At 55.0% G+C, this 57,671-nt stretch carries 44 protein-coding genes and 2 pseudogenes (2 of these 46 running past the window's edge); 7 read left to right on the top strand and 39 right to left on the bottom strand.

Features of this window, described 5'->3' with window-relative positions:
- Positions 1–1,656, top strand: the 3' portion of a protein-coding gene (locus tag M5C71_RS14625) for a hypothetical protein (protein WP_248768103.1). The gene continues 54 nt to the left of window position 1, outside the view; 1,656 of the gene's 1,710 nt are visible here — the last part of the coding sequence; its start codon lies off the left edge, out of view; its stop codon occupies positions 1,654–1,656.
- A gap of 316 nt (positions 1,657–1,972) precedes the next feature.
- On the opposite strand, the gene tnpB is transcribed toward M5C71_RS14625, so the two are convergent.
- On the bottom strand, positions 1,973–2,215 hold the full coding sequence (gene tnpB, locus M5C71_RS14615; protein WP_248744752.1) for an IS66 family insertion sequence element accessory protein TnpB: 243 nt from the start codon (positions 2,213–2,215) through the stop codon (positions 1,973–1,975).
- Between the two features lie 251 nt (positions 2,216–2,466).
- Here tnpB and M5C71_RS14610 point away from each other — a divergent pair, with 251 nt between their 5' ends.
- Complete coding sequence (locus M5C71_RS14610; protein WP_248744751.1) at positions 2,467–3,441, top strand: acyltransferase; 975 nt, start codon at positions 2,467–2,469, stop codon at positions 3,439–3,441.
- Positions 3,442–3,542: 101 nt separating this feature from the next.
- On the opposite strand, the gene M5C71_RS14605 is transcribed toward M5C71_RS14610, so the two are convergent.
- The 35 genes and pseudogenes from M5C71_RS14605 to mtnA form a co-directional block, all read right to left on the bottom strand.
- Positions 3,543–4,664, bottom strand: a complete 1,122-nt coding sequence (locus tag M5C71_RS14605) for an acyltransferase (protein ID WP_248744750.1) — start codon at positions 4,662–4,664, stop codon at positions 3,543–3,545.
- Between the two features lie 50 nt (positions 4,665–4,714).
- Positions 4,715–5,824, bottom strand: a complete 1,110-nt coding sequence (locus tag M5C71_RS14600) for a glycosyltransferase family 4 protein (RefSeq protein ID WP_283093997.1) — start codon at positions 5,822–5,824, stop codon at positions 4,715–4,717.
- Positions 5,824–6,966, bottom strand: a complete 1,143-nt coding sequence (locus M5C71_RS14595; protein WP_248744749.1) for a glycosyltransferase family 1 protein — start codon at positions 6,964–6,966, stop codon at positions 5,824–5,826. Before M5C71_RS14595 ends, M5C71_RS14600 begins: the two co-directional genes overlap by 1 nt.
- The gene (locus tag M5C71_RS14590; protein ID WP_248768102.1) at positions 6,967–7,863 is read right to left on the bottom strand and encodes a GDP-mannose 4,6-dehydratase; all 897 of its coding nucleotides are present in this window, start codon (positions 7,861–7,863) and stop codon (positions 6,967–6,969) included. It lies immediately after the preceding gene.
- Positions 7,863–8,894 (bottom strand): GDP-mannose 4,6-dehydratase, encoded by a 1,032-nt coding sequence (gene gmd / locus M5C71_RS14585; RefSeq protein ID WP_248744747.1) that lies wholly within the window; start codon positions 8,892–8,894, stop codon positions 7,863–7,865. Before gmd ends, M5C71_RS14590 begins: the two co-directional genes overlap by 1 nt.
- Before the next feature lie 231 nt (positions 8,895–9,125).
- The gene (locus tag M5C71_RS14580; RefSeq protein WP_248768101.1) at positions 9,126–12,116 is read right to left on the bottom strand and encodes a glycosyltransferase; all 2,991 of its coding nucleotides are present in this window, start codon (positions 12,114–12,116) and stop codon (positions 9,126–9,128) included.
- Positions 12,116–13,273, bottom strand: coding sequence for an FkbM family methyltransferase (locus M5C71_RS14575; RefSeq protein ID WP_248768100.1), 1,158 nt, complete (start codon positions 13,271–13,273; stop codon positions 12,116–12,118). Before M5C71_RS14575 ends, M5C71_RS14580 begins: the two co-directional genes overlap by 1 nt.
- Positions 13,273–14,205, bottom strand: coding sequence for a class I SAM-dependent methyltransferase (locus tag M5C71_RS14570; protein WP_248744744.1), 933 nt, complete (start codon positions 14,203–14,205; stop codon positions 13,273–13,275). The genes M5C71_RS14575 and M5C71_RS14570 overlap by 1 nt, the downstream gene beginning before the upstream one ends.
- On the bottom strand, positions 14,202–15,434 hold the full coding sequence (locus M5C71_RS14565; RefSeq protein WP_248744743.1) for an ABC transporter ATP-binding protein: 1,233 nt from the start codon (positions 15,432–15,434) through the stop codon (positions 14,202–14,204). Before M5C71_RS14565 ends, M5C71_RS14570 begins: the two co-directional genes overlap by 4 nt.
- Complete coding sequence (locus tag M5C71_RS14560) at positions 15,434–16,231, bottom strand: ABC transporter permease (RefSeq protein ID WP_248744742.1); 798 nt, start codon at positions 16,229–16,231, stop codon at positions 15,434–15,436. Before M5C71_RS14560 ends, M5C71_RS14565 begins: the two co-directional genes overlap by 1 nt.
- Positions 16,228–17,595, bottom strand: a complete 1,368-nt coding sequence (locus M5C71_RS14555) for a phosphomannomutase (RefSeq protein WP_248768099.1) — start codon at positions 17,593–17,595, stop codon at positions 16,228–16,230. The genes M5C71_RS14560 and M5C71_RS14555 overlap by 4 nt, the downstream gene beginning before the upstream one ends.
- A gap of 124 nt (positions 17,596–17,719) precedes the next feature.
- The gene (locus tag M5C71_RS14550) at positions 17,720–19,162 is read right to left on the bottom strand and encodes a mannose-1-phosphate guanylyltransferase/mannose-6-phosphate isomerase (protein WP_248744740.1); all 1,443 of its coding nucleotides are present in this window, start codon (positions 19,160–19,162) and stop codon (positions 17,720–17,722) included.
- Positions 19,163–19,476: 314 nt separating this feature from the next.
- A pseudogene (locus M5C71_RS14545) lies at positions 19,477–19,781 on the bottom strand (IS21 family transposase); the annotation flags it as partial.
- A gap of 99 nt (positions 19,782–19,880) precedes the next feature.
- Positions 19,881–20,843: an SDR family oxidoreductase gene (locus M5C71_RS14540; protein ID WP_248744739.1), complete on the bottom strand. Its 963-nt coding sequence runs from the start codon at positions 20,841–20,843 to the stop codon at positions 19,881–19,883.
- Positions 20,844–20,845: 2 nt separating this feature from the next.
- Positions 20,846–22,024 carry a glycosyltransferase family 4 protein gene (locus M5C71_RS14535; protein WP_248744738.1) on the bottom strand — a complete coding sequence of 393 codons (1,179 nt, stop codon included), beginning with the start codon at positions 22,022–22,024 and terminating at the stop codon, positions 20,846–20,848.
- 7 nt (positions 22,025–22,031) lie between these two features.
- Entirely contained in the window at positions 22,032–23,678 is a 1,647-nt protein-coding gene (locus tag M5C71_RS14530; protein WP_248768098.1) for a heparinase II/III family protein, read from the bottom strand.
- Between the two features lie 99 nt (positions 23,679–23,777).
- Positions 23,778–25,922 carry a bi-domain-containing oxidoreductase gene (locus M5C71_RS14525; protein WP_248744736.1) on the bottom strand — a complete coding sequence of 715 codons (2,145 nt, stop codon included), beginning with the start codon at positions 25,920–25,922 and terminating at the stop codon, positions 23,778–23,780.
- Between the two features lie 60 nt (positions 25,923–25,982).
- Positions 25,983–27,896, bottom strand: a complete 1,914-nt coding sequence (asnB, locus tag M5C71_RS14520) for an asparagine synthase (glutamine-hydrolyzing) (RefSeq protein WP_248768097.1) — start codon at positions 27,894–27,896, stop codon at positions 25,983–25,985.
- A 70-nt stretch (positions 27,897–27,966) separates the two neighbouring features.
- Positions 27,967–29,334: a hypothetical protein gene (locus M5C71_RS14515; protein WP_248744734.1), complete on the bottom strand. Its 1,368-nt coding sequence runs from the start codon at positions 29,332–29,334 to the stop codon at positions 27,967–27,969.
- A 65-nt stretch (positions 29,335–29,399) separates the two neighbouring features.
- Entirely contained in the window at positions 29,400–30,692 is a 1,293-nt protein-coding gene (locus tag M5C71_RS14510) for a hypothetical protein (protein ID WP_248744733.1), read from the bottom strand.
- A complete protein-coding gene (locus tag M5C71_RS14505) occupies positions 30,693–31,727 on the bottom strand; it encodes a glycosyltransferase (protein WP_248768096.1) in 1,035 nt (344 codons plus the stop codon).
- Positions 31,728–31,751: 24 nt separating this feature from the next.
- Positions 31,752–32,573, bottom strand: a complete 822-nt coding sequence (locus M5C71_RS14500) for a GDP-mannose 4,6-dehydratase (protein ID WP_248744731.1) — start codon at positions 32,571–32,573, stop codon at positions 31,752–31,754.
- Complete coding sequence (gene wecC, locus M5C71_RS14495) at positions 32,570–33,838, bottom strand: UDP-N-acetyl-D-mannosamine dehydrogenase (RefSeq protein WP_248768095.1); 1,269 nt, start codon at positions 33,836–33,838, stop codon at positions 32,570–32,572. The genes M5C71_RS14500 and wecC overlap by 4 nt, the downstream gene beginning before the upstream one ends.
- Positions 33,839–33,847: 9 nt before the next feature.
- The gene (gene wecB, locus M5C71_RS14490; RefSeq protein WP_248744729.1) at positions 33,848–34,978 is read right to left on the bottom strand and encodes a UDP-N-acetylglucosamine 2-epimerase (non-hydrolyzing); all 1,131 of its coding nucleotides are present in this window, start codon (positions 34,976–34,978) and stop codon (positions 33,848–33,850) included.
- A 526-nt stretch (positions 34,979–35,504) separates the two neighbouring features.
- Complete coding sequence (locus M5C71_RS14485) at positions 35,505–36,404, bottom strand: Wzz/FepE/Etk N-terminal domain-containing protein (protein ID WP_248768094.1); 900 nt, start codon at positions 36,402–36,404, stop codon at positions 35,505–35,507.
- Positions 36,405–36,817: 413 nt separating this feature from the next.
- Positions 36,818–37,108 carry an integration host factor subunit beta gene (gene ihfB / locus M5C71_RS14480; RefSeq protein ID WP_019360462.1) on the bottom strand — a complete coding sequence of 97 codons (291 nt, stop codon included), beginning with the start codon at positions 37,106–37,108 and terminating at the stop codon, positions 36,818–36,820.
- Between the two features lie 122 nt (positions 37,109–37,230).
- Positions 37,231–37,512 carry a hypothetical protein gene (locus M5C71_RS14475; protein WP_152737272.1) on the bottom strand — a complete coding sequence of 94 codons (282 nt, stop codon included), beginning with the start codon at positions 37,510–37,512 and terminating at the stop codon, positions 37,231–37,233.
- A 186-nt stretch (positions 37,513–37,698) separates the two neighbouring features.
- On the bottom strand, positions 37,699–39,390 hold the full coding sequence (gene rpsA, locus M5C71_RS14470) for a 30S ribosomal protein S1 (RefSeq protein WP_100939090.1): 1,692 nt from the start codon (positions 39,388–39,390) through the stop codon (positions 37,699–37,701).
- 120 nt (positions 39,391–39,510) lie between these two features.
- Positions 39,511–40,200, bottom strand: coding sequence for a (d)CMP kinase (cmk, locus tag M5C71_RS14465; protein ID WP_100939089.1), 690 nt, complete (start codon positions 40,198–40,200; stop codon positions 39,511–39,513).
- Between the two features lie 5 nt (positions 40,201–40,205).
- Positions 40,206–41,156 (bottom strand): annotated as a pseudogene (locus tag M5C71_RS14460) (prephenate dehydrogenase/arogenate dehydrogenase family protein); the annotation flags it as partial.
- Positions 41,149–42,261 carry a histidinol-phosphate transaminase gene (gene hisC, locus M5C71_RS14455; RefSeq protein WP_248768093.1) on the bottom strand — a complete coding sequence of 371 codons (1,113 nt, stop codon included), beginning with the start codon at positions 42,259–42,261 and terminating at the stop codon, positions 41,149–41,151. The gene hisC and the pseudogene M5C71_RS14460, both read right to left, overlap by 8 nt.
- Before the next feature lie 11 nt (positions 42,262–42,272).
- On the bottom strand, positions 42,273–43,367 hold the full coding sequence (gene pheA / locus M5C71_RS14450) for a prephenate dehydratase (RefSeq protein ID WP_017129662.1): 1,095 nt from the start codon (positions 43,365–43,367) through the stop codon (positions 42,273–42,275).
- Positions 43,367–44,452: a 3-phosphoserine/phosphohydroxythreonine transaminase gene (gene serC, locus M5C71_RS14445; RefSeq protein WP_103495991.1), complete on the bottom strand. Its 1,086-nt coding sequence runs from the start codon at positions 44,450–44,452 to the stop codon at positions 43,367–43,369. The genes pheA and serC overlap by 1 nt, the downstream gene beginning before the upstream one ends.
- Before the next feature lie 92 nt (positions 44,453–44,544).
- Positions 44,545–47,196: a DNA gyrase subunit A gene (gyrA, locus tag M5C71_RS14440; protein ID WP_103495895.1), complete on the bottom strand. Its 2,652-nt coding sequence runs from the start codon at positions 47,194–47,196 to the stop codon at positions 44,545–44,547.
- 327 nt (positions 47,197–47,523) lie between these two features.
- The gene (gene mtnA / locus M5C71_RS14435) at positions 47,524–48,600 is read right to left on the bottom strand and encodes an S-methyl-5-thioribose-1-phosphate isomerase (protein ID WP_103495896.1); all 1,077 of its coding nucleotides are present in this window, start codon (positions 48,598–48,600) and stop codon (positions 47,524–47,526) included.
- Between the two features lie 109 nt (positions 48,601–48,709).
- Between mtnA and M5C71_RS14430 the strand changes: the two genes are divergently transcribed.
- From M5C71_RS14430 to M5C71_RS14410, 5 genes are all read left to right on the top strand, one after another.
- Positions 48,710–50,041, top strand: a complete 1,332-nt coding sequence (locus M5C71_RS14430) for a TRZ/ATZ family hydrolase (protein ID WP_103495897.1) — start codon at positions 48,710–48,712, stop codon at positions 50,039–50,041.
- Positions 50,042–50,129: 88 nt separating this feature from the next.
- Positions 50,130–50,828: a bifunctional 2-polyprenyl-6-hydroxyphenol methylase/3-demethylubiquinol 3-O-methyltransferase UbiG gene (gene ubiG / locus M5C71_RS14425; RefSeq protein ID WP_100939083.1), complete on the top strand. Its 699-nt coding sequence runs from the start codon at positions 50,130–50,132 to the stop codon at positions 50,826–50,828.
- A gap of 3 nt (positions 50,829–50,831) precedes the next feature.
- Positions 50,832–51,503, top strand: a complete 672-nt coding sequence (gene mupP, locus M5C71_RS14420; protein WP_103495899.1) for an N-acetylmuramic acid 6-phosphate phosphatase MupP — start codon at positions 50,832–50,834, stop codon at positions 51,501–51,503.
- 36 nt (positions 51,504–51,539) lie between these two features.
- On the top strand, positions 51,540–52,280 hold the full coding sequence (locus M5C71_RS14415) for a YciK family oxidoreductase (protein WP_103495900.1): 741 nt from the start codon (positions 51,540–51,542) through the stop codon (positions 52,278–52,280).
- Between the two features lie 275 nt (positions 52,281–52,555).
- Entirely contained in the window at positions 52,556–53,482 is a 927-nt protein-coding gene (locus tag M5C71_RS14410) for a GGDEF domain-containing protein (protein ID WP_248768092.1), read from the top strand.
- Positions 53,483–53,644: 162 nt separating this feature from the next.
- On the opposite strand, the gene M5C71_RS14405 is transcribed toward M5C71_RS14410, so the two are convergent.
- The 3 genes from M5C71_RS14405 to M5C71_RS14395 form a co-directional block, all read right to left on the bottom strand.
- Positions 53,645–54,442, bottom strand: coding sequence for an iron-containing redox enzyme family protein (locus tag M5C71_RS14405; RefSeq protein ID WP_103495902.1), 798 nt, complete (start codon positions 54,440–54,442; stop codon positions 53,645–53,647).
- Positions 54,443–54,488: 46 nt separating this feature from the next.
- Positions 54,489–56,948 carry an EAL domain-containing protein gene (locus M5C71_RS14400; protein WP_103495903.1) on the bottom strand — a complete coding sequence of 820 codons (2,460 nt, stop codon included), beginning with the start codon at positions 56,946–56,948 and terminating at the stop codon, positions 54,489–54,491.
- 213 nt (positions 56,949–57,161) lie between these two features.
- Positions 57,162–57,671, bottom strand: partial view of an ABC transporter ATP-binding protein gene (locus M5C71_RS14395; RefSeq protein ID WP_248768154.1) — the 3' portion only. Its footprint extends 1,269 nt past the window's final position; the window shows 510 of its 1,779 coding nt (coding positions 1,270–1,779); its start codon lies beyond the right edge, outside the window — the gene reads right to left on this strand; its stop codon occupies positions 57,162–57,164.

Here is a 57,671-nt window from a genome sequence, read left to right as displayed (position 1 = left end):
GTGTTACTGACCGCCATGGTGAGTATCTACACTATGGTGACCTATGTTAAAGGCCCCCTCAATGGTAACTTTGATCATTACCTGATGCAGGCTGATCGCTGGGGCATCCCCGAAGCCGTCAAGGCGCACGGCGTTACCCCGCTCTACTTGGACGAATGGAATTCGGGCTGGGACGGTCAGTTCTACTACTACATTTCAAACGATTTGCTCGCGCAGAAAGATACTTCCAGCCACATCGACGCCGATGCCTACCGCTACCAAAGAGTCGGTATCCCCGTGCTGTCCAAGCTCCTATCGCTTATTCTATTTCAGGATTGGGTTAGCCCTTTCATCTACTACCTCACACACTTTGTACTGATACTACTTGGCACGGCTGTCGCAGCACAGTTTTTTATCAAAAAAGGTGTACCGGTCTACTGGATCATTCCTTGGTCCATTAGTATGGGTACTCAGATAACGCTGCTGAACGGGCTTCCCGATGGAGCCGCGGATGCGCTGCTCATTGTCAGTATGGTGGCTGCTTATCAAAAGAAATTTTGGATATACTCCGTCACTATTACCTTTGCTTGCCTGTCGAGAGAAGCGTATGTGGCGTTCCCGGCGATCCTCTTCGGTACCCAACTCCTTGAGCGCCTGATCAAGCAAAAATCGATCAGACCCTACTCAGATTTATTCTTTCTGCTTTGCCCTCTGATCATTTTCATTGCCTGGCAGTCTTTCATCCGAATACATTTTACAATGACACCGGCGGAACAAAGCGCTTCAGTTCTTGGCTTTCCGCTAAAAAGCCTAATAATGCATCTCATTGCGGGACTACAGGGACATTACCCCAATATGGGTAGTGGCTGGGACTCGTACATGGCAGGCACAGGCTTGGCACTGTTCTCTGTTTTATTAGCTTGGACATTCTGGGCTATTGCGAAAACATCACCTGTAAAATCGATTCTTAAGGGAGATATTATAAGAAACACCACTGGGGCATTTACGCTCACGCTATGTCTGCTGTACCTTTGCTTTGGTGACACCGTCATCTGGAACTTTACTGGTTACATGAAGGCAGGCGGCTTATTCCTGTTTTGTATTCCTTTCATGGCAGCGATCACACACCGCATATTGCATCAGTCTACCTTTGTGCTGGCAATGATCATCACTGTATTTTTCTGCTGGCAAGGTTGGATACTGAGAGTTCATCAACCCCCTATCAAATACAAATTCGACGCTAATTGCCATCACCTGAAAATTGATATCCATGGTACTTGCCTTGAGCATTTTGTATGGCAAGGTGATGAACTAGCAGGTCTGGTAGGCTCACCAAAAGACGGAAAGCGTATAGCTCTGCAGGGCCAAACGCGTACGGGGTTTATGTCCTATGGACCTTACATCGAGTTGCCCAAAGGAAAGTACCGGGTGGAACTATCCATTTCAGGTGACGGCACAGACTTGGGTTACACGGATATCATTGGAGTAGACGCGACCAATAAGGCGGTCACACTCGCGAAAAAAACACTCCGGGCGGGCAGCGAAGTCAAGATCGAGACCGAGCTTGATGTGGCAGATAGCTTTGTGAGAAACCTTGAGGTTCGAACCTGGTATCAATCAGGTAACCTTTCGGTAGAGTCACTAACCATAGAAAGATTGGTCGACGAGGAAAAATAAGCCTTTGACGTTCATGCGCCGGAAACGCGGATTCCAAGACATCCAACCCACCAACATCCGGGCAGGTAGTGGAGCGCATAACGACCATCGACCTCCACAAAATAGTCGATGTGTCCTCACATTTTTTTCATTCGACGTAAAAGTATGGATGTTCTGTGTGCGGTCCATGAATCCAACTCCCCAAAGGTGGGTTAGCGATTTACTTTGGCATTTCCGGCGAGCAGTTCCACGGCAGTAAGGCTTCGTAGCCCTCATGGTAACCGCTTCAGCACATGACGTAGCCACGTATAGAACGCTTTTTTTCGGTAGGTCGGATTTATGAACCGCTTACCTTCGTCCTGATATCGGGCGATGTTTTAAATCGCACAGACTCCAGGCGCTTGTGCCAAAGGCAGAAGCCGCTGCGCGCCCAATACAAAATTTTCACGCGATTGCGCGGCTTATTTAGGAAGACGAAAAGCACCGGGTCGAACACGGCTATCTTAATGTCCAGCTCGACCAGCGCAGCCAGGCCATCAATGGATTTTCGAAAGTCGACGGGCCTGGAGCACAGATACACTTTTTCGACTTTGACGTCGGGTCACATCACGGCGAGCTGGGCCCAGAGGGGAAATTGGGAACACAGCATCCGGGGTCACCGCTAAGCGCTTTGAATGCGAGGCTCATGGAGCGCTTACAAAAAATTTGATAACCGGGCAGTTGGCCACCCTACCCTCGACTTATAAATATTAAATCCCTTCGCTTTTGCAACGTACGATTGGCATAATACGCCAATTACAACAGCTAAAATCTAGACTAGGAATTAAACACATGGGTGCTTTCCGCCTACTACTGGCGATGCTGGTAGCAATCTCTCACATGGGTATATCAATAGCAGGGCATAATCCCGGTGTATTTGCAGTCATCTCATTCTTAATAATAAGCGGACTCGTGATGACCTCTCTAATAAAGAAAAACTATTCTACGATAGATAGAGTCCCCGCTTTTTATCTAGATAGAGCACTAAGACTTTACCCTCAATTTTTATTTTACTTTTTACTTGCTTGCATCATCATCGGCACAATGCTTCCAAACTCGCCGACTGCAGAAGGCATCAGCGCAGCCAACATCATCCCTAGTCTAGGAATTTTACCGCTTGACTTATACATGTTTGGTATTACCTCTACAGATATCATACCCCCTGCATGGTCATTAGGCCTTGAAGCCTTTTTCTATCTTGCGATTCCATTTATACTCATCTGGAAGCTGAGAACATTCATGTTTACTGCATCTCTGATGATAGCAATCACTGCAATCACCGGAGTTATAAACACAGATATATACGGCTATCGATTATTGCCCGGAGTGCTTTTCATATTCCTTTGCGGAAGCTATATATTTTTTAGCGAAAAATGGGGGAAAATTCTGATTTTTACAGCATGGACCGTTCAGCTTATTCTTTTCATAGCCATACAAGTAGGCACAGTCAAGGAGGCGCCGTCTAACACAGAAGTGACTGCAGGCATTATCTTTGGAATCCCGGCAATTTATTTCCTATCCAAGTTTGGCTACCACAAAATTGACGAATTCTTTGGAAACATAAGCTACGGAGTATTTCTTAACCATTTTATATTTATATATATATTTCATAGTTTTGGCGCAAGCAACCTCTATAATTCGCCGTCACTGGCAACAGCCCTACTTGCATGCTCCTTTATTGCAAGCCTAGCATCCTATTATTTTATTGAAAAGCCGATTCTACGCTATAGGCATATCTTGCGCAAAAAAAGCCGACCTAACCTCTAGCTTTACCCGGTTGCATCTGGATGCACTTTCCAAATGCAGCCGCTCTTGAGGAAAAAAGCTTAGACAAATAAATAAAATCAATATTCACGCTGACACGCAATTTAATTTTTCTGACTCTCTAGCTTCCTACTGACCCAATATCCTACATTCCGGCTCGGCAATTCTAACCAACGAAAAGAAGCAGCAGACAGCCCCCAGACCAACAAAAAAAGAAGGCTATTAAAGAAAAATATCGCTATCCAACCTGAGTACCCCTCATATAGACGCCCCACAAACCATATCAACGGCACATGCACTAAATAGATAGAAAATGAAAATTTTCCAGCACTCTCGAATAGACGGGCAGCACGCTGAGGCATCAAACACCCCTTATCTGGCAATGATATGACCAGCAAAAAAACACAGCTCAGCACTATGAGCACGTATGCTTTACCAAAAAAATTTGCCGTCGCATACATACAGACCAAAAGCAACACCGGCACCACACACCAAAAGAATTTTATATACGACCTACTGGATATCCACTGGATTAGCGGCACACGAAAATAATAAACAAGAATACCGCACAACATTGGCTCAATACGAAACACCCCCCACAATGGCCACCCCTGAAACGCCAAATAAAAAAGAGCCACCAACAACAAACTTATCACAATACAGACAGCACGTCCTTTGATCACTATAAAGAACAACGGAAGCAAAAGATAAAACCACTCTTCAAGAGACAGAGACCAGTAGTACCCAAACAAACCACAACCGTCGCCCTTCACACACTCGACATAAAGAAAAATGTGGGCCCACTGAAACACCGCTGAAACAGCATGATGAAAGTTATTGGAAAATATACCAAAATAGGGCGTCACAAAAGATAGAAGCGTCCATATTACAACCCACACAATAGCCGGCAAGATAGTCCTAAACCAACGACGAGCAAAGTACACTCGCAGCACTGAAGTTATGCCTTGCATCCTTGCATTTAACGCACGCGCCAACGAAGAACTAACCAAAAATCCGCTGATCACAAAAAAAAGATCTACACCGAAAGACCCGTTAAATATCGCCAAGAGAAATTTAATTGACTCAGGAAGATAAGAAACGGCAGCCATGTGATAGGACACAACCAACACAATTGCTAAACCGCGCAGTACGTCGACATCCCTATTATGCCTTCCCTCCTCCATACCCCCCCCACAATAAATAAGCAACACCCCCCACAGAATCATCAATCCTCATGGTGAGCTAAACCCGCGCTAACGCGGAACTGATCCACTATTTAAATCAATCGACGGTAGATCTCGGCATAAGTAGCGACCATCACATCCGCCGTAAACACCTTTTCAAACCGCCCGGCAGCATTTCGCCCCATCTGCGCGGCCCTCTCAGGCTGATCCCAAAGCGTTTGCATCGCCGACGCCAACGCATCTACATCCGCAGGAGGCACCACCAACCCCGTCTCGCCAGCAATATTAATATAAGACATGCCAGAGCCAATCTCACAGGAAATCATCGGTTTCCCGTACATCGCCCCCTCCAGCAAAGAGATGCCAAACGACTCAGAACGCAAGTGGGAAGGAAAAACCAATGCATAGCAAAGATTGAGCAAGGCGGCTTTATCAACATCCGGCAACTTGCCAACGAAATACACATTATCCAGAGCAGAGGCTTGAGCTTTGGCTTTCAGCTCCTCTTCCAGCATTCCACCACCGACAATGACCACAGGAAGACGCGTCTTCTCTGCCGCCGCCAGTAGAAAGTGAATGCCCTTGTAATAACGCAGTGCACCTACAAATAGGAAAAACTTCTCGCCCACCTGTTTTTTCCATTCCTCAAGCTTTTCAACCGAGGCTTCTGGATAGGTTGCCCGATCCAGACCATAGGGAACGATGCTGACCTTTTCCTTGAAGCCTGTCAGCACCCTGCTGCTCTGTGCATAGTTTGGCGAGGACGCGACAATACAATCAACGCTGGAGAGGAAGCGGTACATTAGCGGTTTGTAGAGCTTGAGCAGGGTCTTCTGCTTGACGATATCCGAGTGGTAGCTGACAACGGTGGGCTTACGCAAGCGCGTGGCAAAATGGACCAAATCCATATAAGGCCACGGGAAATGGAAATGGATGATATCCGCGCCCTTAGCCAGCTCCGCGAAATCCCCGAACGCCGAAAACGAAAAACCGGTCGAGGCCACATGCAAATCAAGCTTGGAGCGGTGGGCCACATGGGTACCCACGGTCTCGTTACGAGCTGCGCCACGAGAGCTCAAGGAAAGAACTTCAGCCTGAATTCCATACCTGGCCGAACCTTCGGCCAGTTGGAAAATCACCTGCTCGATACCGCCCATGGTTTCCGGGTAGTACGTCTTGAAAAAATGCAGAACCTTGATCATCAACTTTCCATAACTTTCTGGTACACCTGCAGCGTTTCGTCGGCACAGCGCTGCCAGGTAAATGCCGAACAGTGCAGCAGCCCCTCAGTAATGGCCTGAGCACGCCAGGCCTCATCCTCGAGGCCTTTCTGCAGGAGCTCGGTCAGTTTTTCGACATCCAGAGCCTCGCACATCAGCGCGGCATTGCCGGCAACCTCAGGCAACGAAGAACTGTTGGAGCACACCACCGGCACACCAGAACTCATGGCTTCCAACACCGGCAGGCCGAACCCCTCATACAACGATGGGAACGTGAACAACCGCGCTCCGGCAAACAACAGAGGTAGATCTTCGCTCGGCACAAAGCCCAGGTAGCGTGCCCAACCCTCTCGTCGTGCCGTCTCCAGACGCAGGTGAATCTCATCATTGCGCCAGCCGTGGTAACCGGTGAGGACTAATGGCCAACGGGCTCTCAAAGCCAACGGCAGTCGCGCATAGGCGCTCAGCAAGGTTTCAATGTTCTTGCGAGGCTCGATCGTACCGACAAAAAGACTGTATTCCCCGGGCACAAGGCCGTGCTTGGCGAGCGAGATCTGCAGCATTTCGTAATCGCGCGGATGGAACTCTTCGGAGCTGGCCAGCGGAACGGTATGGATACGCTCGATTGGCCATGAGAAATACTCGGCCAATTCTCGACGGATGTACTCTGAGTCAGTAATCAGCGCATCAGCCCGTTCCAGGGTCTTCTTCAACTCTTTTTGCAGATAGCGAACTAACTGCGGGGCGTGACAATGGGCCCAGGTAAACGGAGAAAGGTCGTGGAACGTTGCAACCCTCTTCCCGCCAAATGGAGGGAGATAATAGTTTGGACTGTGGTACAGAAAGTCCGAGTACTTTTTCAGCGCCTGTGCTCGAAGGATCGGCATCAGCAACCGATATGCCTCCACCGCCAAAAAATTCTTCTGGACAGTTCTCTTCAAACCGTATCCGCCGCCGGAGGCATCAGAGGCGGTAGGCAGACGGGGTAAAAAGCGGCGACCTGCAAAAAACTGGAGATCCGTAATCTCCTTGCTTGTCTGTAGTCTCAAGGCTAGTTCGTAGGTATAACGACCTATGCCGGTCAGTGGAAAACGGACCGGCTCTACGGATAACACTAACTTCATTTATTCGGCCGCCAACATCCAGTTCAAGGTTTCTTCGAGTGGGGGGGCTTGCCACCCTGCCACCAGTGACTTGAGGCGGCTATTGTCGCCACACAAGGTCTTCACCTCGTTTTCCCGCACAAACGCCGGATTAACCTCAACTACGATCTTTCGACCCGACAACCTCTCGCACATGGCAATGACTTCGCGCAACGAGTAGACATTGCCAGAGCTGACATTGACTGTGTGGCCAATGGGCTTGGCTTCCAAAAGCCCACGATAGGCTTTGACCAGCGCTCGTACGTCGCTGAAATCGCGCCACACATCAAGGTTACCCAGCTCGATTCTCTCGGCCTTACGGCGGAAGTGAGAAACAATCTTGGGTAATAGGAAATTTTCTGCCTGACCGACACCGGTGTAATTGAAGGGGCGAGCAATGACCAGAGGCAATCGATCGCGCCATAAGTTAGCCATGTACTCCATGGCCAACTTGCTGACTGCATAATCATTAGCCGGGGCCGGGACAGTGGTTTCATCCAGCAAACCGGATGAGGTATTGCCGTACACATTGGCGCTACTGGCCAGCAGAACGCAACTCGGTGTTTTGCCGCAATTGGCGATGGCGTCGAGCAGGTTCCGGGTGCCTATCAGATTGACCTGATAAAACGCCTCCGGCGTACCATGCCCAACAAATGCCAACGCAGCAAGATGCACTACGAAATCCGGCTGAAGCGTTGCCAGCAAAGCGTGTAGACCTAGCCCATCAGCCAGATCGATCTGATGGTATCCAGCTTCATCGGAGGGCTGACTGCCCAACCCGCTGACCTCGTAACCGTAAGCTTTGAGTTCAGCAGCCATGTAACGCCCGGTGAACCCCTGAATACCTGTTATCAGTGCACGCTTGCCAGCAGTGGTCATCAGAACGAAAATCCTTGTGCATTGCGACGAAGATCCGCCTCAACCATCATGCGGCACAGCTCTTCGAGATTGACCTTGGACTCCCAACCAAGTATTTCCTTTGCTTTGGCCGGGTTGCCGATCAACAACTCGACTTCAGTAGGACGGTAGAACTTGGGATTGATACTCACCAGCACTTTACCGGTGTCCGCATCAGTGCCCTGCTCTGCTTCAGCCTCACCGGTCCAGTTGATGGCGATGTCCACTGCCTTGAACGCCATCGACACGAAGTCGCGGACAGTTTCGGTGCGGTTTGTGGCCAGGACGAAGGTGTCCGGCTCCTTGGCTTGCAGCATGCGCCACATGCCTTCTACGTATTCCTTGGCGAAGCCCCAGTCACGTTTGGCATCCAGGTTGCCCAGCTCCATTGCCTCCAGCAAGCCCAGCTTGATCTTGGCCACGGAGTCGGTGATTTTTCGGGTCACAAACTCCCGACCGCGCAGTGGTGATTCGTGATTAAACAGAATACCGCTGGTTGCAAAAATACCGTACGACTCACGGTAGTTGATAGTCATCCAGTGGGCGTACAGCTTGGCCACACCGTAAGGGCTGCGAGGGTAGAAAGGTGTACTTTCAACTTGCGGAATAGCCTGGACTTTGCCGAACATTTCGGAAGTCGAGGCTTGGTAGAAGCGAACCTTCGGGTTAACAATACGAATGGCTTCCAGCAGGTTGACCGCACCCAGACCGGTGATTTCAGCAGTGGTCAATGGCTGCTCGAAGGAGACGCCCACGAAACTCTGCGCCGCTAGGTTGTAGACCTCGGTGGCTTCAGTAGTCTGAAGCAGACGAATACTGGCAGACAGGTCGGTCAGGTCGTATTCAACCAGATGCAGATTAGGGTGCTGGTGAATGCCCAGCTCCTCAATGCGCCAGAAATTGACAGAGCTGGTACGGCGGTAGGTGCCATACACAGTGTAACCCTTTTCCAGCAACAGCTCCGCCAGGTAGGCGCCGTCCTGACCAGTAATGCCGGTAACGATAGCTTTCATTCGAATCCTCTGAACCCCATACAAATATTTTCAAAAACGAGGAGCCCATACCTGAGCCCCAGATGCATGCCTAGGCATTTAGCGTAGTGCAGATCATACAGACTGCTGCCATTCATGACGACAGCGCAGAGGCCAGCTAATATGCCACTGGTACTGCTTCAACCGACCTTGCAAATTTTCCCGATCATGTCGACACACATCATGTCGGCATGATCAGGCGAAGCCTTAGGACTAATTTAAATCGGCGCGCGCAAGCAGCTCGGTAAAAATCGTGCCTTGTTCGTAACTATCTTGTTCACTATTTACAGAGAAAAAGCCAACGCCTTGATGGCGCAACGCCTCCAACCCTTCCTGCATTGAGTCACGATGTGCGGATCCACCTTCCAACATGATCAGCCGATCACCCATTCGATAAGAAACCTTCTCATCATGTAATACATCCGAAGGGCAGCCTAGAATCGATAGAGTAAATGCTCTCGCATAGCGATAGACCTGTTCCTCGCGATCGGCGAACACCGGCTCAAATCGCACACCGGCAGGAACACGCGCCAACCAGTCACCAATCAACGCTCCTGCTTTGTCTCGTGGCATTTGCCCATCGATGAATGGTGTCACATCGAACAATAATTGTGAGCGCTCCAGTGCTGCCGGCAAAGAACGATCGATCGCATCCGCAACAGCCATGAGGTCTTCGTCGGTAACAGACAATTCGGGCGTCACAGGGAGCGTGCCGACAGCAAGAATCAACTCTGACACACCCGCTTTGCTGCGTGCAGCGAAATCTTCGATAGCCGTCTTGTACTGGGCAGCACAAGCGCTTGGAGCATGATTGCCGTGAACAATTGCCTGCGCACGCGCGCCTATTACCTTGCGCGCCTGAACGTCAGTCCAGAGCTGATTGAGCGCAGCGATCAATTGAGCATCGGTAAACTCATCCGGCAGTTTGACGACCCCATCATCGTCCAAGTCTGCCATACTACCGTTGGCATTGACGACGGTTGCCAGGCCGTAATTCATGCAATCGAGCACTGCCGCAGAAGTCTCACCTCTCGAATGGGTACGCAGTTGGACACCGACGTCGGCCACGGAGAGATAATCGCAGAATGTTTTGCTGGAGGCCCACCCGGTGATCATAATGCGCGAAGCCACACCGGCCTGGTTGATACGCTGCTGGAGCTGGTCGCCGTAGCTACCTGGATCGTTTTGCCCGACAAACACCAGAACACAGGCTGCATCATTGGCCATCGGCGAGCTCAACCAAGCGTCCAGAAGCCTGTGATTCAATTTACTCGGGCCCAGCAAGCCAAAACTACAGACGACAAAATCTTCAGCCTTGAGCGTCAACTTACTGCGGATGTTTTCATTCCCTTCAGAAGGTAACTCTGCAGGAACTCTCAACAACGGAATATTGACCCAATCTCTCCCTGCCTGCGAGCCATACCATTGAGCCGCAAGTTTTCGTGAGTTTTCAGAGTGGATAATCACTCCCTGCGCCGCTTTCAGGACGGCTAGGTTTACTGGATACTTCCAGATAGTGTCAACCAACTCTTTTGTATGGAAGCGGTCAATGACAGCCGAATAACCATGGCTCTCATAGAGTGCATCGGTCCAGACACCTGGAGCCGGAGTATTCAATTCCATGTGCGCGAGAATGCCCGAAAGGAAAAAGTCGTGCAATACCACGACACCTGGAATGACGTTCACAAGCTCGAACATGTGTTCGTGAAATGTCGAGTTGCCAAAATGGTAGAGCACATGGTCAAAAGACGCCGCGTTATCGACAAACCATTCGACTGAGCGAATTTGGCACTTTTCGTTTATCCAAGCCGGCTCGACCACGCTCTGTTTTACGACCAGATCAACATTGAAGTAACGCATCAGCTCGGGCAACAGCTCGGCGCTGTAGTCACTGATACCACTGCGCTCCGCTGGCAACGGCGACACATACGCCAGACGCGGAAGGCCCTGACGGGGTTCAACAGGGGCAACTGACAATGAGCGTTCCTGATGAAAAGCTTCCAGTGCAGCAATGGTGCGCTGAGCAGTAATGTCCCAAGAGAATTGCTTGGCCTGCTCAAGACCATGCAGCTCCAACTCGCGACGGAACGCATCATCCATCAAAACTTCACGTAGTTTTTGTGTGATCGACGCGTCATCCAGAGGATCAAACATTGCCCGCTCATTGTTGATCACTTCCGGCAGACTGGATGTATTTGCCGCGATCACCGCACGACCGCAGGACATAGCCTCCAATGCTGGGAGTCCAAAGCCTTCGTGCCAGGAAGGAAAGACGAAAGCCTGGCACAAGTTATACAATGCAAGCAGATCGTTTTCCGACACAAACCCGGTCATGACGAACTCGTCGTGATCAAGCCCGTGTTCCTTGGCCAGGGCTTCCAGACGCACGCGATCATCCGGCCTTACCGAGCAGACGACCGCCAGTTGATGCAGTTCGCGGACACTGGCGGGCAGCAATGCATAAGAGCGGATCAGACCTTCGATATTCTTGCGGTGGTCAATACCCCCCGTGTACATCACATATGCACGATTCAATCCGAAGCGTGTGAGCACCTCAGTTTTTTGCGTATCGCTGTACGATTGCACTTTGAAGTGAGCATCTGCTGCGGTCGAGATATTCACTGCATGGAGAGCATCGACCCCCAAGTACCGGATGGCTTCCTGACGAGAAGACTCCGAGATGGCCAACAGCAGATCAGCTGACTTCAGATAGCGGACTTTACTGTCATACCACTTCGAGATGAGCGGGTTCTTCAAGTAAATGTCGCGATTGATGAGCGGGATCAGGTCGTACAGAACCACCGCAGTCGGCAGCTTGTTGGTAAAGCACCCGATACTGGTGACAGAGTCATCTTCAACACCTTCGAAAAGGCTGCTCACCAGCACGACATCTGGCTCAAGCGAAGCCAGGAAAGACTCGCGAACCCGTTCCGCAGCATCACGCCGCCAGGCATTTCCTGCATCGATATGACTAACAGCCTCCGGGGTATGCCAGACGACTATATTTTCCTGAGGGATCAAACCCTGGAAGATATTGCGAAGGCTGTCCACGGACTCAGGAAATGCTCCGTTCAAGGCGAGTAGAATTTCATGATCGGCGCTATTACGCGCAATACCTTGGGCCAAGGACAGCGCATAGCGACCAATACCGCGGTTACGCGAGCCAGTGGATTGAGCACCTTGCAGATCGATTACTATACGCATTATTGGCGTCCACCACGTTGTTCGGCAGCCTTTTTGAGCCGTAGGTACAGATCACGTCCGCGGCCGGTAAGGTGCTGTTCACTTAGTGGTGCTATGGCCCGCTTGGCAGCAGCGCTTTTGGCAAGACGATTGAATAACTTACGGGCGACATCGTAAAGCCTCGCACTCCTCAGCACACTGATGCACCGTGCTCGCAATTGAGGTCGCGCCACAAAAAACAGGCTTGTTTTGCAAAGCGAGAATTTCAGGATTTTTTTCACGAAAGTTTTCAAGCGAACCGTAAAACCCAGCTCTTTGGCCAAACGGCTTTGAAAGACCAGCCAACGCAACGGCCGTGTCAAGCGCCAGGAAGTGCTCGCGTACAAAGCAGCCAATTGATCTTCTAGCGACGCTCGCAACAACTCCTGACGTCTAGTCTCTGCCTCTGCTTGGGAGACGCGATTTTGAATGAGTTGATAAAAGGAGTGCGAAGCTTTGCCGCCCAGCACAAAACGGTCAAAAACATTGGGAGGCCGGTTAAACGACTCAAACAGTTCGGGGTGCGATTCATGTACATAAAAACGGTTAAGTCCATCGAAGTAAGCAAAGCGATAACCCTTCGCCAGAATCAAGTGCTCCCAGTCACCATGACTCTGCTCTTGACTTAACGGCAATGTACTCTCGATGACCAAAATCCAGGGGCGAATTGCCGATTCGACCCAGCTTTCGATAACGTTTTTCTCAAGGCCCTCAACATCGATTTTCATCCAGTTGACGTCACGGTCCCGATATTTTTCCAACAAGGCATCGAGTGGCATAACAGGGACCACACGGCGAATAGCCTTATATCCCGATTCAATATGTAGCTTGGCGATTGAGTCATCGGACGTCGAAAGACCTGTATCCGAGAACTCATAAAACTCTAGCGTTTGCGCACCCGAACCGATAGCGACCTGTTCGATCACTTCATCAGGCCGAGCGAGCTTCAGCTTCGTGGAGTACTGCTCGGTTGGTTCAACATGCACACCACGCCAATCATGCTCATAGAACGCCAGGCTGACAGAGTCGCTAACCGGGTCCTGGGCTCCGATGTCGATGTAGAAACCTTTACCGACGTGACTCAAAGCCCTCCACAACATGACGTCTTCAAAATTTTGAGCGTAGGAAACAAAACTCATCAGTGCTTTACCGAGTAAATATAATTAATAAATTCGCCATCTTGCGTATACGAATCAATTAGTAACCCTGCTTGCTCGGCGAGCACTTGACGGGAACGCCCAAGGTAGAAAAACAAATGAAAACGGGTAAATTCGTAGCGGTACTCGAAGCAAGGAGTAGTGTGAGACATCTTCCCTCCTGGCTTGAGGTGTTTGGCCATCGAGCGCATTTCGGTCAACGGATGACGAAAGTGCTCCAATACATTATTGGAGAAAATGCCGTCAAATTCGATGGCATCAAGATCACGCTCACTGGAAATGACATACGGTTCATTGGCTGTCGCACCAGAGTGATGTGGCTCATAGGCCATCACGTTCCACCCCTGCTCACGTAATAGCTGAACAGATTTCGACCATCCGCCTGCACCGTAGTTCAGATAAACCCCTTCTTTGTTTGGGTTAAGTGCGTGGAAGGTACGAACCTCCAAGTCAGTCGAGTCACCTTCCTGATAGACGCTATAGTGAACGGCATAGTCTTGTGAGAGTTCCGCAGCGCTCAACACCATCATTTTAGACGGACCGAAAACAGCATCACAATCCGGACACTGGTGACGAAGCAGTCGCCCTCCTCCGAATACACAATGCGACTCCATGGCCTTGTACGCCGACGTAGCGTGTACCGCGCCACAAAGCTCGCACGCCAAGGTCAAAGGAGAAGGCAACAACCTTTCGACATGATCGATAACTCTCCATTGGCTTGCAATCCGCCCTCGGACAGTGTCTTGGTGAAAGGCCGCCAAGTGATCCACAATGGCGTTTTGAGCCGATGTATTCGCATCAGTTTGAGCAGGAACATGTAGTGCCGCTTGCGACAGTCGAGTCAAACTTGACCTACGCGTAACGGCCACGTCAAAAGCGGATAAAAGTTTGTTGACTATTCTGATGATCATCATTCAACCATTTCTTTCTCAATAGTGACAACTGGATTCAGCCACAGGCTGCCAGTGAACACATCACAATTGACGTTCAACATCTCGAAAACCAACGCCAGATCGCGCCACTCATAGTTTTCAGAAAGGTGATTTTCAGACCCTGTCAATGCAACAGCAACTGAGTAACTGCCTGGACCCAAGTTTGCGTTAAAAGCAAATCTGAAATCTACACATTCACCGGCGCGCAAGTCACTCAAGGTCTGCCGCATGTGGTGCGTATTAGTACCGAAAACGGGTTGCCCCAAGCGATCCTTGATCATGAAACCAAGTACCATCTTGTCGATGCCCTGGTTGACTTTTGCTCGAACACGCAACGTGACCGATGCACCGACCTCAACGACCTTCAAGGAGTCGCCATGCTCATCGAGGACACTGACATCCAGGATGGATGCTTCGCCGGAACCCGACACCGTCTGAACTCGCCCTTCTTCGGCCACCAACTGGTGTACCGTCTGGTTTTCTCTTTCGGCTAGGATCGCATTGTAATAATCCATCACTTCTTCAGGTTTTCCTTCCATCGCTAGCTTGCCGCTTTTGAGTAGGATGGCACGATCACAAACGGACTGAATCGCCGCTTTGTCGTGCGAAACAATCAGCAAGGTTGTCCCCGCCTTGCGGTACTCGCGAATTCGTTCAAAGCTCTTGTGCTGAAAATACGCATCGCCCACCGACAGTGCCTCGTCGACAATCAAGACGTCAGGCCGACGCGCAGTCGCGACGCTGAAGGCCAAGCGCATTTGCATTCCACTGGAATAGAGCCGCACCGGCTGCTCGAGGTAATCACCAATTTCGGCGAACGCTTCAATTTCAGGCATCAGCTCGTTGACCTCAGCCACGCTAAGCCCTAGCAACTGGCCAGCCATAATCGCGTTCTGACGACCGGTGAAGTCCGGATGAAAACCCATGCCCAATTCGAGCAATGCAGCCACTCGGCCACTGATCTCCACGCTGCCGACGGTAGGCTGGGTGGTGCCAGTGATCATTTTCAACAACGTACTTTTACCTGCCCCGTTGACACCAATGATTCCGACCGCCTCACCTGAACGAACATGAAAGGTGAGCCCTTCCAGCACCCATTTCAATTTATGACGTGGCTTGCTCCATGGGATGACCCACTCAGCAAGTCGGGAGACACGGCTCGGATACTGCTTGTAAGCCTTGCCCAGGCCATTAACATTAATCGTGCCCATCAGAGTTCATCCACCAGCTCACCTGAATGCTTTTTGAATAAACGAAGCCCCAAAAAGCATATGAACAGGCTGAGCAACGCAATAGGAATAAGGGCAATCCAATCGGGCATTAAGCCGTGAACCATGACGCCTTGATAGGTGCCAATCAACGTAGCCATCGGGTTGAGCGCCATCACCCCTTGCAGCCAGGCAGGCAGGATATTGAGTGGGTAAACAATCGGCGTAAACCAGAACCAGAATTGCAGCACCACACCAAAGAGCTGGCCAACATCGCGAAAGAATACGTTCAGCACGCCCAAGGTGATCCCCAGGCCGATGGCAAACAGAACCTGGATCAACAGGACCGGAATAATGGTGAAAAAAACCCATCCTGGGAAATTTCCTGTCACCAGCATAAAGATGATGAACAGCGAGAATATAATGCCAAAATTGACGGATGCGTTCAGCACCAGTGTCACTGGCAGACACAAACGCGGAAAACTCAACTTTTTGATCAGATTCGCGTTATCAATAAAGATGCTTTGAGCCCGACCTACGATCTCGGCGAAGTACCCCCAGCCGATGACCCCGACACAGAGGTAGATACTGTAGCCGAAGACCCCTTCCACACCCGGCAATTTTGCCCGCATCAATTGCGAGAAAATCACCGTGTACACGAAGATCATGGTCAGCGGCTGGATCACCGTCCAGGCAACACCCAACATCGAGTTGGTGTATTTTGACTGAAACTCTCGCTTGACGCTGCCCAGGATAAAACCTCGATAATTCCATAGAGCCTTCAGTGCCGGATTAATCATTGAGCCGCACCAATCAATGCTTCAATTTCCTTTAGGTGAACCCACATCAATTCGCTATTACCATTGGACTCAACGTTCAAGCGCAACAATGGTTCAGTGTTGGAGCCCCGCAGGTTGAAGCGCCAATCCTCGAAAGCCACGCTGATACCGTCAGTCCTGTCCAAGGCAGGTAATTGAGCCTGGTAGTGAGCCAACACCTTTTCAATGGTCTTGGCGACATCGGCCACCTTGTAGTTGATTTCACCGGTACAAGGGAACGCTGCGATGCGCTCATCAACGTGCTCGGACAACGGCTTGCCAGTGCCCGACATCAACGCCGCCACCAACAACCAAGGAATCATTCCACTGTCGCAATACGCAAAATCCCGGAAATAATGGTGTGCACTCATCTCGCCGCCATACACCGCATCTTCCTCGCGCATACGCTCCTTGATGAACGCATGCCCGGTCTTGCTCTGTACGGCGATACCGCCAGCCTGCTCGACCTGCTCGATGGTGTTCCAGGTCAAGCGCGGGTCGTGGATGATCTTGCTACCGGGGTGTTGCTTGAGCAGCATCTCGGCCAGCAAACCGACCAAGTAGTAGCCCTCGATGAAGCGACCGTCGGCATCAAAGAAGAAGCAGCGGTCGAAGTCGCCGTCCCAAGCCAGCCCCATGTCACACTGGCTGGCCAATAGCGCCTGACGGGTCAGCTCGCGGTTTTCCGGCAGCAGCGGGTTGGGTACGCCGTTGGGGAAGTTGCCGTCGGGCTCTTCGTTGATGAACACCCATTGTAGCGGCAAGCGTGCGGCCAGTGCCTTGAGCACAGGACCGGCGGCGCCATTGCCCGGGTCAGCGAGGATCTTCAGGGGCTTGAGGGCCTTGACATCTACGTAGGTAAGCAGGTGTTCTATGTAGGCAGTCTTGTCAAAGACCTCACGCACTTCACCTTTGACGACTGCTTCGTCACCCAAGTCGCCCTGCTCGACGCGCAGACGAATAGCGTCCAGGCCGGTGTCGCCGCTGATGGGGCGCGATTCGGCCTTCACCAACTTCATGCCGTTATAACCCTTGGGGTTGTGGCTGGCGGTGATCATCACGCCGCCGTCGACCTTGTAGTGACTGGTGGCGAAGTAGACTTCCTCGGTGCCGCACAGGCCGATATCGATCACGCTGGCGCCGGCATCGCTGATGCCGCGCATCAGTGCAACTGCCAAGGCTGGGCTTTCCAGGCGCATGTCCTGGCCGACCACAAAGATTTGCCCCTGCAACTCGACGACGAGCGCACGGCCTATGCGGTAGGCAATGTCTTCGTTGAGTTGAGCGGGGACCTGGCCACGGATGTCATAGGCTTTGAAGCATTGGGTCACAATAGGAGGATACATTCTGCTCACTCACTGAATGCGCAATGCCACCCTGGGGTGGCAACGCCGAAAATGGACCGCCAGGGTCTGATGCCACTGGCGCGCGGCCCGGCTTGACGCAAGGCTCGCAACGGGCTCAGTGTGGTTACTTGTCGACGCGACCGTAGTTGTCTTCGAAACGCACGATGTCATCTTCACCCAGATAATCACCGCTCTGCACTTCAATCAGCACCAGATCGATCACGCCCGGGTTTTTCAGACGGTGCTTGTGACCCGCGCGAATGAAGGTGGATTCGTTGGTGTTGAGCATCAGCTCCTGGCTATCGTTGATGACCACAGCCATACCGCTGACGACAATCCAGTGCTCGCTGCGGTGGTGGTGCATCTGCAGTGATAGCGAGGCACCCGGCTTGACCACGATACGCTTGATCTTGAAGCGCTCGCCGTTTTCCAAGGTGGTGTAGGTACCCCAGGGGCGGTGCACGGTGCGGTGCAGCAGGTGCAGGTGGTGCCCCTTGGCCTTGAGTTGACCGACGATGTGTTTCACATCCTGAGCATGATCCTTGTGAGCAATCAGCACGGCGTCCGGGGTGTCGACTACCAGCAGGTCTTCGACACCAACCAGGGCGGTCAGGCGGTCCTCACTGTTGACGTAGTTGTTGCGCGAATCGTAGGAGAACACTTCGCCTTCGAAACGATTGCCCTGCTCGTCAGGCGCAGTGAGGTCGCTCACGGCGTTCCAGGAACCGATGTCGCTCCAACCGATGTCGCACGGGATGGTGGCGACCTTGGTCGAGCGCTCCATCAGCGCGTAATCGATGGAGATATCGGGCACGTTGGCGAAAGTGTCGGCGTCCAGCGCCAGGCAGCTATAACCGGTGGCGGTGGTACGGCGCGATTGCTCCAAGGTACGGGCAACGGCAGCCACCACGTCGGGGGCGTGCTTTTCCAGCTCTTCGAGCACGGTGCCGACGCGGAAGCAGAACATTCCCGAGTTCCAGAAGTAGTTACCGGCAGCAACATAGGACTCGGCAGTTTTCAGATCTGGCTTTTCAACAAAACGCTCGACCTGCAGGCCACCCTCGAGCACGGTACCTTTAGCGGCCTCGATGTAACCGAAACCGGTCTCTGGATACTGCGGCTGAATGCCAAAGGTCACCAGCCAGCCTTGGGCAGCCAAGCTCACGGCTTTTGCAACAGCACTGGCGAAAGCGGCTTCGTCCTGGATCAAATGGTCGGCAGCCAGCACCAACATGTACGCCTCGGCACCATGGACCGCCTTGAGCTGCAGGGCGGCAGCTGCGACGGCCGCGGCAGTGTTGCGACCAAACGGCTCGAGAATATAGCCCTGTGCCAGACCACTGGTGTTGATGGTGCGGTATTCATCTTCGGTCTTAAACAGAAGCTCGCGATTGGTAACGGTAAGCACTTCCACCACACCTTCGAGCTTCGACGCACGCAGGAAGGTTTTCTTAATCAGATTCTGCCCGTCGGGCAGGGTCATGAAAGGCTTTGGATGCGCCTCGCGGGAAGCAGGCCACAACCGGCTACCCACACCACCAGATAGAATTACCGGGATCAATCCCATTTTTTAGATCCTTTACTGCCACTCGAAAGCGTTAGATTCAAGTTGGCTGCTGTCGTATTTTTCAGCACGAAAATGGCACAAAACCGTTGTTTCAGCCGAGCAAAAATTTTAGATGCTGCTTTACCGTCATTTCATGGGACCGCACCAACGCCAATCGGGCTACAAGAATATCAGAAAGTATTGACCGAGGCTTGCGCAGCAAGAGCATATGCGAAGAGATCGCAATGGCCGGTATCTACACACGGGGCGCCAATAATATCAAAAAAGCATCATCTTTAATTGGTTAATACTCGATTGTGTGCCGCAGCCCGGGCCATGATTAAGCGCGCGACTACCTGCACCGCCAGCCGGGCCTTATCCTGCGGCTTGCTCGGCCGCGCCGGGAGCATAATGGCGCCGTAGTACCGGCGCACACTTCAGTGCCGCACGCCTCAGGTCCGGCTTGTAACGGCCGGGCAACCAGAGCGCACGGGCTATCCGGAGCGATCATTTCAGAGACGCCACCGAAATAGCTGAGGGCCCGGCTCAACGCCATCACCCAGTCCACCTGGGGCTCGCCCGGCGTGGCGCAGGCATGGGTGTAGTTCGAGGCACCGAGGAAGATGTGCGCCTGCTGGAGAACTCTTGTGACCCGCAACGAAAATCAATGGCCAGCCAGCGACCAATGACTAGCCGCCAATCGTGACACCTCTTGGAGCCACTGGACCGAGATCCTGTTTCAACCCGCCCGTTGCGCTAGAAAATCCTCGGTCGTCTTGCGCAACGCTTCATCGACACTGATCAATGGACTCCAACTCAGAAGCTCGCGAGTCTTGCGGATGTCGACCTGTAACGACCCACATAAACGCTGAGCAAGCGCTCGCTTGCCTAATATTATGGCACCGGCCTCCAGCAACCAGCATGGTACTGGTATCAAACGTGCCGGCTTATTTAACATGCCACCTATTCTCTGCAACAGATCAGTCGTCGAAAGATCTTCACCATCACTTACCAGAAAAACCTGATTTGCCGCTGCTGGGTGAACCAGGCAAGTCATAATCAGATCAACCAGGTTGTCCAATGCCACCAAACTGCGCCGATTGTTATCAATTGCACCAAATGGCATCGGCACCCCCTTGTATAACCAGTTCATCATGGCAAAGAAATTTGCCCTCACACCCGGACCATAAACAAGAACAGGACGAATAATGACCACCTCCATGCCTGTCCTGGCCGCCAGGGCTTGCAGAGCTTGTTCGGCTTCCATCTTTGACACCCCATAAGGATCCAGAGGCGCCGCCGCCATATCAGCAGTGTAAGGCTTTCCGAGAGAGGTGGACTCTCCATTAACCTTGATCGAACTGACAAAAATAAACCGTTTAACTCCAGCCTCAGCCGCCTGCCGAGCCAGACTCAGCGTTCCCTCCACATTGACCTTGCGATATTCAGCAAGAGGATCAGATGAAGTATCCCCCATAACATGTACTCGTGCAGCGAGTTGAACGACAACGTCTTGCCCCGCCAGCAGCGGTCGCCACTCCTGATCGGCAGAAAGCCCCTCCACCCAACATTGCCTGATACGCGGATCCAGGCTGGCTTGCTTTCTGCGTACTGCAGAAGTGACCTCATGCCCTCGCTCCAGTAGCACAGTAATCAAGCCACGACCGATAAAACCGTTGCCTCCCGTCAGAACAACACGCATTATCAGGATCCTTTCACGATAGAGACAATGTCTTTCGACATTTCACGCATAATGCTTAATCGAGAAAAACACTCGATAAATTCATCGCGCGGGGCCGTAACAGCGTTCAATTTTTGAAAAGCACTCACAGCACCCGACACATCACATGGAGTAAATACCGCAGCATTGTCTATATTTTCAGAAACAAAATTCGCCGCATAACCGGCAACCCCCGCCCAAATCGGCTTGCCCAGCGCCGCATATTCAAAGAGTTTTGAGGGTAAAACTTTACGGAACGCATTGTGATCATTGAGATGCAGAAACAATATATCCGCAGCTTGATAAATCCTGATCAGCTCATTACGCCTGACAGGTTTCAAGAGTTCAACATTGGTGCAGCCCACTGCGCTAATTGCAGACTTCAGGATCTCAAGTCGCCCGCCATCGCCAATCAGCTTGAATACAAGCCTACCTTCAAATTGCTTGGCCAACTGCGGAATAATATGATGCAGACCCTGCCCCTCGCCCATATTACCGGCATATACCACTTCCAGGATTTTATTTGAGCTGGCTTCAGCCGCCACTGGACCCGCGCTCAAAAACTCATCATCAATCCCATTGGTGAACAGAGAATAGATCTGCTCAGGATAAGCACGTTCAAAATAAGGAAGGAAGCCCGCAGACACAAGATTGACTTTCTTTGCAGACCGAATAGTAAATTTTTCGAGTAATGAAAATAGAGGGGTCAGAAGCCATGACTGTGTTTTCGGCAACACATCCTTGATGGTATCGACAAAAATATCGCGAATATCAAGGTAAAGGGGCGCGTTTTGACGTCTTGCTATGCAGGCCCCCAACGAGGCGGTCATCAGTCGCGAAGAAGTCGCATAGATTAAATTATAGTGCTTGCCCAGAGTCAGGTTACGCACACGGCGCGCGTAGACTAAAAACGCCCGGGCCTGATCCAGCATCCCACTTTTATGGGCAGGTAACGCGATACGGCGAATAGTGAGGCGTGAATGCTCTTCATGCTCAGGGGCCTCACTATTAAATGAGCTGTAGCGATTGGGCAACGTCGTAATCAGCTCAATACTGGCGTACGTGGGCAAGTCTTCCAGCAGCGCCTGCACAAGCGCGCTGGTACGAAACGAACCGGCAGATAGATCAGGGCGATAATAAAAACTGAGTATTAGAATTTTCAAATAAACCTCACCAGGTTATGGTGGTCATCAGTATCTCCGAGGAAAGCTCAGCAATAATACACTGATTGGGGATGGACTTCCCGAACTCCGGATGCCATGTTGAATCAACAACGTTGATGTTGACAGCACCTCGAAAGCAGACATGCACGACTCCCCCCAGGGGCAGCACCACGCTCACATTTCTCCCATCACGCAAGACAGTCGCATCGGGATGAACGAAAAACCTTGAAAGCGCGCAATCAAACGCCCCTGTAATGCTGTCAATAATCTGCAGCTCGCCAGCTGTCGCCCGCCACTCGCGCCGGTGCATGTTGCGGCCCCTCAAACGAATATAGCCGTCATGGTTGCATGCTATACGCGCACTGTCGTCGACGCTCTCAAACGCCTCAAGTTCAGCTCTTGCACGTCGCGCGACCCTGAACCCGGCCCACACCTCAGATGAATTCTCCCCGTTCACTTCAACAGTATTGTGGGCGGCAGTGCTGCGCTGGCGGTGACGCTCACGATCCTCACCATACCGCGAGGTTCCCGAGTTGACGAAAACCCGTTGACCAAAGAGGCTGAGTTCAAAACTCAAGGTATCCGCATGGGCGTGCCCTGGCTGATAATCGGGGGCTATCTGCGCAAAGCTCATCAACGCCTTGCCACCTTCGTCCAAATCAATAACACCATAACCGCTGTCCTTGTAGCATCTGGCTGCCACGCCCCCCGCCACGAATTGCATTGGCGGTGGCAAACAACCCAATAACTGCGCATAGGCTTCAATATCTCGCAAGCGTGGTGCGATCCCAAATGCCGAGTCGTTGAAAAAAGGAATATCACCATCTGGGTGCTGAATATCACGCAGCCAGATGATGCCTTGCCTGACAACCGCCTTCCACTTTTCAAGACGCTCTGCTAGCGGTGCCCACCGTGTGTGTGCGGCGAGGTTGACCAAGTCGCACATATCCCATATTAGGGAGGCGTGATACATGGGTGACAACTCATAGTGTGCTCCATCGGATAAAAACTGCTCATCAATCTCGCGATCGAGTATTTTTAAACCGAGATGCCGCCAATACTCGACATGCAGACCGTCCAGAAAACAGCCAGCCATGAGCAATGCTTTGCCATTAACAAATAGATGATTGGCGAGAATATGGTATTCAACTTGTTTGGACAGTGCGAATGTCTGAAGAGCCAGGCTATCCAACCAATCCTGCTTCAAATCCGAGCGACCGCGAAACCACTTCAGCAAATTCACAATGCGCAACGAAAGCGTGTAAGGCTCCCAAGCACACCCTGAATAGGGTGGATTTTCCTCGATCCAGCGATTGACGATATAACTGTCAAGGGCGTCAGATGTAACGTCAACGCTTGTCAAGCAATCTAGATAATGCAGATTGTAAAGCCAGATTTTTGGAAGCGTCGAACTATTCCATTGCACTGGCTGCTTGATTCCCATGAACTCAAATTGCTTATCCGAGGTCAGTCTCGACGCACTCCAGGCGGGAATCTGTCCGAGACCAAACGATGTGCTCTTTTTGTACCCCAAGACCACAAATGGCCCAACCTTTACAAAACGGTAATATATTCTGTAAACAATCTGCTTCAATCGTAAGGTTTTGACTGTGTGATAGAGCTTCAAAAACCGAGACATCAGCACATCGCCCATAAAAGTTTAAATAATAAATGAGTTGGGACCTATGCGAAACATTCCCATCGTATAAGACCCTTTTCATAACATTTCAGAAAGCGTAAACCTAGAGTAATATCACTGCTCACGCAACATCTGTGCGACCTCGATGCTGGCCCGGGCAACCTCAAAAATCTCCGCTGCGGAAATCGGGGTCTCGCCGCCGCTCTCAACTGCAGCCAGGAACGCACGGGCACACTCATTCTGCCCCTTGTTCTGCTTCCAGAGGTTGAGCTTTTTGAAGCCCGGCCAACCAAACCCCCTCAATTTACGGAAATTATCCAGTTGCAGTACTCGACCAGCAGTAAAAACCTCAACTCGCTCCTTGGGAAAGCTCGAAGAACCATTTGCCAGATAATGGACTGTTCCAAATGAACCATCCTCGAACCCAAGTGTGATCGCCGCCTTGTCCTCGGTAATGGTAACGCCATCGACTCCGCCCATTCGTCGTGCCTGAATGGAAACAATCCGACTTCCTGCGAGGAAACGCATGAGATCTATAAAATGACAGGCCTCTCCGATAATACGTCCTCCCCCCACTGCTATATCCTGTGTCCAATGATCAGCAGGAATAGCACCGGCGTTCATCGTCATGATAAAGGACTTCGGCTCTTTGACACTTTGTAACAGTGCCTTCATTTTTTGAATCTGTGGAGAAAAACGACGGTTGAACCCGACCATCAAATGAAGCTTGGCCCCACGGGCGTAAGCGTCATGGTAGGCCCTCTCCACATCCAGCAACTCCTGTGCCTCAATAGCCAGCGGCTTTTCGACAAAAACATGCTTACCGGCATCCAAGACCTGTGTAACAAAACGCGCATGATTGTCATGCCGAGTAACAACGGCAACCGTGTTGACCCTCGCGTCCTCAAGCAATCCTGTTACATCGGTCGAGGCCTCGGCGAAACCGGCCTTGCTCCCATGTATGACGCCGCTCAGCCCCCCGGCGGTAACGATGGTGTGAAGTTGAGCGCCCGCCGCCTTGAAAGCAGGGATCAACATCCGCGAAGCATAGTTACCCGCACCGATAAAACCAACGACCGGTTTGATGGAGTTGAAATGAGATGGCGCAAGCGTGTTCAAGACGACCTTTTTAATATTCCTTTCCGTCTCACTCGAGGAATATTGCAAAATAATACCAAGGCTTGAGGTGCCCGTCGTCAGCACCTGATAAGCGTCACCCGCCTGCTCAAAGGCAAATCGATGGGAGATCAGCGATTCGACCTCGAGCTGACCACTGGCCATCATATCCAGAACAGCTTCGAAATTGCGCTGTTCCGTCCAACGAACAAATCCTATCGGAAAATCATTTCCGCGCTCTTCATAATCAGGATCGTATCGCCCGGGACCATAAGAGCAAGAAACCTGGAAAGTAAGTTCCTTCTCATAAAAGTCGGAGCGATTCAACTCCAGCCCCGTGACGCCCACGAGAACGATACGTCCCCGCTTACGGGACATGTTTGCTGCTTGAGTGACAGGATCGGATGATTTGGTCGAGGCGGTTATGATCACGCCGTCCACACCACGACCTCTGCTGAAAGCAATACCTGCAGCGACAGGGTCCTCCCCTTTGCCCGGATTGCAGGTTTCAGCACCGTAGCGACGCGCCATTGCAAGTTTCTGCTCGTCGTAATCAATGGCCAGTACGCGACATCCCTGTGCCCGTAAAAGCTGCACGGTCATGAGGCCGATCAACCCAACGCCAGTGACAACAAAGGTCTCACCCAACGTAGGCGAGGCCAAACGAATACCTTGCAAACCAATACTGGCAAGCACAGTGAACGACGCCGCTTCATCACTGACGACGTCAGGAATCCGGGCGCAAAGGTTTTTCGGAACAACGACAATATCAGCATGGGGACCGTTCGAAACGACGCGATCCCCTGCTTTAAATCCAGAAACGCCCTTACCGATCTCGGTAACAACCCCGACATTGCAGTAGCCAAGGGGAAGCGGTTGGGCCAACTTTGATCGAACCGCATCGACAGTAGTCATCAAACCGTCCGTTTGAACTTTCTGCAATACCATGCGGACTTTATCCGGCTGCTGGCGCGCCTTCTCAAACCAATTGGCGCGACCAAACCCCACGAGCATGCGTTCCGTACCGGCAGATATCAACGTATTGGTCGTTGCCATTTTCAAGGCACCGCTGCGTACCGCCGGCGCAGGGGCATCAACCAAAGACGTTTCACCGCTAGACATATTTTGAACAACCTGCTTCATGCATAAATACCAGTAAAGTTGAAATTCTGTTTATCGTACGGAGGCCCATCTTATCCAACGTCAGTCGAGAGCAAAATGCCCATCGAGATATTGCTTGCACCATAGCTCCATGCAAACGATACCAAACAAGGTGTAAGCCGCATCGATTCGACCCGCGCGATCTGCCTTGATCAAACTGGCAACAGCCTCCGGATCGAAAATCCCCCTGGACGCGAGCGAAACGGGTGACAGCACCTCATCGACCAGCGGCTTCAAACGCCCCTGCAGCCAATGGCGAAGCGGCACGCCAAAACCGGTTTTAGGGCGATAAATAACATCATGCGGGAGATAAGGCTCCATGGCCTTTCTGAAAATCCACTTGCCCTCCCGACCCTTTTGCTTGAGCCCCGAAGGCAAGCTACCTGCCAGCTTGACAAGTTCCAGGTCCAACAAGGGAACACGAACTTCAACCCCCGTCGCCATCCCCATCTTGTCCGTGTAATTAAGATTGTGGTCTGCCAGGAAATGCTTGCACTCCAAAGTCAGCATCTTGTCCAGCGGCGTAGCGTCGTTCGGAAGACGAGCCAACGACTCACGCATTGGAGCGAACAGGTCGTCGATCGATAACTCCCGACGCAAGTCAGGTGCCAGCAGGCCAAAAGCCATGTCCGGGTCCAGCCAAAAGAAGTAGCTGATCAGCCGATCGTCCTGTGGCAACTCCGCATAGCGGAAAGCCTTGCCCAGGCGCCGCGACAAGGGTGAAGACGCAGGCAGTAGTGCAGCACTCCCCGCTAGCCCTTTACGAATAACAGCAGGCAGATGCCCCCACCAACGCTCCTGCGCCAGGGCGAAATGACGTCGGTATCCGGTAAAAATATCATCGCCACCAGCCCCGGACAGCAGCACCTTAATGCCGTTTTGGCTGGCCATCTCCGAGATAAACAACGCGTTCAGCGCTGCCGGATCCGCCGTGGGCTCGTCGAGGAGATAGACCACATCAGGTAGGCGGTCCATCATTTCGTCACCGACAGTGACTACCTGCAGGTCCACATCCAGATGTTTTGCCACTTTTTCCGCGTATGGCAAATCCTCGGCAAATCCCTCGCCGGCAGCGGAAGCACTGTCAATCTTGATGCTAAAACATTGCAGACGCTCCTTGCCTCGTATCTCCTCAGCAGCGAATGCAACGATGGCACTGGAGTCCAGGCCTCCCGAAAGAAACGAGCCCAACGGTACATCCGACACCAGCTGTCGCTTGACAGCCGTGCGAACCGCTGCCGCCAACTCCCGGGTCGTTTCCTCGACAGGTTGAAGCTGTGAAGCCTCCAACATGGGTAGCTCATAATAGAACCACGCCTTCTCGACCTGACCATTGACAATACACATGGCCTGCCCGGGCAACACCTTCTTGATACCCCGGACGATTGTCTTTTCCCCGGGCGACCACAAATACCCCAAATGGGCCAATACCGCCTGAGGGTCAATGTCCGGTTTGGTAAATCCGCCTCGCAGCAAACCTTTCATCTCACTCGAAAAAGCAAAGCGATCATGCCCAGCGTGTATATAAAGGGGTTTGACACCCAATTGATCACGGGCAACCCAGAGTTTCTGAGTGTCACGTTCCCAAAAGACAACCGAAAAAATACCGTTTAAGCGCGACAGGCAATCGATGCCATAACGGCAAAACAAGGCAAGCAGAACCTCGGAGTCGGACTGGCTGAAAAACGTATCCCCGGCTTTCTCCAAGTGAACTCGAAGTTCGCGAAAATTATAGATTTCCCCATTAAAAACCATGACCACCCGACCATCGGCCGAAATCATGGGTTGGTGGCCTGCCGAAGAAGTGTCGAGAATGGACAGGCGTACTTGACCTAACCAGACGCCAGCGTTTGTATCCGACCAAACGCCCTGGTCATCAGGACCACGACGGCGAATAAAAGAAAGCGCCGCCGAAAAATCGATCGTTTCTTTTTCACCGCGATGAACATACCCCATGATACCGCACATAGAACGTCTCTCAATGTGTTTAAAATATCGTTTGCTTCTTCATTTAAAAAGCAAAAGACTATCCAGTCGAAACCGCAGTTTTTTCAGGAGGTGCAGACCGACTGCCAACAACGGAGTAATAGCGAATGGGTACAAGCAGCGCCAAGACAACCAGCCAAGGTACGATCCTTATCCAGCCAACGGCAAAATTGAAAAACTCCTGCTCAAAGAGCAGGAAGTAGTAGGACAGCATAATGACCACCAGCAGTGTTCGCCCACTGCGTCCATGCATCAGCAGGCGCGTGATAAGCCCCAGGAAAACACCATGAACAAGGCCCGCCAAAATAAAACCAACCGGACCGAAATTGCCGTACGCATCCGTTAGTCCACAGCTCTGATAATCAACAGCGGACAAGCTGGTGTACTCCCCTATCATGAAAGCCTTGGCGGTCGTCATCCCCATCGCCTTCAGTGTGATCGCGTCAGTTGAGCCTACCAGCGGACCAAACAAGCTGATGAATGGACTATACCAAGCTTCTCCCAAAGGAAACCCACGTTCTTGCAGCACAGGACTGATGATACTGATCAAATCAAAGCAATTGACCCGATCCAACCACTCATGGGCACTAATCTGAGAGCCCCCCGTGCTTATCATAAAGGGATTCAATATAGCAAGGTAGTCGACCCCTCCCGCATCAACACTGGTGCGAAAGTTGACCAGTACGATCATGAGATAGAGAAAAACGGGAGACAGGGCCAGCATTCGAAGCGCAAACTTCTTCAACTCAAGCCCCGTCCACAACATCATGACTCCAACGGACACAAAAATAAAAACCAATGCGATCCGTGAGTTGACAACGGCAAATATCAATACATCAACAGCCAATATGACTCCGATAATTTTCATCCACAACGGAGACCACTGCTGACGTAAGATCACGATCAGCATGAAAAAAATGGGCGGAACCGCCATATCATGAAATTTTATCAACAGCAGGTCTAATCCGCTCAAACTGGAAAAAAGCTGTGCGGCCTCCGCCGAACCAATTCTCCGAAAAAAATAACCAAGCGATAACGCGCGAAAACAATAAATGCCGAGCAACAGAATAGAAAGAATTGAAAACGCGGTAATCGCGAACCGAGATCGATAAACGACAACCACCTTTTCAATCCCGGGAAGACGCCACACCAACAATCCATAGGCGACAAACAGGACGGGGAAGTAAAAAACCAATATCCCTATCCAGAACCCCGAGTAGCCTGACACGTCGGCCCCATCATTCAGAAAGTAGACACCCATCGGGGACGCGATCAGGTAAACAATTGCCTGAAAGCAAAAAAAAATAAAAAACGCATCGCGCCTGACATCAAAGCGTGCAAACAGCCCAACAAGGCGGCAATAGGCGATGCTGAGAAAACCAATAAAAGCCACTAAAGCAAGTTCCATAAGACCCCCTATCATCTATCGACCATCCGAGGCCTTTACATTTTCAAAAGCTGTCCTTCTTTCGCTCACAACTCTGCCAAGCGCTGCCGTAAAAAATAAAACAACAAACCGGCAGAACAGGCCGCCCCAACTAAAGACGCCAGAACCCCCGCCCATCCGCCGATCAGTGGAACGCCACTGAAAAGTGTAAGTAAAACCACACAACCCTCGACAATATTTATTTTCAAACTGAGTCCAAAGACCCGAAGGACCAGCAGCATTGTACCACAGCAGAGTGCCATCGCTTTCATGGGTAACGACAGTGCCAATACCAGAGAATAGAGTGCTGTCAACTCATAGGCCCCTTTCGAAAAAAACAGCCATATCAGAGAAGCCAGTATCAACAGCACGGCAGTCAAGGACGACACTTTCAGCATAGTACTGACAAATAATGCGTAATTTTTTCGAAATATTTCCTTGTCCTCAAACGCCGAGACCAGCTCAGGAAGTGCCCGCTGGGCGATTATCGTCACGGGCAATATCCCGGCAACAAGGCCGAGCATGGCAACACCAAAATAACCGACTTGGTCGATGGGCAAGGTAAAATAATTCAACAGCAATATCGGCAAGCTATCAACAATCAGGCGGACAAAAAGACTCGCATTGACCAACGCACCGGAGCGCGCCATAACGATCAGCTTTTGCCAACTGAAATGACGCCTATCACAGGCCGAGGTGACATACGCCCTCAACTTCCATCCCACCACAAGCAAACACAACCCCTCACCAAAGTAGCGAGCGAGCACCCAGCCGTGAACCCCATAAATTCGCGTCAACAAAACGTGCACCAATACCCCGGCAGTGGTTGCCAGCATCAATGCAAAATATATTTCCCTGATCGCTTTCACACCCTGCGCAAACGCGGTGGAAGCACGAATCAAATTAGTCAGAAAGACCAGACCACAGGCCTGTAAAACATAACCACCAATGATCGACACCGGAAGAAGGCCGTAGCCAATACAAACACCCAGCACCGTCACAAAAGACGTCAGGCCGATCAGCATATAAACACGCTGCAGTACCTCTCCCTGAAGCAGCAGACCATCAACCTCCGAAGACTCTCGAACCGCGATGCTCTGCATACCCAGGCTGCCAGCCAGCACGATCAGGGCAATGATGGTTTCCACGGAGCGAATCGTCCCCACCTCCGCGGGGCTGATCCAGGGGAAAACCAGGAACTGGCTGACGATGACACCACCTTGAATACAAGCAGTGATAATAAAAAGCTGAAAAAGCCGTGAACCTTCCAGCAAGGCGATTAGGCGCGCTAGCACTCCACACCGCCATTCATAGCGATTGCCCTTGAACACCCCATACATTCACACCCGCTTTTTTTGTGCCAGTGAATCTATAACCGCCTTTAGAACATCCCGACGCGCGGCAATAGAAAACTTCGACACAATCCAATTATGCCGAACCGCCGCGCCATCGCCGACTTCTGCTTGAAGTACGGAGCTCATGGCGGCCGCGATTTCGTCAACACTCTCGGGCTGAACCCAATAGGCATGATCGCCGGCTACTTCTGGCACTGCGCCCCGCGGCGAAGTAATGACACGAGCCCCGCAGGCCAAGGCCTCGCCAATGGCATGCCCAAACCCTTCATAAAGCGTCGGCTGGACGTAGGCCAGGCAGTTGCGATAATGAGTACGCTTTTCTTCATCGGAGATCATTCCGATAAACTCGACCTGATCGCTTACCCCAAGCCTTGCAGTCAACGCCTTCAGTTCGGACAAATAATCGCCATTTTTCCCGGCTATAACGAGACGAAGATCTTTCGCACGCTCAGCCAACCGGGCAAACGCTTCAATAGTAGGAATAAGCCCCTTGCGAATAACGTTGGTCCGACTTGTCCAACTTACGGTAAAAAAATAATTACCAGGCGTCGCGGCTTGATCACCAGGAGAGTAAAAGTCGGTATCAATTGCCAGCGTCGCCTCGACCGGGTTTTTCACCGAAAGATTCGAGGTCACTTCCTCACGCTCGAAATGAGAGATGAACAGATTCCTGTCAGCCAACAGCAACGAGGCGCGTAATACAACTCTCTGCCACCACGGGCGATCCAGATAACACATACCGGGAATTTCTTTCCGGCACGTTGAATAATCGAATGCCCCCGTCACGATCACCGGTTTTCGGCGCAATTTTCCGGCCAACAGCGGGAGCGGCGAATGCCCCCACCACCAGCAAAAATACAAATCAGCCTTCCAGTCCAGCGTCGCAGGCGTACCTGAAACTATGACTTCGTGACCCAATTCCTTGAGGATACGAATATCGACCCGGTAGAACTCGACCTTGTCAAACATTTCACGCCAGTTTTCATGAGCTGACATGTTAGCAAAAAAACAGATACGCACAGTGCACCAACCTGAAACTGGCCGTTAAGCTTTGACGGTAACCTTATGCTCGTACATAGACAGTAATGTCTCGCGCAAACCAGGTATGGAAATATCACCGACAGCAGAAAAGAGCCTTGAAGGATCCCCATAGAGGCTCTTGACCTCGTCCTGCCTGACAAACGCAGGATCAACGGAAACTTTTGGCATGTAGCCTGCGATCAGTGCCTTCTCATCGATCACGTTTTCCAAGGAAATACTGCGCCCAGAGCAGATATTAAAAAACTCGCTGCGAGCATCGCAAAGCAATAACCTGGCATACGCCTCAACCACTAAACGCACATCGGAAAGATCCCGGGAAACATCGATATTTCCCAGCCTCAATTCCGGTTCGCTTCTCGCAAAAGCGCCCACGATTTTTGAAAAAACAAAAGACTCGGACTGACCAGGCCCCGTGTAGTTGAATGGCCTGACAACCACTATTGAAATACGACTGAACCATTTCTGAACCAGCGCCTCCATCGCCAGCTTACTGAGCGCGTAGTGATTCATCGGCTGCGGGCTTGCGCTTTCGGCAATCGGTGAGGACAGCGAGTTGCCATAGATATTCGCACTACTAGCAACAATCAGCGTATTAACGCTGGAATCGATAATGACATCACCGCGTATGGCGCTTTCCTGCGCGTCCTTATCCTGCGAGCGCCAAACCGCAACCCAGGCCCCCAGCTCGGACAAATGGGAAGCCGCTTGCTGAAAGAGGGTTTCTCTGCCTGACATTGCCAGAAACTGCTTGGGGTACAGGGTCCTGCTCAAGGGCCAAAGACGGGTGCCAGCCCCTCCGGACATGATGACAGGAAGAACTTTCATGGCAGCCAGATTCCACGGGTATCGACTATCTTACGACCCTGCAATGTGGCGGCGGGAACAGCCTTGAACTCTTTATGATCAACCAACAATAACAAAACATCCGCTCGAGCAATCGCTTCCTCGATGCTGGTAATTTCCGTTGTCGCTTTCAGCGCCTCAGGCAAACCTTCGATATTCGGCTCAACGACAAGCACCTTGCCGGAATGACGCTTCGAAATATCCTTTGCGATCTCGAGCGCCGGACTCTCGCGGAGGTCATCGATGTCGGGCTTGAAGGCCAGGCCGAAACAGGCGATAACGACGTCTTTTTCAAGCTTCCCTGGATTGCCTGACAGATGCTCGGCGATAGCCCTGTCGACCTTCTCCATGACCCAATCAGGCTTGGAATCATTGACTTCGCGAGCGGTGCGAATCAGCCGCGCCTGCCCTTCGGCCTGACTGACAATAAACCAAGGGTCAACGGCGATACAGTGCCCACCGACGCCCGGGCCCGGTTGAAGAATATTGACTCGCGGATGACGGTTGGCGAGTTTTATCAACTCCCAGACATCGACATCAAACGAATCGCAGATCATTGAAAGTTCATTGGCAAAGGCAATATTGACATCACGAAAACTATTTTCTGTCAGCTTACACATTTCAGCTGTTCGCGCGTTGGTCACAATACATTCACCCAGGACAAAAATCTTGTACAGGCTGGTCGCAAGCGCCGAACATTTCGGTGTCATCCCGCCGATAACGCGATCATTCTGGACCAACTCACGCAATACGTGCCCTGGCAGAACACGCTCTGGACAATGAGCGATTCTGATATCCGACGCTTCGCCACATGTCTGGGGAAAGCTCAAGTCCGGACGCGCTTCAGCCAACCAGGCAGCCATCTGCTCAGTCGCACCGACTGGCGATGTGGACTCGAGAATAACCAGGTCACCCTTTTTCAGAACGGGAGCAATCGACTTACTCGCCGACTCGATATAACTCAGGTCTGGCGCATGGTTTTCCTTGAACGGCGTAGGCACCGCGATCAGAAAAGCGTCGGCCGGCTCGGGCTGGGTACTGGCCCGAAGAAAACCTTCAGTAACCGCGGCATGGACGACCATATCCAGATCCGGTTCGACGATATGGATCTGACCGCGATTGATCGTATCGACCGCCGCCTGGTTGACGTCGACACCGAGCACTTTTATCTTTCGCGCCGCAAAAACAGCGGCTGTTGGCAGGCCGATATAACCTAAACCAATAACTGAAATGGTTGAAAAATTCATGAATGAACCTTATTTCTGAAGCGTTGCCAGGACAGCTACAATACGCATGCAAGCTTTGCCATCGCCATAAGGGTTATGGGCAACACTCATTTTTTCGTAGGCTGCGTAGCTTCGAAGAAGCGCCTGCAGGTTACTGATGATTGCATCTTCAGAAGTCCCCACGAGCCTGACTGTACCCGCCTCGACAGCCTCCGGCCGCTCCGTAGTGTCCCGCATCACCAGCACGGGCTTGCCCAGGGACGGCGCCTCCTCTTGCACACCTCCCGAGTCTGTCAGAATCAGGTGGGAGCGATTCATCAGGTACACAAACGGCAAATAATCCAAAGGTTCGATCAGATGGATATTTTTAACGCCACCCAGCAGTCGATTGACCGGCTCACGCACATTAGGGTTCAAGTGCACCGGATAGACAATTTCAACATCATCAAACTCCTTGGCAATGGAAACCAGGGCGTGACATATCCGCTCAAAACCGTCACCAAAGCTTTCACGGCGATGGCCGGTCACCAATACCAGGCGGCGGTCTTTTGACAAAAAACCAAACTGTTCGGCGAACTGAGCCTGCAACGCCTCGCTGGATTCCAGTTTTTTTACGACTTCGAGTAACGCATCAATTACCGTGTTGCCCGTGACATGAATGGATGCCGCATCCACGCCCTCTTGAAGCAGGTTTTGCTGCGAGCGCTCGGTCGGGGCGAAGTGAACGGCTGCCAATGCCCCCGTCAACTTTCGATTCGCCTCCTCGGGCCAGGGAGAATAGAGATTACCGGTACGCAGTCCAGCCTCGACGTGAGCCACTGGAATCTGGTGATAGTAGGCCGCCAGGGTAGTTGCGAAGGTGGTCGCAGTGTCACCGTGCACAAGAATAACGTCAGGCCGATAGTCGACAAATATGTCTTTCATGCCCTGAAGAATCGCCGTGGTAACATCTGTGAGCGTTTGAGCAGGTCTCATGATATTCAAATCAAAATCTGGCTCGAGTTCGAATAGCTCCAACACCTGATCCAACATTTGACGGTGTTGTCCCGTAACGCAGATCTTCGCATTAAAACGCTCATCCGCGGCAAGAAGCAGCGCCAATGGTGCCATTTTGATAGCTTCAGGACGTGTGCCAAACACACTCAAAACCTTTAAAGTCATTCGATTACCAATGCCGTCATATTCATAATATTGAACAGTTCAGTCTTGAAAAATCGGCAGCTGCGCCCGAATCTCAGATCATCGCAGCACTCCAAACTCCTCGGGTGCTGACCCGTTACGAGCGCACTACCGAGGAAATAGGCCAGGTGCGGCGACTGCTGACAGCGATCTCAGCACTCCCTCACATCCAAAACCAGTCAAGGCAAGCCTTGACAGATGCAAAAAACCATAAACACCAATAACAACCATTCTCAAAAAAACAACAAATTACGGCATCAAGCTATCACCCCCCCCCCCTTTCAAAACTGCCTTTCCTATTCGCATCAAGGCCGGATGCATCGGGCCAAAAATCACCCTACGTGCACTTCTGTCGCGGACACTGCTCTACTGACCGCCCATTATACGACTAATAGCTCCTATCCCGACAGCCACAGCAGCCATCACCGGCAGCGGAGACTGTCTCAAAAAAACAAAAGGGAGCATCGCGCCCCCTTCCTCTCTACACCGTCCTTCTCAGGATCAATGGCTAGAATTTTCCCTGCCGCCATCGCAATACGTCGAAGAAAAATTTCCCTGCGATCATCAATCCGGCAAAAGCCCCGCCGAGCAAAGCGCTCAAAAAGAAGTAGACGATGATTTTTTTACCGGGCGCTATATTTTCAACCTGTAAAAAACCATCTGATCGATAGACCCCCACCCCTTCAGCACCAACCTTCAGATCACGAAAATAGTTGCGCTTAACTTCCCAGGCCCGAATCCTCGAGGCAGAGGCCCCATCATTCGCAGCGCTACGCTCTACCTCGATCTGATGGTCATAGCTGCGCGCCAGCACCATCGCATCACGATTTACCTGCTCGACAACCTCAGCCACTGCCGCATCACTTGCAAATTTGACAAACGCCTGGAGCCATTGTTTAACCTGCTCGGCATTACTGTCACGCATGACAACCAGATAGCTATTGAGCGGAAAACGCTTATCGAAATTTTCATCTGGATAGATCTTGAGTGGCATCTCGGCAATGACAAGCTTCTTGGCAAAACGGGCGTAGGAAGCCTCCTCCGAACCGCGAACCTCAACAGGTAGCGAAGGTAGATAGATCTTTGTATAAAAGTCATGTCGCACATCCAACGACTTCAGTTCACGGGCGAACACAGCATAAACTTCTCTGGTCGTCAGGTATCCCAAGCCAAAGTCTTTACCACGACCATAATTCAGCGCTGACACTTCACTCGCCGCAGGGGGACCTAAAACAACGTTAAATTCATAGACTGGCACAGCCCAAAAGGCATAACCTGCTCCCGCCCCGCCACTGACCAACATAATAAAAAACAGCAAGAACCTTTGCCGCCAAAAAAGCCGAAAAAAATCGATCAAACCCAGCGCCCGTGGAGCCTCAACTCCATTACTACCTAAAACATCAACCATTCCTAACGCCCTATCCGTGCTATCCGTGCTATCCGTGCTATCCGTGCTATCCGTGCTATTCGCACTTTTTCAATATACAAATTTTCTCGACCAATTCCACACATGACATCCTTTTCGAATATTCTTACCTTCAGATTTCTTGAGCAACTATCCGGGAGATCTAGTGAGGCATTACCCAAGATGCCGTTTCACGCACCATCCATTTAAGCTTCTCCTGTTGATGACTCACCAGGATAAAGTATCTTCATGGCAACGCGGATCAAAAATCAGACAAAAATGTAATTATACAACTATATTCACAGGACATCCCTCTGAGGGCATGAACTTGGGCTTCACCCCAGCGCTCCTTCCCGGAAAACCGCCCCATAGGACAACTGGTAAGCCGGAAATAGCGTTACCGCCAATTCATCCAATCAATCCTCTTCCTCCTCATTCACCCGATCCCTCAACTCCTTCCCCGGCTTGAAATGCGGTACAAACTTCCCGTCCAGGCTCACTGACTGCCCGGTCTTTGGATTTCGCCCGACCCGCGGAGCGCGGTAGTGCAACGAAAAACTCCCAAACCCGCGGATCTCGATGCGGTCGCCGGTTGCCAGGCATTGGGACATTTGCTCAAGCATGGTCTTGATGGCCAGCTCCACATCCTTGGATGAAAGCAGCCCCTGATGGGTGACAATTCGTTCGATCAGCTCCGACTTCGTCATATTTTTCCCTTCTTTTTCAAGCAGCTAGGAAAGCACTTCGAAGGTTTTAGCATGAGCGGAAGGTTTTGAACAGCCCATCTATTGACTTATCTGCATGCAGAAGAAACAAGGAACAGGATCGTCTAATTACAAATCACCAGCATGGTGCGAGTGACGGCGCCAGCCGGATTCCAGCCGAAAAGATAGCCATCCCCTTCATCCTTTGCATCGCTGGACCGGGTGACGACCTTATAGCCCTGAGCCTTGCACTCAAGGGCAGCCCGCGTGTAACACTTGTCCCAGTCCGACCCAAGTCCCGAACAGTCGATCTCGACACCGCTCACGCCCCGCCTGACGTGAGTCGTCGCCTGGGTGACGCACCCCGCAAGTAACAGCAACGCGAGGACAACCATTAGCTTGCTCATTCCTTTCCTTACTGACGCGCTCCCCGAACCGCTCACGAAGCACAAATCTACGATCCTGACGACAAACGTTTTTACACTGATAAATAAGACCGTCGCCACCCTGAATTCGTTTCAGATTTTGAACGTCAAATCGTGGGCACAAAAAAGGGCGACCGAAGTCGCCCTTTTTCTATGGTCCGACAGAACTTAGTTCTGTTTTTCCATCTGAGCACGCAGCAGAGCACCGAGAGTGGTGTCGACTGGAGCATCCGAAGCAGCTGGCTTGTCGCGCAGGCTCTGGATGGCTTCTTTTTCGTCTTCAACGTCTTTCGACTTGATCGACAGCTGGATCACGCGGCTCTTGCGGTCAACGCTGATGATCTTGGCTTCTACTTCTTCGCCTTCTTTCAGAACGTTGCGCGCGTCTTCAACGCGGTCACGGCTGATTTCGGAGGCTTTCAGAGTCGCTTCGATATCGTCGGCCAGAACGATGATGGCGCCTTTGGCGTCAACTTCTTTCACGATGCCTTTAACGATGGCGCCTTTGTCGTTAACCGAGACGTACTCGGAGAACGGGTCGCTTTCCAGTTGCTTGATACCCAGGGAAATGCGCTCGCGCTCTGGGTCAACCGACAGGATAACGGTGTCCAGCTCGTCGCCCTTCTTGAAACGACGAACGGCTTCTTCGCCCACTTCGTTCCAGGAGATGTCGGACAGGTGAACCAGACCGTCGATGCCGCCGTCCAGACCAATGAAGATACCGAAATCGGTGATCGACTTGATGGTGCCGGAGATTTTATCGCCCTTGTTGAACTGGCCAGAGAAATCTTCCCATGGGTTAGATTTGCACTGCTTGATGCCGAGGGAGATACGACGACGCTCTTCGTCGATGTCCAGAACCATGACTTCCACTTCGTCGCCGACTTGTACGACTTTCGAAGGGTGGATGTTCTTGTTGGTCCAGTCCATTTCGGAAACGTGTACCAGGCCTTCAACACCTTCTTCCAGCTCAGCGAAGCAGCCGTAGTCGGTCAGGTTGGTAACACGAGCGGTGACGCGAGTGCTTTCTGGGTAACGGGCTTTGATAGCAACCCATGGATCTTCGCCCAGTTGCTTGAGGCCCAGGGAAACACGATTGCGTTCGCGATCGTACTTCAGAACCTTGACATCGATCTCGTCGCCAACGTTGACGATTTCCGATGGGTGCTTGATGCGCTTCCAAGCCATGTCGGTGATGTGCAGCAGGCCATCGACGCCACCCAGATCGACGAATGCGCCGTAATCGGTGAGGTTCTTGACGATACCCTTGACTTGCTGACCTTCCTGCAAGGATTCCAGCAGAGCTTCACGCTCGGCGGAGTTCTCGGCTTCCAGGACGCTGCGACGGGAAACGACAACGTTGTTGCGTTTCTGGTCGAGCTTGATGACCTTGAACTCGAGCTCTTTGCCTTCCAGGTGCGTGGTGTCGCGCACTGGACGGACGTCAACCAGAGAACCTGGCAGGAACGCACGGATGCCGTTAACGTCGACAGTGAAGCCGCCTTTAACCTTACCGTTGATAACGCCCTTGACCACTTCTTCGGCTGCGAAGGCTGCTTCCAGAACGATCCAGCATTCAGCGCGCTTGGCTTTTTCACGGGACAGCTTGGTTTCACCAAAGCCGTCTTCAACCGAATCCAGCGCCACGTGAACTTCGTCACCGACGTTGATGTTCAGCTCGCCAGCATCGTTGTAGAACTGTTCCAGCGGGATCAGAGCTTCAGACTTCAGACCGGCGTGGACAGTGACCCAACGAGCTTGGTAATCGATATCAACGATAACACCGGTGATGATCGAACCAGCCTGAAGATTAAGGGTCTTCAAGCTCTCTTCAAAGAGTTCCGCAAAGCTTTCGCTCATTTTAATTCCTGTTGATAAGGGCGAAGAATACGCCCATCTGCCACACCCCAGACGGTGTGGGTTACGTTCATATGAAAGAAGCCGCGCAGGACTATGACTGGTCCCCTGCACACCTCTTGGTCACCCGGCGATATCGCGAATGGCGATCTCGCTCATGATGCGTTCCAGCACCTGCTCGATGGACAATTCCGTGGAATCCAGCTGTATGGCGTCAGCCGCCGGCTTGAGCGGGGCTACCGCTCGCTGGGTGTCACGCTCATCGCGTGCACGTATCTCATCTAGCAGACTCGACAGACTAACATCATCGCCCTTGGCCTTCAACTGCAAGTACCGGCGACGAGCCCGCTCCTCGGAGCTGGCGGTCAGGAAAATCTTCAGCGGCGCATCGGGAAACACCACCGTGCCCATGTCCCGGCCATCGGCCACCAGGCCTGGCGGCTCCTGGAACGCCCGCTGGCGTTGCAGCAAAGCCTCGCGCACCGCCGGCAACGCCGCGACTTGGGAAGCCCAGGCGCCGACCTGCTCATTGCGGATATCTTCGGTGACGTCGTCGCCCTCGAGGATGATCCGCGCCGTACGATCACTGGTCGCACCGACGAACTGTACATCCAGATGAGCGGCCAGGGCCTTGAGCAGTTCCTCGTTGGTCAGGTCGACCCCATGGTTGCGCGCGGCGAATGCCAGCAACCGATAGAGGGCGCCGGAATCCAGCAGGCACCAGTTCAGGCGCTTGGCCAGGATCCCGGCGACCGTGCCCTTGCCCGAACCGCTCGGCCCGTCAATGGTGATAACTGGAGCTTGAATATTCACGACCGTGCCTCTTTGTGATCATCATTGGCGTTCAAGGTGCCCTTGCGGGCCCGGCGGGCCAGGATTCTGCCGAAATGCTCGCGCGCCGCTTGCGCACGCTGGAATACCTCCAGCAACTGAGGCCCATCCCCGGCATCGACCGCATCGCGCAAGACGTCCAGGTCACCGCGAAAACTGTCCAGCGCACGCAGCACAGCGTCCCGGTTGGCCAGGAAGATATCGTGCCACATCACCGGATCGCTGCCAGCAATCCGCGTGAAATCGCGGAATCCACCGGCGGCGTAGCGAAAAATCTCCAGGTTCTCGTTGCGCTTGGCCAACGAGTCCACCAGGCCGAAGGCCAGCAGGTGCGGCAAATGACTGGTCGCCGCCAGCACTTCGTCGTGACGCTCGACCTGCATGTGCTCGACATCCGCCCCCAGGGCCCGCCAGAGCGCATCGACCGTCGCCAGCGCCGACGGATCGGTGTCGGCCAACGGCGTCAGGATCACCTTGTGCCGACGGAACAGCGCACTGTTGGAGGCCTGCACGCCACTCTGTTCGGACCCGGCAATCGGGTGCCCCGGGACAAAACGCGGCGGCATGGTGCCAAAGGCCCGACCGGCGGCACGCACGACATTGCCCTTGGCACTGCCGACATCCGTGAGGATCGCCTGCCCCAGGTCCATGCCCGCCAGCAAGCCGAGCATTTTCTCCATGGCCAGGATCGGCACCGCCAGCTGAATCACGTCGGCGCCCTGGCAAGCCGTCGCCAGATCAGCCTCACAACGATCGACCACGCCCAACTCGACCGCGAGCTCACGGGATTGCGGGTCGAGATCGACACCCACCACTTCCCGGCACAGGCCGCTTTCCCGCAGCCCCTTGGCAAAGGAGCCGCCGATCAAACCCAGGCCGACCACCACAAGGCGGCCGATCATAGGCTTCACAGATTGCATCGACATGACATCAACCACGGGCCAGGACCTTGGCCAGCGCCTCCAGCAAACGACTGTTCTCACTGGCCAGGCCAATGCTGACCCGCAGGTGCTTCGGCAGGCCGTAACCGGCCACCGGACGCACGATCACCCCTTCACGCAGCAGCCCCTGGTACACCGGGCCAGCCTCACGACCGACATCGACAGCAATGAAATTGGCCTTCGAGGGAATCCAGCTCAGCCCCAACTGGCGAAAACCTTCTTCCAGTTGCTGCATGCCGGCTTCGTTCAAGCTTCGGCTACGGGCGACATACTCGACATCGTCAAGTGCCGCACGGGCCGCGACCAGCGCCAGGCTGTTGACATTGAACGGTTGGCGAACGCGATTGAGGATATCCGCCACGGCGGGCGACGACAGCGCATAACCGACACGCAAGGCCGCCAGGCCGTAGGCCTTGGAGAAAGTTCGAGAAACCAGCAGGTTCGGATAGCTTGCCAGGTAGTTCAGGCCATCCGGCAGGTCGACACCTTCGGCATATTCGATATAGGCCTCGTCCAGGACCACCAGGACATCCTGCGGCACAGCGGCGAGAAACGTCTCCAGCGCCCTCGGGCCGAACCAGGTACCGGTCGGGTTGTTCGGGTTGGCGATAAACACCACACGGGTGTTTTCGTCGATGGCCGCGAGCATCGCCGCCAGGTCATGCCCGAAGTCCTTGGCCGGAGCCACACGGGCCTCGGCATTCACCGCCTGGGTCACGATGGGGTAGATCGCAAAGGCATGTTCGCTGAACACCGCGTTCAACCCCGGCGCCAGGTAGGCACGGGCGACCAGTTCGAGAATATCGTTGGAACCATTGCCCAGGGTCACCTGGCTGGCCTGCACCCGGCACAGCTCGGACAGACGCTGCTTGAGCTCGAAACCATTGCCGTCCGGATAACGGGTCAAATCCGCCAGGGCATCGTGAATCGCCGCCAGGGCCTTGGGACTCGCCCCAAGGGGATTCTCGTTGCTCGCCAGCTTGATGATCCGCGCCGGATCAATATCCAGCTCACGAGCCAGTTCATCCACGGGCTTGCCCGGAACGTAAGGCGACAGTTGTTGCACGCCCGGCTGAGCCAGGGCGAGGAAGTTACCGCTCATGATCAACGCCTTTACAGAACCGCTTTCGGGTAGGAGCCCAGCACCTTGAGGGCGACGGCTTCCTGACTGATCTTCTCCAGCACACCCTTGACCAGCGGATCACGATGATGGCCAACGAAGTCGATAAAGAACACATACGTCCATTTACCACTGCGCGAAGGTCGGGTCTCGATACGCGTCAGGTCAATCCCGTTGTCGTGGAACGGCACCAGCAGCTCGTGGAGCGCGCCAGGCTTGTTGCTCATGGAAACAATGATCGAGGTCTTGTCGTCGCCGGTAGGCGGCACTTCCTGGCTACCGATCATCAGGAACCGCGTGGAGTTGTCCGGACGGTCCTCGATTTTCTCCGCCAGGCGGGTCAAGCCATACAGGCCGGCCGCCATGTCGCCGGCAATCGCCGCCGAGTTCCACTCGCCCTTGACCCGCTTCGCCGCTTCGGCGTTGCTGGAAACCGCCACGCGCTCGACGTTCGGGTAATGGGCGTCCAGCCACTTGCGGCACTGGGCCAGGGACTGGGCGTGGGAGTAGATGCGACTGATGCTGTCGGTCTTGGTGTTTTCGCCCACCAGCAGGTGGTGGTGAATGCGCAGCTCGACTTCACCGCAAATCACCATGTCGTGCTCGAGGAAACTGTCGAGGGTGTGGTTGACCGCACCCTCGGTGGAGTTTTCCACCGGCACCACACCAAAATTCACCGCGCCGGCCGCCACTTCACGGAAGACTTCGTCGATCGCCGCCATCGGCTTGCTGATCACGGCATGGCCGAAATGCTTCATGGCCGCAGCCTGGGTGAAGGTACCTTCAGGACCCAGGTAAGCCACTTTCAGCGGCTGTTCCAGGGCCAGGCAGGAAGACATGATCTCGCGGAACAGCCGCGCCATTTCTTCGTTGCCCAGCGGTCCCTGGTTGCGCTCCATGACCCGCTTGAGCACCTGGGCTTCACGTTCCGGACGATAGAACACCGGCACTTCGCCCTCGGCCAGCGAGGCCATTTTTACCCGCGCGACTTCCTGGGCGCAGCGTGCGCGCTCGCTGATCAGTTCGAGAACTTTCTCATCGAGGCTGTCGATACGCAGGCGCAGTGCCTTGAGTTCTTGCTCGGACATTAGCCGTGTTCCTTCTCGAACGCTGCCATGTACGCCACCAGCGCGTTCACCGCGTTGATGTCGACGGCGTTGTAAATGGAGGCGCGCATGCCACCCACCGAACGGTGGCCCTTGAGATTCAACAGGCCCTGCTCTTCGGCGCCGGCCAGGAACGGCTTGTCCAGGCGATCGTCGGCCAGGCGGAACGGCACGTTCATCCAGGAGCGGTTGGTCTTGTTGATCGGGTTGCTGTACAGGCCGCTGGCGTCGATGAAGTCATACAGCGTGCGCTGCTTGATTTCATTGAGCTTGCCGATGGCTTCGACGCCACCCTGCTCCTTGAGCCACTCGAAAACCAGGCCCGACAGGTACCAGGCCAGGGTCGGCGGGGTGTTGTACATGGAGCCGTTGTCGGCCGCGACCTTGTAGTCGAGCATGGTCGGGCAGATCGAACGGGCGCGACCCAGCAGGTCTTCACGGACAATATTGACGACGATACCGCTCGGGCCGATGTTCTTCTGCGCACCGGCATAGATCATGCCGAAGCGGGAAATATCCACCGGGCGCGAAAGGATGTCCGAGGACATGTCGGTGACCAGCGGCACATCACCGGTTTCCGGAATCCAGTCGAACTCCAGGCCGCCGATGGTTTCGTTCGACACATAGTGAACATAGGCCGCGTCTTTCGACAGCTTCCATTCGTTCTGGCCGGGAATGGCGAAATAGTCATAGGGCTTGGCGCTGGCGGCGACATTGACGTTGCCGAAACGCGAAGCTTCCTCGATGGCTTTCTTCGACCAGATACCGGTCTCGATGTAGTCGGCCTTGCCACTTTCGGGCAGCAGGTTCAGCGCGACCTGGGCAAATTGCTGGCTGGCGCCGCCCTGCAGGAACAGCACCTTGTAGTTCGAGGGAATATCCAGCAGGTCACGCAGATCCTGCTCGGCCTTGGTGGCGATGGACACGAACTCATCGCTGCGATGGCTCATTTCCATGACCGACAGGCCCTTGCCGTGCCAGTCGAGCAGCTCGGACTGGGCACGCAAAAGGACAGCTTCAGGCAGCGCAGCAGGACCCGCGCAGAAGTTATAGGCTCGTTTGCTCACATCCACTCTCGCTATGCTTTCAATACACACCGGCCTGCGCCCTACTCCAGACCGGCTACGCCTACGGTAGAGAGTAGAGCAGACAGGCGCTTTTAGTCCTGCGGTTGCGCTTCGTCGGTCGCTGCATCCAGCGCCTGGTCGTCGGCCGCGTCATCGATCAGCGCTTCGCCGTCGAACTCGACACCCTCTTCCAGTTCTTCACCTTCGACTTCCGAAGGTTCCTGGACACGCTCCAGGCCCACCAGCGTTTCATCGCTGGCCAGCTTGATCAACGTCACACCCTGGGTATTACGACCCAGGCTGGAGACTTCATCGACACGGGTACGTACCAGCGTGCCCTGGTCGGAAATCAGCATGATCTCCTCACCGTCGAGCACCTGTACCGCACCGACCAGACGGCCGTTACGCTCGTTGCTGACCATGGCGATCACACCCTGGCCGCCGCGCTTGTACTCGGGGAACTCGCTGATCGCGGTGCGCTTGCCGAAGCCGCGCTCGGAAGCCGTGAGAATCTGGCTGCCTTCTTCCGGGATAATCATGGAGATCAGCTTCTGCCCTTCGTTCAGGCGCATGCCGCGCACACCGCGGGCCGTACGACCCATGGCACGGACGTCGGACTCCTTGAAGCGAGTGACCTTGCCGGCGTCGGAGAACAGCATGACCTCGCGCTCGCCATCGGTGATCGCGGCGCTGATCAGCACGTCGCCTTCATCCAGCTCCAGGGCGATCAGGCCAACGCTACGCTGACGGCTGAAGGCTTCCAGCGGGGTCTTCTTCACGGTACCGTCGGCGGTCGCCATGAAGATGAAATGACCTTCGGTGTATTCCTCCACCGGCAGCATGGTGGTGATGTATTCACCCTCATCCAGCGGCAACAGGTTCACCAGCGGACGGCCACGGGCGGCACGGGACGCTTCGGGAATTTCGTAGGTCTTGAGCCAGTACACCTTGCCCTTGCTGGAAAACAGCAGCAGCGTGGTGTGACTGTTGGCAACCAGCAGGTGGGCAATGTAGTCCTCGTCCTTGACGCCGGTCGCCGACTTGCCTTTGCCACCGCGGCGCTGGGCCTGGTAGGCCGCCAACGGCTGCGTCTTGGCGTAGCCGCCGTGGGAGATGGTCACCACGCGCTCTTCTTCCGGGATCATGTCGCCCAGGGTCAGGTCGAGACGGGCATCGAGGATCTCGGTACGGCGCACGTCGCCGTACTCGGCACGAATCACTTCCAGCTCTTCGCGGATCACTTCCATCAGGCGCGTGGCGCTGTTGAGGATGCGGATCAGCTCGCCGATCTGGTTGAGGATCTCCTGGTACTCGGCCAGCAGCTTCTCGTGTTCCAGGCCGGTCAGGCGGTGCAGACGCAGTTCGAGGATGGCCTGCGCCTGTTCCGGCGACAGGAAGTACTTGCCGTCGCGCAGACCATACTGCGGGTCCAGGGTCTCCGGACGGCACGAGTCGGCACCGGCACGCTCGACCATCGCCACGACCGCGGACGATTCCCAAGGCATGCTGATCAGCGCTTCCTTGGCCTCCGACGGCGTCGGCGAGGCCTTGATCAGCGCGATCACCGGGTCGATGTTGGACAGCGCAACGGCCTGGCCTTCGAGGATATGACCACGCTCGCGAGCCTTGCGCAGCTCGAACACGGTACGCCGGGTCACGACTTCGCGACGGTGACGGACGAAGGCTTCCAGCAGGTCCTTGAGGTTGAGGATCCGCGGGCGACCGTCGATCAGCGCAACGATGTTGATACCGAATACGCTTTGCAGCTGGGTCTGGGCATAAAGGTTGTTGAGAATCACCTCTGGCACTTCGCCACGGCGCAACTCGATGACCACGCGCATACCGTCCTTGTCGGACTCGTCGCGCAGCTCGGTGATGCCTTCGAGCTTCTTCTCTTTAACCAGCTCGGCGATCTTCTCGATCAACCGGGCCTTGTTCAGTTGGTAAGGCAGCTCGGTGATGACGATCTGCTGGCGACCACCGACCTTGTCGATGTCTTCGATGGTCGAACGGGCGCGCATGTAGATGCGGCCACGACCGGTGCGATAGGCCTCGATGATACCGGCACGACCGTTGATGATCGCGGCGGTCGGGAAGTCCGGGCCCGGGATGTACTGCATCAGGTCATCGACGGTCAGCTCGGGGTTGTCGATGAGCGCCAGGCAACCGTCGATGACTTCACCGAGGTTGTGCGGCGGGATGTTGGTCGCCATGCCCACGGCGATACCGCTGGAGCCGTTGACCAGCAGGTTGGGGATACGGGTCGGCATGACCGCCGGGATCTGTTCGGTGCCGTCATAGTTCGGCACCCAGTCCACGGTTTCCTTATGCAGGTCGGCCAGCAGCTCGTGCGCCAGCTTGGTCATGCGCACTTCGGTGTATCGCATGGCCGCGGCGTTGTCGCCGTCCACCGAACCGAAGTTGCCCTGGCCGTCGACCAGCAGGTAGCGCAGGGAGAATGGCTGCGCCATCCGAACAATGGTGTCGTAGACCGCGGTATCACCGTGCGGGTGATACTTACCGATCACGTCACCGACCACACGGGCAGATTTCTTGTACGGCTTGTTCCAGTCATTACCCAGTTCGCTCATCGCGAACAGCACACGCCGGTGCACGGGCTTCAAGCCATCGCGCGCATCAGGCAGTGCCCGCCCGACAATCACGCTCATCGCGTAGTCGAGGTAGGACTGTTTCAGCTCGTCTTCGATATTGACCGGGAGGATTTCTTTGGCCAGTTCGCCCATGAGAAGCCTGATTCCTTTTTCTGGTGAAACTTCGTCACATCCATATGGGACGAACGAAGCTCGCCGCCGCGGGCCTGATGCCCTGCAACGACTTACGACAAATCAACGAGTTATGCCTTGGATCTGCGCAGCGAAGGCAGCCGGTTCGGGCTGCCCTGGAAACCGTCGGATGTTATCACAATCGCCGCCACGCACCTACCCCGGTAGAGGCAAGGAAGTAGACGGGCGGCCGCTGTAACCGACCGGGAGCGCGCCGAGAGGGGCTTAGAGGCAGAATGACTGCCTTTTGGGCCCATAAAATACCCCATGGCCTGGGACAAAAGCCGGTCAATGCAGGCGTTTTCGACACATCAATTGGGCCATCTTCGCGGTGTCCGGACGCTCGACGATGCCTTTTTCGGTCACGATGACATCGATCAGGTCCGCCGGCGTCACGTCGAAGACCGGATTAAAGGCCTCGACCTCGGCCCCGACCCGATGACCGCCAACACTCAACAGCTCGCTGCCGTCGCGCTCTTCGATCGGGATATCGTCGCCACTGGCCAGGTCCATGTCGACGGTCGAGCTCGGCGCCACCACCATGAAACGCACGCCGTGGTGCATCGCGCAGACCGCAAGCTGATAGGTGCCGATCTTGTTGGCCACATCGCCATTGGCGGTAATGCGGTCGGCCCCGACTATCACCCAGGTCACACCCTTGGTCTTCATGATGTGCGCGGCGGCCGAGTCGGCGTTCAGGGTCACCGGAATGCCTTCGTTGGCCAGCTCCCAGGCGGTCAGGCGCGAGCCTTGCAGCCAGGGTCGGGTTTCATCGGCATAGACCTGCTCGACCATCCCTTCCAGAAAGGCCCCGCGAATCACTCCCAGGGCCGTACCGAAGCCGCCGGTGGCCAGGGCGCCGGTATTGCAGTGGGTGAGAATCGCCTGGGCATTGCCCTGGTGCTTGCGGATCAGGTCGACCCCCAGTTGCGCCATGGTCAGGTTGGCCTCGCGATCACTTTCATGGATCGCCATCGCCTCGGCCTCCAGGGCCGCCAGCGGATCGGCGCCATCCTTGACCCGCTCCAAACGCTCACGCATGCGGTCCAGGGCCCAGAACAGATTGACCGCGGTGGGTCGCGAGTTCGCCAGCAAGGCAAAATCAGCTTCCATCGCCGCCAGCCAGTCGCCGCCCGCGGCCAGACGTGCCCGTGCCGCCAGCACGACACCGTACGCCGCGCTGATGCCAATGGCCGGTGCACCGCGCACCACCATCGAACGAATCGCCTCGGCGACCCCCGCCGCACTGTCGTAGGCCAGCCAGGTTTCCTCGAACGGCAAAATGCGCTGATCGAGCAGATACAAGGCACCATCACGCCAATCGATGGCCTTCACTTTTTCCGCAGCCAATAGCCGATCGCGCATGATTCACCCCACACTCCGGAACAAAAGCCGCCGATTATAGCGATCCCCCCGTGGGGGCGCTCGGGTATACTTCGCCATTATTTCAGATAAAGCCCGGAAGCCGTCCACGATGCCGAATACCTCCGCCCCGCTCGATCTTCTCCTGCTGCCGACCTGGCTGGTTCCGGTCGAGCCCGCCGGCGTGGTACTCAAGGAGCATGGCCTGGGCATTCGTGACGGACGCATCGCCTTTATCGGCACTCGGGCCGAGGCCTTGAAACTCGGTGCCAGGGAGGTCCGCGAACTGCCGGAAACCCTGCTCGCCCCCGGCCTGGTCAACGCCCACGGGCATGCCGCCATGACCCTGTTTCGCGGTCTGGCCGACGACCTGCCGCTGATGACCTGGCTGGAGCAGCATATCTGGCCCGCCGAAGCCCAATGGGTCGACGAAGCCTTCGTCCGTGATGGCACCGACCTGGCCATCGCCGAGCAACTCAAGGGTGGCATCACCTGTTTCTCGGACATGTACTTCTTCCCTAAAATCGCCAGCGAACGCGTGCACAACAGCGGCATGCGCGCGCAGATCGCCATTCCGATCCTCGATTTCCCGATCCCCGGCGCCGCCAGCGTCGATGAGTCGCTGCGCCAGGCCATCGAGCTGTTCGGCGACCTGAAGCATCACCCACGGATCAAGATCGCCTTCGGTCCCCATGCACCCTACACCGTTGGCGACGAAAACCTGGAAAAAGTCCGGGTCATCGCCGAAGAGCTCGATGCCGCGATCCACATGCACGTGCATGAGACCGCCTTTGAAGTGCAGCAGTCCGTGGAACAACGCGGCGAGCGTCCGCTGGCGCGCCTGGGCCGCCTCGGCTTGCTTGGCCCACGCTTCCAGGCCGTGCACATGACCCAGATCAGCGATGACGACCTGGCATTGCTGGTAGAAAGCAACAGCAGCGTGATCCACTGCCCGGAATCGAACCTGAAACTGGCCAGCGGTTTCTGCCCGGTGGAGCGCCTGTGGCAAGCCGGCGTGAACGTGGCCGTGGGCACCGATGGCGCGGCGAGCAACAACGACCTCGACCTGCTCGGCGAAACCCGTACCGCCGCTTTGTTGGCAAAGGCCGTCGCCGGTTCCGCCACGGCCCTGGACGCACACCGCGCACTGCGCATGGCGACCCTCAATGGCGCCCGGGCCCTGGGCCTGGAGCAGGAGATCGGTTCGCTGGAAGTCGGCAAGGCCGCGGATATGGTCGCCTTCGACCTGTCAGGCCTGGCCCGGCAGCCGATCTACGACCCGGTGTCGCAACTGATTTACGCCAGCGGCCGCGACTGCGTGCAACATGTCTGGGTCGGCGGCAAGCCGCTGCTCGAAGACCGCCGCCTGACTCGCCTGGACGAACAGCAGTTAGGCGCCACGGCCCGGGCCTGGGGCCAGCGCATCGGCGCCCAGAAGCATTGATTGACGCGCCATAGAGTGCATGAATTGAAGATGACGCAACGCCCGGCGGGCGACATCAACCTGATTTCCAAGCTTTAGAGGATAGTCCATGAGCAACGTCGACCACGCTGAAATCGCCAAGTTCGAAGCCCTCGCCCATCGCTGGTGGGACCGCGAAAGCGAGTTCAAGCCGCTTCACGACATCAACCCGCTGCGGGTCAACTGGATCGACGAACGGGTCAAGCTGGCCGGCAAGAAGGTCCTCGACGTCGGTTGCGGCGGCGGCATTCTCAGCGAGGCCATGGCCCAGCGCGGTGCCACCGTGATGGGCATCGACATGGGTGAAGCGCCCCTGGCCGTGGCCCAGCTGCACCAGTTGGAGTCCGGTGTCAGCGTCGAGTATCGGCAGATCACCGCCGAAGCCCTGGCCGAGGAAATGCCCGAGCAGTTCGACGTGGTGACCTGCCTGGAAATGCTCGAGCACGTTCCCGACCCGTCCTCGGTGATCCGCGCCTGCTTCCGTATGGTCAAACCCGGCGGCCAGGTGTTCTTCTCCACCATCAACCGCAATCCCAAGGCCTATCTGTTCGCCATCGTCGGCGCGGAATACATCATGGGCCTGCTGCCGCGCGGCACCCATGACTTCAAGAAATTCATCCGCCCCTCCGAGCTCGGTGCCTGGAGCCGCGAAGCGGGCCTGGCGGTCAAGGACATCATCGGCCTGACCTACAACCCCCTGACCAAGCATTACAAGCTGGCGGCGGACGTCGACGTCAACTACATGATCCAGACCCTGCGCGAGGAGTAACCGATGCGTTTGAGAGCGGTTCTCTTCGACATGGACGGTACCTTGCTCGACACTGCGCCGGACTTCATTGCCATCTGCCAGGCCATGCTCGCCGAGCGCGGCCTGCCGCCAATTGCCGATCGGTCGATTCGCGACGAGATCTCCGGCGGTGCCCGTGCCATGGTCGCCGTGACCTTTATGATGGACCCCGAGTCGCCGGGCTTCGAAGACTTGCGCCAGGAGTTCCTCGAGCGCTACCTCAAGGCCTGCGCCGTCCATAGCCGCCTGTTCGACGGCATGGCCGAGCTGTTGGTCGACATCGAGAAGGCCAATCTGCTCTGGGGCGTGGTCACCAACAAGCCGCTGCGCTTCGCCGAGCCGATCATGCAACAGCTGGGGCTGGCAGAGCGCTCGGCGCTGCTGATCTGCCCGGACCATGTGACGAACAGCAAGCCCCACCCGGAGCCGCTGATCCTCGCGTGCAAGATGCTCGATCTCGACCCGGCCAGCGTCTTGTTCGTCGGTGACGACCTGCGCGATATCGAGTCCGGTCGCGACGCCGGTACCCGTACCGCCGCCGTGCGCTACGGTTACATCCACCCGGACGACAACCCCGATCACTGGGGCGCCGATGTGGTGGTCGACCATCCGCTGGAGCTGCGCAAGGTATTGGATAACGCGCTGTGCAGCTGTTGAGCCTGCCAGCTGTTTTACATTTGTAGAGGTTTAGCCATGTTCGATTACTCCGCCCGCCCGGACCTGCTCAAGGACCGCGTCATCCTGGTCACCGGTGCCGGCCGTGGCATCGGCGCCGCCGCCGCCAAGACCTACGCCGCCCACGGTGCCACCGTGCTGTTGCTGGGCAAGACCGAAGCCAACCTGAGCCAGGTCTACGACGAGATCGAAGCCGCCGGCCACCCGCAACCGGCCGTGATTCCGTTCAACCTGGAAACCGCCCTGCCGCACCAGTACGACGAACTGGCGGCCATGATCGAAACCGAATTCGGCCACCTCGACGGCCTGCTGCACAACGCCTCGATCATCGGCCCGCGTACCCCGCTGGAACAGCTCTCCGGCGAAAACTTCATGCGTGTCATGCACGTCAACGTCAACGCCATGTTCATGCTGACCAGCACCTTGCTGCCGCTGCTCAAGCTGTCCCGGGACGCTTCGGTGATCTTCACCTCCAGCAGTGTCGGCCGCAAAGGCCGCGCCTATTGGGGGGCCTATGGCGTGTCCAAGTTCGCTACCGAAGGCCTGATGCAGACCCTGGCCGACGAGCTCGATACCGTGGCCCCGGTGCGCGCCAACAGCATCAACCCTGGCGCCACCCGAACCAGCATGCGCGCCCAGGCCTACCCCGGTGAAAACCCGGAAAACAACCCGACACCGCAACAGATCATGCCGGTCTACCTGTACCTGATGGGGCCCGACAGCAGCGGCGTCAACGGCCAGGCCTTCGACGCGCAGTAAACCCTCGCCCCACCGCGCCGCGTGTGCCGGAATACCGGCGCGCGGCGATCTGCCCCCCAAAAGCCATCAGTGCAAGTCAAACAATTGCCGCCCTTGCCGGCCGACGACACTGGCCCCTAAAAATCAAATCCCTGAATTCAAACGACTTTTATTCGATTGAACCGATTGGCACGACTTTCGCTCTAACTTCTTCAACACGCAGCGTAAGAGTCGTTTCCAAACCGCTCTTTCGCCCACCCTGTAAGACCGTATTCTGTGCTTAGGGGCTTGCCACTATGAAAACGCCGACCCAGACCAACGCAATTGATTTTGATCGCGCCAGATTGCAACGTCTGGGCTTTGGCCAGCTTCCCCCCGCCCAGCAACGCCCCATCAACCTGGCCCAACTGCGCCATCAACTGACCCTACAGCTGCAGGTCAGCCTGGAGCCGGAGCGCATCCTGGACATCTTCTTCCGCGAGATCCAGCGCGTGGTGCCACTGGATGCCTTGAGCTACCTGCACCCGGCCAGCGACTTGCGCCTGGAGTTCGGCCAACGCGGCCATCACTTGATCAGCTACAGCCTCAGCCATGAAGGCGAGCAACTGGGCGAGTTGATATTTCGCCGTGGCACCCGCTTCAACGAAGAGGAACTGGGCAATCTGGAATCGGTGCTGGCGAGCCTGCTGTACCCGATGCGCAACGCCCTGCTCTACCGCGCCGCTACCCGCTGCGCACTGCGCGACCCGCTGACCGGAACCGGCAACCGCATCGCCATGGAGCAGGCCCTGCAGCGGGAATTCGAACTGGCGCGCCGCCATAGCCAGCCGATTTCGGTGCTGATGCTGGATATCGACCACTTCAAACAGATCAATGACAACCACGGCCACAGCGCCGGCGACAAGGTGCTGAAAATCGTCGCCACGTCGATCAAGGACCAACTGCGCAATGTCGACCGGGTGTTCCGCTATGGCGGCGAGGAGTTTCTGATCCTGCTGTCCAATACCCATCGCGAGGCCGCGGCATTGGTCGGTGAGCGCCTGCGTTATGCGGCGCAAGACCAGGATTACGATTGCGATGGCCAGCGGATCAACCTGACGGTGAGCCTGGGTTGCGCCACACTGTTGCCGGGGGAGTCCACCGAAAGCCTGCTGCGCCGCGCGGACAATGCCCTGTATGTGGCCAAGCGCGAAGGGCGCAACCGCCTGGCCATGGCGGGCTGAACGCGCGACACAAACCGGAAATTCAAGACTGCACGCAACCCCTGTAGGAGCCAGCTTGCTGGCGATGAGGCCTGTGAGCCTTGCATCGCCTGATCGGCCGCTATCGCCGGCAAGCCGGCTCCCACAGTGACTGCATCGAACTCAGGATCGAGGTGCCACCAGTCAACCCTCGGCGAGAGCGGCCTGGCGCTCGCGGGCGACCGGAGCCTTTTCCCCATGTTCCAACTGCATGCAACGTTCAAGGAACAGATACATGTAGTCATAGCTCTTGCAGATCGCCTGCCGCAGCTCGACCTGCAGTGCCTTGGCGGGATTGTTGCCGGCCAGGGTACAGATGATTTCCAGGGCTTCCCACGGATGGGCATCATCGTACTGGGCATGCATCTTCAACCATTTCATCGCACGCTTGCGGTCTTCCTCCGGGAAAGCCGCGGCATAGACCCCCGTCGAACAGACCAGCGCCGACCACTCGCCGGTGGCCCCTTCAATGGCGTAGTTGGTCGCGGCAATCCCGACGATCAGCGCATCGGCCGAACTGGTATGCCAGCACCAATGACTCAGCGCGTGCAGCTCGGGCGCGACCTGTTGTGCCTGCAGGTCCTCGAGGGTCACGCCGTGGGCGCGGCTCCAATGCAGCCAATAGTCGGCGTGGTTCAGTTCCACGCGGATATTGCGCATCAGCCAACGCCGCGCCATGTCCTCGCCGGGATGGCGGGCAAAACGGGTCTTGGTGAGGTTCTGTGCCATGTATAACGCAAACTGTTCAACCACCGGCCAGCCGCCAATCAGATAGTGGCGCATGGTTTTCGCGCTCAACCTGTTGTCGCGCATCCGCTGGTAAAGTTCGTGTTCGACAACCCGGCGCTTGCTCTCGCTACAGTCCTGAATGAGCTGCTGCGCCCACGCGGGGTAGCTGGAGGCCTCCATAAGTGGGCCGGTTCTGCTGAAAGTGTCGATCACTGTCGGGCTCCTTCTGAGTGGTGATTTAAGCAGATCAGCAAAGGTTTCAGCGGAATGTACCAGGCGCCTTGAACAGGAGAGGCCGGGGTCGAGCGGGCCGACACAACAGGCTGTCACAGGTGAACAACTGCGGCCGCTCGACAATATAGCCTTGAGCATAGTCGACACCGATCTCGAGCAGGGCCTGCTCGATCTGCGGTGTTTCAACGAATTCTGCAATCGTTCGCTTCCCCATGACATGGCCGATGTGATTGATCACCTCGACCATGGCGCGGTTAATCGGGTCGTCCAGCATATCCTTTACGAAACTTCCATCGATCTTCAGGAAGTCTACAGGCAAATGTTTGAGATAGGCGAATGAAGACATTCCCGCGCAAAAGTCGTCCAACGAGAACCGACAGCCCAAGTTCTTGAGTTCATTGATAAATCGTATGGCGCTGCCGAGATTGGAAATGGCGCTGGTTTCAGTTATTTCGAAACAAATCATATCCGGCGGAATGCCATGCAGCTTGAACTGCTCATGCAGGAAGCCGAGGAAGCCGTCGTCGCCAATGGTGGTACCCGACAGATTGATCGCGCACATCGCCATCGCGCCCCCGCGCTTCTGGGCGATGCATTCGGCAATGACCTTGAAGACGTTCTGCACCACCCAGCGATCCAGTTGGGTCATCAGGCCATAACGCTCGGCGGCCGGGATAAAGCTGTCGGGCAGGATCATACGCCCGGCCTCGTCGTGCAAACGCAGGAGGATTTCCACATGCCCACCGGTGTGATCGGTGTGTCCCAGGGCGGCAATTTCCTGGGCATACAGGCAGAACCGGTTTTCCTCCAGGGCCATGTGCAAACGCTGGACCCAGGCCATCTCGCCGAAACGCAAGGACAACTCCGAATCGTCCGCGTGATACACCTGGACCCGGTTGCGCCCCTTCTCCTTGGCCATGTAGCAGGCCATGTCCGCCGCCCGCAGCGAAGCCTCCAGGGTGGCCGGTGCCTGGGCAATGTGCACCAGGCCGATACTGACCGTGGTCACGAACGGCCGCCCTTTCCAGACGAAATGCAGGTTCTGCACGGTCTGCCGCAGGCCTTCGGCGATCTTTTCCGCGGCCTCCGACGGGCAGTTCTCCAGCAGGATGCCGAACTCGTCACCGCCCAGACGGGCCAGGGTATCGCCCTCGCGCAAGCCGGATTGCAGCAAGGCACAGATGTGCCGGAGCAATTCATCGCCGGCGGCATGACCGCAGGTGTCATTGACCAGCTTGAACTGGTCCAGGTCGAGGAACATCAAGGAGTGGCGTGCCGGTTGGCGGCTCAGGTTGTACAGCGCCTGTTCCAGGCGATACTCGAATTCACGCCGGTTGGCCAGGCCCGTCAAGGCGTCATGGGTGGCCTGCCAGGACAGGTTGGCAATGTACTGGCGCTCCTGGGTCATATCGTGCAGCACCAGCACCGTCCCACTGACTTTGCCGGCGTTGCGGATCGGCGCGCCCACCAGGGTCACCGACACGGTGCTGCCGTCCAGGCGCTGGATCAGCTTGGAATGCTCGCTGCCACCGCTCAGCCGGCCGCTGAGAATATGTTCGATCAGGGTAAAACCTTCCTCCTGGGCATTTTCGTCGAGCAGGTTGAACAGTGCCGCCAGGGGCAGGCCATGGGCCTGTCCGGCCTTCCAGTGGGTCAGGTGCTCGGCGGCCGGATTCATATAGGCGATGGCGCCTTCCACATCGGTGGTGATGACCCCGTCACCGATCGACTCAAGGGTAATCTGCGCCCGCTCTTTTTCCAGTTGCAAGGCATCGGCAAAGGCATGGCGCTGGGCCAGCAACTTGTGCGTGCGCAGCAAGGCCAGGGCGATCAGGCCCAGGGCGGTGGCCAGGTTGGTGATCAGCAACAAGCGCAGAATGACCCGCGAACCTTCGCCCAGGGCATCGCTGAAGGCTTTAGCAGCCGGTGTCACGCCATCATTGATGGCAAAGATCTGGCTCTTCCAGCCTCGGATATCGTTGTTACTCTCCTGGTTGACCGAGATCGCCCGGTGCATCTGCTGGGCGACAGTGTCCAGTTGCAACAGGTAACTGTCGCCCACCGCCCATTTTTCAATGGCTCGTTCCAGGTAACTGAAGTGCCGGAAGTTCAGGTATAACCAGATGATGCTGGAGGCATCGTCGGGGTGATTGCCGCCTTGCAGTATCCCACGCCGGGCGGCTGCCAGGTCCGGGGTCGGCGAATCCAGGGCGACCCGCAGGTCGTGTCCGCCCTGGGGCACGGCGATCGCTTCCTGGTATTTACGGAAGATCGTTTCGTCGCGACTATCGGCGTACAGGTTGAGGTAGTAGATGGCGTCCTTCTGGCCCTTGGACCAGAGGCTCTCGCCCGCCACATAACCGCGCACGGCGGACAGCACATACAGGCTCAGGCAGCCCAGCAGGGCCTGAAACAGGACAACAGCAATAAATGGCCAGACGATGCCCAACAGCCGTGGCGTTCCGAGAGTCCGCGTTTGCTTCATGAGATCCCTTGCATCAGCACTGCCAGATGAGCACTCGAGAGAAATCCACTTCTGATAGCACAGCCTAGGCTAATTTCCATGACACCGAAGGGATCAACCTCCCCCCTTCCAGGTCACCGGAACTCATCCATCGTTCGCACACACAGAGAAAAAAGTCTTTCCTTCAGTCAATTCAACCACTAAGCACAGAAAACCCGATAAAACTCAAGCGCGTCAAATTTTTTGCAGGTGCCCGTACAACTTCGCGTAGAGGCCACCTTCGGCAATAAGCTGCTGATGGTCGCCGTCCTCGGCGATGCGCCCACCGTCGAATACCAGCACCCGATCCGCCTGTTTCACCGCAGACAGCCGGTGGGCAATGATCAGGGTCGTGCGACCGCTGAGAAACCGGCTCAGGGCCTGATGCAGGTTGTATTCGGTGGCTGCGTCGAGGGCCGAGGTCGCTTCATCGAGAATCACCACTTTGGGTTCGGCCAGGACCATCCGGGCAATCGCCAGACGCTGACGCTGACCACCGGACAAACGCACCCCGGAGCGCCCGACAATACTGTCCAGGCCTTGTGGCAATAGGTTGATCGTAGCGTCGAGCTGGGCAATTTCCAGTGCCCGCCAGCAAGCTTCATCGCTGCGCTCACGGCCCATGGTCAGATTGGCGCGCACGGTATCGTTGAACAACGCCGGGTGCTGTAACACCACCGCGACGTTCTCGCGCACGGTGTCCAG

The organism is Pseudomonas sp. MWU12-2345 (genome assembly GCF_023242385.1).
GTDB lineage: Bacteria > Pseudomonadota > Gammaproteobacteria > Pseudomonadales > Pseudomonadaceae > Aquipseudomonas > Aquipseudomonas gingeri_D.
The sequence above is the reverse complement of the archived record's forward strand: the minus strand, read 5'-3'. Positions and strand labels throughout refer to the sequence as shown.

Coding starts and splice junctions, on each gene's coding strand:
- M5C71_RS14610 (WP_248744751.1), top strand. CDS start 2,467: ATGGGTGCTTTCCGCCTACTACTGGCGATGCTGGTAGCAATCTCTCAC.
- M5C71_RS14605 (WP_248744750.1), bottom strand. CDS start 4,664: ATGATTCTGTGGGGGGTGTTGCTTATTTATTGTGGGGGGGGTATGGAG.
- M5C71_RS14600 (WP_283093997.1), bottom strand. CDS start 5,824: ATGATCAAGGTTCTGCATTTTTTCAAGACGTACTACCCGGAAACCATG.
- M5C71_RS14595 (WP_248744749.1), bottom strand. CDS start 6,966: ATGAAGTTAGTGTTATCCGTAGAGCCGGTCCGTTTTCCACTGACCGGC.
- M5C71_RS14590 (WP_248768102.1), bottom strand. CDS start 7,863: ATGACCACTGCTGGCAAGCGTGCACTGATAACAGGTATTCAGGGGTTC.
- gmd (WP_248744747.1), bottom strand. CDS start 8,894: ATGAAAGCTATCGTTACCGGCATTACTGGTCAGGACGGCGCCTACCTG.
- M5C71_RS14580 (WP_248768101.1), bottom strand. CDS start 12,116: ATGCGTATAGTAATCGATCTGCAAGGTGCTCAATCCACTGGCTCGCGT.
- M5C71_RS14575 (WP_248768100.1), bottom strand. CDS start 13,273: ATGAGTTTTGTTTCCTACGCTCAAAATTTTGAAGACGTCATGTTGTGG.
- M5C71_RS14570 (WP_248744744.1), bottom strand. CDS start 14,205: ATGATGATCATCAGAATAGTCAACAAACTTTTATCCGCTTTTGACGTG.
- M5C71_RS14565 (WP_248744743.1), bottom strand. CDS start 15,434: ATGGGCACGATTAATGTTAATGGCCTGGGCAAGGCTTACAAGCAGTAT.
- M5C71_RS14560 (WP_248744742.1), bottom strand. CDS start 16,231: ATGATTAATCCGGCACTGAAGGCTCTATGGAATTATCGAGGTTTTATC.
- M5C71_RS14555 (WP_248768099.1), bottom strand. CDS start 17,595: ATGTATCCTCCTATTGTGACCCAATGCTTCAAAGCCTATGACATCCGT.
- M5C71_RS14550 (WP_248744740.1), bottom strand. CDS start 19,162: ATGGGATTGATCCCGGTAATTCTATCTGGTGGTGTGGGTAGCCGGTTG.
- M5C71_RS14540 (WP_248744739.1), bottom strand. CDS start 20,843: ATGCGTGTTGTTCTGACGGGAGGCAACGGTTTTATCGGTCGTGGCTTG.
- M5C71_RS14530 (WP_248768098.1), bottom strand. CDS start 23,678: ATGGGCGATGTGCTGATGTCTCGGTTTTTGAAGCTCTATCACACAGTC.
- M5C71_RS14525 (WP_248744736.1), bottom strand. CDS start 25,922: ATGAAGCAGGTTGTTCAAAATATGTCTAGCGGTGAAACGTCTTTGGTT.
- asnB (WP_248768097.1), bottom strand. CDS start 27,896: ATGGGGTATGTTCATCGCGGTGAAAAAGAAACGATCGATTTTTCGGCG.
- M5C71_RS14515 (WP_248744734.1), bottom strand. CDS start 29,334: ATGGAACTTGCTTTAGTGGCTTTTATTGGTTTTCTCAGCATCGCCTAT.
- M5C71_RS14510 (WP_248744733.1), bottom strand. CDS start 30,692: ATGTATGGGGTGTTCAAGGGCAATCGCTATGAATGGCGGTGTGGAGTG.
- M5C71_RS14500 (WP_248744731.1), bottom strand. CDS start 32,573: ATGAAAGTTCTTCCTGTCATCATGTCCGGAGGGGCTGGCACCCGTCTT.
- wecC (WP_248768095.1), bottom strand. CDS start 33,838: ATGAATTTTTCAACCATTTCAGTTATTGGTTTAGGTTATATCGGCCTG.
- wecB (WP_248744729.1), bottom strand. CDS start 34,978: ATGACTTTAAAGGTTTTGAGTGTGTTTGGCACACGTCCTGAAGCTATC.
- M5C71_RS14485 (WP_248768094.1), bottom strand. CDS start 36,404: ATGGTTGATGTTTTAGGTAGTAATGGAGTTGAGGCTCCACGGGCGCTG.
- ihfB (WP_019360462.1), bottom strand. CDS start 37,108: ATGACGAAGTCGGAGCTGATCGAACGAATTGTCACCCATCAGGGGCTG.
- M5C71_RS14475 (WP_152737272.1), bottom strand. CDS start 37,512: ATGAGCAAGCTAATGGTTGTCCTCGCGTTGCTGTTACTTGCGGGGTGC.
- rpsA (WP_100939090.1), bottom strand. CDS start 39,390: ATGAGCGAAAGCTTTGCGGAACTCTTTGAAGAGAGCTTGAAGACCCTT.
- hisC (WP_248768093.1), bottom strand. CDS start 42,261: ATGAGCGGTAACTTCCTCGCCCTGGCTCAGCCGGGCGTGCAACAACTG.
- pheA (WP_017129662.1), bottom strand. CDS start 43,367: ATGTCCGAGCAAGAACTCAAGGCACTGCGCCTGCGTATCGACAGCCTC.
- gyrA (WP_103495895.1), bottom strand. CDS start 47,196: ATGGGCGAACTGGCCAAAGAAATCCTCCCGGTCAATATCGAAGACGAG.
- mtnA (WP_103495896.1), bottom strand. CDS start 48,600: ATGCGCGATCGGCTATTGGCTGCGGAAAAAGTGAAGGCCATCGATTGG.
- M5C71_RS14430 (WP_103495897.1), top strand. CDS start 48,710: ATGCCGAATACCTCCGCCCCGCTCGATCTTCTCCTGCTGCCGACCTGG.
- ubiG (WP_100939083.1), top strand. CDS start 50,130: ATGAGCAACGTCGACCACGCTGAAATCGCCAAGTTCGAAGCCCTCGCC.
- mupP (WP_103495899.1), top strand. CDS start 50,832: ATGCGTTTGAGAGCGGTTCTCTTCGACATGGACGGTACCTTGCTCGAC.
- M5C71_RS14415 (WP_103495900.1), top strand. CDS start 51,540: ATGTTCGATTACTCCGCCCGCCCGGACCTGCTCAAGGACCGCGTCATC.
- M5C71_RS14410 (WP_248768092.1), top strand. CDS start 52,556: ATGAAAACGCCGACCCAGACCAACGCAATTGATTTTGATCGCGCCAGA.
- M5C71_RS14400 (WP_103495903.1), bottom strand. CDS start 56,948: ATGAAGCAAACGCGGACTCTCGGAACGCCACGGCTGTTGGGCATCGTC.